Genomic DNA, 57,671 nt, shown 5'->3' on the forward strand with positions numbered 1-57,671 from the left:
CCTCAACTGCAAAGCTTCGAAGGCGGACGCTGCGAGTTCGAGACGGACCGAGGGCTGGCGGATAAACTTCGCCGTCTGGCTTCGGAGACCGGTTCCACGCTGTACATGGTGCTGCTTGCGGCTTATTACGTCCTGCTTCATAAATATACCGATCAGGAAGACATCGTCATCGGAACTCCGGTCGGGGGCCGGACTCATACGCAGCTTCAGCCCTTGATCGGGATGTTTGTGAATACGCTGGCTATCCGCCAGGCACCCGCCGGATCCAAAACTTTCCTCTCTTTCTTGAATGAAATCAAGGAAGGAACTCTGGGAGCTTTTGATCACGAGGAGTATCCGTTGGAAAGTTTGCTTGAAAAGCTTGGCCTTCGCAGGGATGTTAGCCGCAATCCGCTTTTCGATACGGTTTTTTCCTTGCAGACTAAAGGTTCCCATTCAATGGAAATGGACGGAATGCTCCTGGAGCCTTATGAAGCCCAGTCGGGCGTTTCCAAATTCGATCTTTCACTTTTGGCGGAAGAGGATGAAGAGTTGGCGTTTACTTTCGAGTACGCGACCAAACTATACGCAAAACAAACTGTCGAGCGGTTAGCCGGCCATTATATACAGATTCTTCGGGAAATTGCGGAGAACAGGAGTTTAATGCTCTCACAAATCGGCATGCTGTCCGCAGAGGAAAGGCGGCTGCTTCTGGAAGAACTGAACGAGACGGCCGCACCGTACTCTCGAACCTCAACGATACATGGCTTATTCGAAGAGCAGGTGGAAAAACACCCCGACCGTATCGCCGTGTCGTTTGAGGATCGGCGGTATACCTACTACGAGCTGAATACACGTTCCAACCGGCTGGCCGCAGCAATACAGGATTTAGGTGTCGGGCCGGATACCATTGTAGCTATTATGCCCGAACGATCTCCTGAGATGGTGATTGGAATTCTCGCCATTTTAAAAGCGGGAGGCGCCTATCTCCCGGTAGATCCCGAGTATCCGCAGGAGAGAATCTCGTACATGCTCGAGGATAGCGGAACCCGAATTTTGCTGACGCACCGGCATCTTGCAGGAAGTACGGAATTTACCGGGCATACGGTCTTTATGGAGGACGAACAGTGGTATACGGGGAATGAAACTAATCCGCACGTTTCTGTCACCTCTGACCATCTCGCTTATGTGATATATACATCCGGAACTACGGGCAAGCCAAAAGGCGTCATGATCGAGCATCGGGGTATGGCAAACATGAAGCTTTTCTACGAGAATACGCTGGGATTGGGTCCCGAAGACCGTATTGTGCAATTTGCCAGTTTTTCATTTGACGCTTCCGTTTGGGAAATGTATATGGCGCTCTTTATGGGCGCAGGACTATACCTGGCCCCGAAAGAAAAGCTGGTTCAATTGGATTCCTTTGAAGCGTTTGTCCGGGATAACGGAATAACCCTTGCCATGCTTCCGCCGACTTTCGCCGTTTATCTGGACCCCGGACGTTTACCGTCGCTGCGGATATTGATTACGGGCGGTTCCGAATCTTCACCGGAACTGGTCCGCAGATGGAGTCCGCATGTGGATTATTTTAATGCTTATGGTCCGACGGAAGCGACGATTTGCGCGACTGTGTGGGAAGCGAAGCGGGGCACGGCCGTGCAAAATCACCGGATGATTCCGATCGGTAAGCCGCTTTACAATACGCGGGTGTATCTGGTGAATGCCGATTTGCAGCTTGTACCTCGGGGAACGGCAGGGGAGCTTTGTATCGGCGGCGAGGCTTTGTCGCGCGGCTACTTGCACCGCGAAGCTCTCACCGGCGAAAAATTCGTTCCGAATTCTTTTGACCCCGGACGGAAAATGTACCGTACGGGCGATCTCGCCAGATGGCTGCCTGACGGCAATCTGGAATATTTGGGCCGTATCGATCACCAGGTCAAAATCCGGGGCTACCGGATCGAGCTCGGTGAAATCGAAACGCGACTGCTGCAGCACGGCCGGGTACGGGAGACGATTGTTCTCGTTCATGAAATCTCGTCGGAAAAAACGCTGTGCGCGTATTACACCTCCGAAGGGGAATCTCCGGCCGCCTCCGAGCTTCGCGAACATATGGCTTCGGGTTTGCCGTCTTTCATGGTGCCGACTCATTTTATCCCATTGAAGGAGTTTCCGCTGACGCCTAACGGCAAGATCGACAGAAAAGCGCTCCAAGCGCCCGATCCGTCTAGTGGAACTTCCGATGAGTATACGGAACCGGAAACCGAGACAGAAGTTCGTCTGGCTTCGCTGTGGCAGGAAGTGCTTGGCGCGAAGCGTGTGAGCCTCCACGATAATTTTTTCGAACGTGGCGGGCATTCTTTGAAAGCGGCGCTTCTTCTTGCCAAAATCTCAAAGGAATTCGGCGTTGATCTTCCTCTCCGAAAAGTATTCGAGGCCCAGACACTGCAAGCACAGGCAGATGCAATCACTGCAACGGGCAGAACGGAGGCAGCGTATACACCGATTCCGAAAGCTACTGAAAAAACCTGGTATCCGGTATCTCCGGCCCAGCGAAGATTACTGGTTGTACAGGAAATCTCGGGGGCCGCAACGGCCTATAACGTTCCTTTGATTCTCGAGGTAAAAGGGGCGCTCAATCCCGATAAGGTTAATGAGACCTTCCGTAAGCTGATTGTAAGGCATGAAGCGCTTCGGACTTCTTTTACCCGAATTCAGGAGGAATATGTACAGGTCATTCATGATCCGGTGCAGATTTCTTTTCAGGTAGAGGTTACGGAGCTTGCTGATTTGTCCACAGATTGGACGGACGATGGAAGTGAAGAGCATATAAAAACAATTGCAGACGGCTTTATCCGTCCGTTTGACTTGGGAACGGCACCTCTGCTGCGTGCGGGTCTCGTTAAGACGGAGGCCGAGCGTTACCTGCTGATGATCGATATGCACCATCTTATTACCGACGGAACTTCTCTTGAACGGATGACCGAGGAGTTTACCCGACTCTATCGTGGAGAAGAACTAGAGGAGCCCTCTGTTCAGTACAAAGATTACACGTTGTGGCAGAATCAGTTATCGTCAGACGGAACCGTGGCACGTCAGGAAAAGTTATGGCTGGATACGTTCAGCGGCGAGATTCCCGTCCTGAACTTTCCTTTGGATTATGCGCGTCCACAACTGCAGAGCTTTGAAGGGGCTGTCTATGGTTTCAAGGCGGATCACGAGCTGACACGGAGGCTGCAGCAGGTCGCTTCCCGTCAAGGTGCAACGCTTTATATGATTCTGCTTGCCGCTTATAACGCGCTGCTCGCCCAGTATTCCGGACAGGATGATCTGATTATCGGCACTCCTGTAGCCGGAAGGCCTCATGCAGATTTAGAAGACGTTTTGGGTATGTTCGTAAACACGCTTCCATTGCGCAATTATCCGTCAGGTTCAAAGACGTTCGCCGCTTTCCTCGATGAGGTGAAACAGAACACCCTGCAGGCGTTTGAAAACCAACTGGTACCGCTCGAAGACCTGATTTTAAAACTTCAACTGCGCCGGGATGTTAGCCGCAACCCGCTGTTCGACACCGTATTTGTACTTCAAAATACGAAATCCCGTGAGCCGGGAGCGGATGGCGTCGAGTTCGCAACGGTTGAGCATCACAACGGAATTTCCAAGTTTGATCTGACTCTCACCGCTCAGGAAACGGAAAGCACGGAAGGTCCGCTTCTTTCTTTAAGCTTTGAATATGCGACAAAGCTGTACAAAGAAGACACTATACGAAAATTTGCCGGTCATTATGTGCAGCTATTAAAGCAGATTTCTCAGAACCCCGATATGAAACTGTCAGATATCGACTTATTAACCGACAGTGAACGGGACCTGATTCTGGAACAATTCAATTCGACGAAGACAGAGTATCCGAGGGACTCCGCCGTACATGAATTGTTTGAAGAACAGGCTGCACTGAGGCCGGACGAAGCGGCTGTTCTTTTTGGAGACAAGGAGATCACCTACGCCGAGCTTAACCGAAAAGCCAATCAGCTTGCCTGGAAACTGCGTGAAATTGGTGTCGGAAAGGATACGTTAGTGGGGATTATGGCTGAACGGTCGCCTGAAATGATCGTTGCAATACTAGCTATTCTCAAAGCGGGAGGGGCTTTCCTGCCCATCGATCCTTCTTACCCCGAAGACCGTATCGCGTACATGCTGGATGACAGTTCAGCAGCAGTAATACTTGCCGGAGACCCGAGTTCGGCCCAAAGTTTGCTTGGCAGTTTCAAAGGGACCGTTTTGGGTTTGGCGGACCCTTCTGTGTATACCGGCAGAGAAAGCAACTTACCGCGCACGGCGGACGCGGAATCTCTCGCTTATGTCATGTACACATCAGGTTCGACAGGGCGTCCCAAGGGTGTAATGATCGAGCACCGAAGTGTTGTCCGTCTTGTCAAAAACACCAACTTTGTTACGTTTGGCCCGTCGGACCGCATTTTGCTTACCGGCGCGCTTGTATTCGATGCTTGCACGTTTGAAATCTGGGGCGCTTTGCTTAACGGGCTCCAGCTATGCATTGTGCCGGAATCCATTTTCCTTCACGCCGGCAAGCTGGAGGAGGCTTTGCGAGCATATGGAATTACCACGATGTGGTTGACATCGCCGCTTTTCAATCAGCTGGCGTTAACCAATCCGGCCTTGTTTGCGCCGCTTCGATATCTGCTCGTAGGCGGAGATGTGTTGTCCCCGACCATGATCACTTTGGTAAGAAACGCTTGTCCGCAGCTCACGGTTATCAACGGCTACGGCCCGACGGAAAATACTACGTTCTCCTGCTGTTTTCCTATCGACCGGGAGTATGAAAACATTCCGATCGGCCGACCGATCGCGAATTCAACCGCCTATGTGGTGGATTTGTCGGGCAGGCTGCTGCCTGTCGGTCTTCAAGGAGAAATCTGCGTTGGCGGTGACGGGCTGGCTAGGGGATATTTGAACCGTGAAGATCTGAACCGGGAAAAATTCGTGCCGAACCCGTTCCGTCCCGGTGAAAGAATGTACCGGACTGGCGATTTGGGACGATGGCTGCCGGACGGGAGCATCGAATATTTGGGGCGGATGGACCAGCAAGTCAAAATCCGGGGCTACCGGATCGAACCGGGGGAAATCGAGACCCGGCTGCTTGGGCACGAATCTGTGCGCGAGGCATTTGTCGCCGTGAAAGAATCCGAAGAGGGACTAAAATTCCTTTGCGCTTATATCGGAACAAGTGACTATCTCACGCCGTCTGAGGTGAAAGCGTACTTGAGCGGACGCATTCCCGATTACATGATCCCTACCCGCTACGTGTTCCTGCCTTCTCTGCCGCTTACGAAAAACGGAAAAATCGACCGCCGCGCACTTCCGGAACCGGAGCAGGACGGACTTTCCTCCTCGCCGTATGCCCCGCCGAAAAGCGCCAAGGAAAAACTTCTGGCAGGTGTATGGGAAAGCGTACTCGGTGTGGAGAGGGTCGGTCTCGACGATAATTTCTTCGAACTCGGCGGGCATTCTCTCAAAGCTATCCAGCTTATATCCAAAGCGCAGGAGCTGGGTCTGGAAATAGGGATGCATCAGTTATTCCAGGTGCAGACGATTCGCGGATTGTCGGAACTTCTTCCTGCCTTTAAAGAGGCGGAAGAAGACGGATCAGAGTTTTCTAGCAAGCATTCCGACCATGCTAGGGACAATGCTAGCGTTAAGAGTTTCGAAGAAGCGGAACAGCTATTGCGCGTCACGTTCGGTCCCGGATTCGGCTTGAAAACAGACATGCTTGAGGACATAAAGGTAGTGATTCTACAGCTTTTCCCTGATCACGAGAAGCGGCTGCCGGAGATTACTCAATTTATCCGTTCTAACTTTCATAAAGACATTCAACCACATTTTATCGAACTGCAGGTCTTCTCTGAAGATGGAAACGGGGAGAGAGCTGCAGCCGGTGAGAATGGAGAGGCGTTGCAAGAACTCGCGCTTAATTTAACGGAATCGGAGTTGCAGGATACTCTAATGAGTGTTCTGAAAGAAGTCTCATCTTCCCATGAGGCTTGGGGAACCGCCCTCACGCAGATGCCGGCTGCCGAGCAGTACTCGTTGGCGCCAATCCAAGAGTATCACCTGGCTTATCCCGAAGCATCGGGTACGATCCTATCTTTTGACGAAATAATCGATACGCAGCGGTTAAATGCGGCTTTGCAACGGGTGATCGAAAAGCATGATCTGCTGAAAAGCCAACTCGTACAGACGGGGGAACAGTGGGGCTGGGAACTGAAAGAAAAATCACCGGGATTTGCTCTTCCAGTTGTTGATTTATCGGCATACTTGCCCTCCGTACAGCAGCGGATCATGTCAGGACTGTTAAAAGAGCTGTATTTCCGTCCTTATGAGATGGGAGGCAGTGCTGCCCTCTACCGGTTTGCTTTGATTTCACTCAATTTGCGGGAGCACTTCCTGCTGCTGCCGTGCTCGCACGTCATCTTTGACGGCATGAGCAGCGAAATTTTGATAACTGACGTACTTGCGTATTACAACACAGATGAGGACCAGTCCTCAAAACACGAAGTAAACAGGCCAGACCACTCGTACCGCAGTTATGTTGGTCAAGTCCGGCAAGGTCCGGCTGGAATCGGTGATGCAGAGATTAACAAACTCTTCAAATTGGAGTCTTTTTACCAGCAAACATCGGTGATCGGAGAAGCTCTGCACGGGAAAAACCGTTCCAAAGCCACAAAGTATCGGCATGAGATTAACATGGAAGGGCAGGATGCCGGAACGGATCTCGCTGAGCGTATGTGGCAGAAGGCTCTTGATCTTGCAGAACGATTTTTCTCAAGGTATTTCGGCTTGGAAGAAGTGCCGGTTTGGCTTACGAATTACGGCAGGCATTATACGGGGCGCCATTATTACGATACGATCGGCGAATTTATCGATCAGATTCCGGTTCTGCTTGGCGGAATATCAGGTGAAGAGAAACGTTCCGTACAACATCTTCTTCAAGCGGCTTCAACGCATAATCTGAACTTTTTCAACCTGATCTATAACCGGGAAACGGCAGAAAATTATCCGCTGTCCGGCTATTATTTACAGAACAGCCTTCATAAGCTGCCGATCGTTGTGAATTATCTCGGGGAAATCCAGCAAGACGGAGGACTCCTCCAAGAACTGGACGATCGGGACATTGATTCTGCCGAAGTTCGGCCAGTCATTTATTTCACCGTACAGCATACGGGCAACCTTCTGCACATTTCTCTCCTGCTGCCTTATGAGGAAGACGAAGAAACGATCCGCCGAATGTTCGAATCCGTGATCCCAACCTTCCAGACCATCAAGCAGTAAGGAGTTGAAATGAGATGTCTTTGTTTAAAAACAGTTTGTTTGTCCGCTTTTATTTGTCCAGAACCTCCGCCAACATCGCGGATAGCATTTACTCGATCGTCCTGCTGTATTTCATTCAGAAGTCGACGGCTTCCGTTTCGTTTACGAGCTTTACGTTTACCGCTATTTCGGCGGCTTCTATCTTCAGCTTTTTGTTGGGACCGTTAGTTGACCGGTATTCTCCGTCCCTGCTGGCCAGCATCTCCTTATTCGTGCAGGCCGTACTGATTTTGGCGGTACCGTTCCTGATCACCGATGGAGGCGCCAATTTGCTAGCGATACTTATCCTTGTGTTCGTTGCATCCTGCTTTTCGATGCTGTTCTATCCGGCGAACAATAAAATGCTTCCGCAGTTGATCCAGTCACCGGACAGAATCGTCAAAGCCAATGCCATGATCTCGTCCACGGACCAGCTAATTAATGTGGCGGGATACTTGGTCGGGGCCTCTATTATTTTGCTGCTGGGGATGAAAAACACGTTTTATCTGGCCAGCGGGATGCTTTTCCTGTCGGGACTCATCTATGTACAGCTTAAGAAACAGATGGAGCCTGAGAACAGCGCAGGAGGCGCGTCGAAGGGTCCGCTGAAGATCAGAGAGTATACAAGCGAGCTTGTGGAAGGCTACCGGTTTGTCGCGGGCAACCCGTTTCTTAGAATCATGCTGCCGTTCTTTGCGCTGACCAACTTCTCAATGTCTATTCTCATCATTACCGTTCCTTCTATGTCGGTCTCTTACGGATCGCCGATTTATTACAGCCTGCTGTACATCGCCTTTTTCGTCGGCATTTTCGTAGGGTCAGCGCTAATTAACGTGCTCAAAAAAAACGGGCTTATGATCGCAATATCCTGGCTGCTTATGGGCGCTTCGCTGTATCTGTTCGCAATTGTTCCCGCGCTGTGGATGAAGCTATCCGCGATCCTTTTGCTGGGCGTGTTTACAGGTATTATTAATGTGCTGCAGACTTCGCTGATCCAGATTATTACTCCTTCTCAGTTGATGGGTCGGGTGATGGCCTTCCTGCATACGCTGTCCAACGCGGCTTTACCGCTGGGGGCGTTTATCGGAGGCATTCTCGCTTTGCGTTTCGAACTGGACAGCGTTCTGTTCATCAGTGCTCTGGTCATTGTCGCGTGCGGAGTTTTGCTGCTGGCGTTAAAAGCGGTGAGGACATTCCAGATTCCTGCGGAAACCGCCGCTAAAGAAAAAACGGAAGATAACGTTGCCGGTAAAGGCGCGGTTGCTAAAGAATTTCTGTAAACCAAAGCAGCATCGGTTTATGCCTGATTAATGTTGGGAAACGGCCTCTAGCTCTTGAAGCAAGAGGCCGTTTTTTTCTATGCGTCCTAACGAAAAAAACCGAAATCGCTTTATCGAGTCTCCTGAGTTATGGTAGGCTCAAACTATAGATTGATGAATGAAGAGGTGCAGAATGTTCATTTCGGATCCTATTTACGGAGAATTTGTTGTGGATGGACTGCTTGAAGAGCTTATTCTCAGCAGCCCCGTACAGCGTTTAAAAGGCATTTATCAAGGAGGGGCGAGTTACCTTGTGAACGAAAAGTGGGATGTTACAAGGTACGAACATTCGGTAGGAGTCATGCATTTAATCTCACGGCTCGGAGGTTCTCTGGAAGAGCAGGCTGCGGGGCTGCTTCACGATGTGTCCCATACGGCGTTTTCACACGTAATCGATTATGTGCTGGACTGCAAAGAGGAAGACTATCACGAGAAAATATACGGTCAGATCATCGCGGAATCCGAAATCCCAAAGATTATGGAAAAATACGGATATGCGTACAGGAGCCTGCTGCTGGATGACTCCAAATGGAAACTGCTCGAGCAGTCAGCTCCCGCGTTATGCGCGGACCGGGTCGATTATACGCTGCGGGATCAATATCACGACGGAAAGATTACTTTAGAAGAGATTAGTCTATTCTTGGAAAAGTTAACTTCATCTGATGGAAAAATGATACTCACCAGTATAGAGTCCGCCGAATGGTTCGTTAAAACCTACTATCGCGAAGTGATCGATTTCTTTATGCATCCTTTAAATGCTTACGGCTGTTATTTTTTGGCAGAGGCGGTGAAAGCAGCTTTGGCTAAAAAAATAATTACGCTTGGTAATTTGCTCCTGACGGACGGGGAGGTCCTGGACTTGCTCCGCGCATCGGGTGATCCCGATATTCAGCGGCTTTTGAAACATCTGCATTGCGGCGTCCAGGTAAAAGAAAACGAGATCGATTACGATTTTCATAGGACGAATAAGATGCGGCTAATTGACCCCGATGTGATGTGCGGGAATAAAATATGGAAAGCATCCGAGCTATCCGGAAGCGTTAGAAGATGGGGAGAGGAAGCAAAAAGGAAATCCGAAAGCGGAGTGTATGTAAAAATAGTATCCACTGAATTACCAGTCGGGTAATCGGGATATCGAAAAAGGGGCACAGGCCCTCGAAGGAAGATAGAACCTGTGCTGGCTATCAGGGGAAACGTCCGGCTACAGACAGATATGTTTCGTCAGGAAATTGTTGTTACAACTTGATCGATAATCCCGTATTCTTTAGCTTCTTCCGCGGACATAAAATAGTCGCGATCCATGTCCCGGTCGACTTTATCGACGGGCTGTCCGGTGCGCTCCGAGGTGATCCGGTTCAGTCTTTCCCGTATGCCGAGTATCCGCTTGGCGCTGATGGCGATGTCGCTTGCCTGGCCCTGAACGCCTCCGTGAGGCTGATGAATCATGATCTCGCTGTTCGGCAGCGCGAAGCGCTTGCCTTTTTCTCCAGCCAGCAGTAGAATAGCGGCAAACGAGGCGGCAAAACCCGTACAAATCGTATGAACAGGCGGCTTCACGAGCTGCATCGCATCATAAATGGCAAATCCGGCCGACGTAGAACCGCCGGGACTGTTGATATATAGACTGATTTCCTTTTGCGGATCTTCGGCTTCGAGAAACAAAAGCTGGGCGATGATGCTGTTGGCTACCTGATCATCAATCGCCGCTCCCAGAAATACGATCCGGTCTTTGAGCAGCCGGGAATAAATATCATAGGATCTCTCACCACGGCTCGTTTGCTCCACGACGTAAGGGACGTAATTGCTCATCGTCAAAAACCTCCAATGTGATTCGTTATGGCACTTCTTCTTGTAAACGAATGCGGCCCTCCAAAAGATACGAAGGCCAGCATAAAATTTTAAATTCTAAAAATATTTTAAGAATGTGTGAAACGGCGTATCCTTTTCGGACGTTCGTTCGTTTACTGAGTACAGCGGCTTTGCCGTTAAGATCCGAATACAAGAAGAAGTCGTTTTGCAGAAGGATTACTAAAACCGGAAAATGACGCTCAGGATATAAAAAGGTTCATTACAGGCCGGGAGCCGGATGCATCTAAACGGCTGCAGGAAAAAAAGGGGGCGAATATGGATGTCGACAGCCGACTTTCTATTAAAAGGAAAAGAAAAAGACAGCACCCGGATCAACCAGCTTCAGCAGATGTTAAAACGGTACTGCCTGTCCATGACTAAATCTTCATGGGAGGCGGAGGATCTGGCCCAGGAGACCTGGTTGAAAGCGATGTGTTCACAAGGAAAGGGGCACGCCAACGTAGAAGCTATGCTGCTTCGCATCGCTAAAAATACGTGGATCGACCAATCGCGGCGAAAGCAAGTCTTAGCCCGCATTATGAAAAGCGAGCAGACGCAGGCGGTAACGCGGCGGGACGAAGGGCTTTTGGTAATCGAAGAAGCCTTTCGCGCTTTGTTTAAGCATTTGCCTCCGCTGCAAAGAACGGTTTTCCTGCTCCGGGATGTGCTGGGGTTTTCCAGTCTTGAAACAGCTGTCAGGCTCGGAACTACGGAAGGAGCGGTTAAAGCGGCCCTGTATCGTGCTCGTCACTCCCTGGAAGCCGTTAGAAGGGAGATTGAGACCGGCACGCAGGTCGAATCGGCTGAGAACGGAATGAAAGCTTACCTGCGTATGATGGCTGCCGCTTATGAAATAGGAGATATCGCCCTCCTTGTCGAGCTTGCCCAGCGTGATGAAGTGGAGCCGGCGGTTGCTTTCGGTCTCGCCCAGAATCATATTCTGCGCACCGGCAGACGCCGCACAGGCGCCGTGCCTCATTTGCCAAGCAGTCTGCGGATGACCGCGTAGATTTTACCGCAGTCGTTTTATCCGTCGCACCTGTTCGGGGCGGGAGTTTCTTTGACGTAAAATTTTCTCCTCAAATGTGGTACAATGGCAGTTGGACACCGAATGGACGAGGAGATGGCGATTGATGGCAGAACTGATCAATGAGCAAGAGCTCATAGCTTACATCGCGGGTAAAACTAAAGCGGACCCGCAAAAAATAAAATCGGTGCTGAAATACGAGCAGGATTTTATCAACAAAGCTCATAAAAATGCCAAGGGCGAGGTCGACATCGACAGTGACGATATTGCGGACTATGTGTTGAGCAGGCCCGATATCAAGCTGGATGAGCTGACAGTGGACAATATTTTGGACGCAGAAATGGACTTTCTCATGGAAAAAGGGATTGCAAGCTATCTGGATTGATAATATCCAGACAGCGTTCGGGACCAAATTATACAAGCGCCAAAGAGTGCGTGAGATTGTTTTGGAGAGCGGAACGTGCAAAATTAGTGAACGGAACTTGCAAAGATTACAATTTTCATGCTAAAGTAAAAGCAACTTTGACGAAGAGGAGGTGAGGTAGGTGAATCTCGAGAAGGTTAACGACCGTATTAGCCAGCTGCCGATTGCTATGGCTGGCATTGTTCATGCTATTCCGGTTAACGGGAGAAGTCTGTCCATTTTCACGAATACGGTACATCCAATCGCGAGAAGACGCCTACCTTAACCGATACGGATAGTTTCACATCCGAAGAAGGGTCGCGGGCTTATTGCCGCGGCTCTTTTTTGTCGTATGGAAAAGGGTCTTCATTCCTAGGAGGATCCATAATGATACTTGTTAACGGTCAACAGATAAAGAAATACCACGCAGCTAACCTCGTGCTGGATGGAGTTTCATTCGAAGTGCATGCTGGAGAAAAAATCGGTCTCATCGGGCGGAACGGCAGCGGCAAATCGACGCTGCTCCAGCTCATCTCCCGTCAGCAGAGCATAGACGAGGGAATGCTGACAGTCAAAAAAGAGCTTACGATCGGTTATTTGCCGCAAATACCGGTGGAGTTTGAAGGGCTTACGGTATATGAAGTGCTCTCATACGGCTGCCGACATTTGACGGCGTGTCAACAGGAGATGACGGCACTGGAGCACGATATGGCAGATCTGGACGCTTCAGCTGATTCGGCTCGCATGGAGAGGCTGCTGAACGCGTACGCGTCGGTCCAGGAACGCTTCGAGCGCTGCGGCGGCTATGAAATGGATGCCGTAATAGACTCCGTTGCAATCGGGCTGCAGATCTCCAAAGAGACGTATACCCGTCAGTTCTCTACCTTTTCCGGCGGAGAAAAAACACGAATCGCACTCGCTTCCCAATTAATCATGCGGCCGGATTTGCTGCTGCTTGACGAGCCGACGAATCATCTGGATTTAAGAGGAATCGAGTGGCTGGAGCAGTTTTTGCAAGGCTATGCGGGGGCTTGTATCCTCGTTTCGCATGATCGTTATTTTCTTGACCGTATCGCTTCTAAAATGATCGAGCTGGAAGACGGGGAAGCTTTTACGTACCAAACGAACTACAGCGGATATATGAAAGAGAAGGAAGAACGGCTGCTGCAGCAGTTCGCGCAGTATCAGGAGCAGCAGAAAGTGATCAAAAAAATGAAAGAGACGATCCGAAAGCTGGAAGAGTGGGGGCGGATCGGGGACAACGAAAAGTTTTTCAAAAGGGCGGCTTCCATGCGTAAAGCATTGGAGAGGATGCAGGTTATGAAGCGTCCTATACTGGAGCAGAAAAGCGCCGATTTCGCTTTGAATCTCCAGGACCGTTCCGCAAAACGGGTAGCGGAGTTTTCCGACGTGCATAAATCGTACGGAGAGCGACGGATTCTGAAAGGCGCGGAAGGAAGCCTTCATTACGGCGAGAAGATCGTTCTGGTCGGAGACAACGGAACGGGAAAAACAACCTTGTTTAAGCTGCTGCTTGGGCAGGAAGTTCCGGATTGCGGAGTGCTTGAACTTGGCTCGCGTGTGGAGATCGGCTATATGGCCCAGCAGGAGGAAGCGAGAGACCCTCAAAAGACAGTCCTAGACTACTTCCGCCTGGAGGCCGGAGTAGAAGAAGGAGAAGCAAGGGGGATTCTTGCGAAGTATCTTTTTTATGGGACGGATGTGTTTAAACCGGTGAGTATGCTGTCGGGAGGAGAGCGGTCCCGTCTCCGGCTCGCACTGCTTGTCCTGCGGAAGCCGAATCTGCTGCTGCTGGATGAGCCGACGAACCATTTGGACATCGCGTCCCGCGAAGCTCTTGAAGAGGCGCTGGAGGAGTATCCGGGAACCGTGCTTGCCATCTCCCACGACCGGTATTTCATCAACCGTCTTGCACAGCGGGTCTGGGAGCTTCAAGACGGACAAATAACGAGCTATATCGGACAGTTTGACGAATACCGTGCCAAAAAGCGCGAGCTGGAGCAGACGGCAGCGGATCGGGGGCACGGACGTCCAACGGCGGGCGTGCCCGGCGCAGCCAGCCTCGCAGTACGCGCGGGCAAGCAGCCGCCAGCGAGCGCGCCCGGTGCGCCCGGCACCGCAGTACGCGCGGGCAAGCAGCCGCCGGCGAACGCGCCCGGCGCCGCCAGCTCCGCAGCACGCGCGAGCAAGCAGCCGCCGGCGCGCGTGCCCGGCGCCGCCAGCTCCGCGGCACGCGCGGGCGGGCAGCCGCTCACCACGGCCGAGGCGCGGGCAACCGAGCGGAAGCGGGTGCAGCTGGAGGCGCAGATCGCTGCGCTGGAAGCACAGCTGGCCGCAGCGGACGCGGAGCTCCAGCAGCTCGGCGGCTGCGGCGATACCGCGCAGCTGGAAGCGCGGTGGCGCGAGCGGGAAGAGCTGCAAGCGCGGCTCGACGCGGAGATGACGGCTTGGCTGGAGCTGGGCTGACGCCGCGCGGGAGAATACACCACGCGTGCTCGACAAACATAAAACGGCGGGAAAGACAGAAGCTGCATGCTGCAGCCCGGGCTCTCCGCCGTTTTTTTCTATGCATTCCGTCACGAATAAATCGTTATCCGGTTTCTTCCGTCGGTTTTGGATTGATAGAGCGCGTTATCCGCCATTTCAATGATGGTTTTGACATCCATATCCCGGCTGTAAGAGAAGGAGACCCCGATCGAAACTGTCAGGGGTTGAGCGATTGGACTTTTGCTTCTTTCCACTTTTTCGCGCAACCGCTCCGCAATACGGGTGGCCCGGCCGAGATCGCAGCCTTTCAGCAAAATTCCGAATTCCTCTCCGCCATAGCGGAAGCATAAATCTTCTTCTCTTGAAAAAGCGTCAATCGTCAAAGCCAAATATTTCAGCACTTCATCTCCGATCAGGTGCCCGTGAAGATCGTTGACTTTTTTGAAATGATCGACGTCCATCAGAATAAGGGTAAAAGGAACTTTCCGCTCCGCCCACTCGGAGATAAGCAGATCGAAAGCTTTACGGTTGGCAAGGCCCGTCAATCCGTCGGTTAGTGATTCCGCTTTCAGCCGGTTGAGATTGGAATTGATACTCTGGTACAGCTGCCTGACCTCGTAAAGTCCCGAATGAATGCTGGGGGAAGTGGGCACCGTCAGGTTTCCATGGACGGCCGATTCTTCCGAATACCGGGCAAGCGTATATAGAGGTCTCGTGATCCAGCTCGCGAGCCACCAGGCGACGGTCAGCACGACGCCGAGCAGGGGGAGCGCTTGCATCAGCAAGTTTGAAATCATCTGCTCCAACGGTTCCTCAAGCACTCGGGTAGGCGTTTGGGAAACAATTCCCCACCCGCTTATCGGCTCAAACGCATAGCCTGCGAAAAATTCGTTTCCTTCCGAATTTACGATTTTTTGGGAGCCGTTTTTGCCTGCCAGCGCTTTTTGAATGACTTCATTGCTGGAGATAATCTGATAAATCCGTTCTTTGTTGGGATGAAAAATAAGCCGGGACTCATTATCGACGACATAGACGTAGGATCCGTTTCCGTAAAAATGCTCTTTAAGCAGCTTGCTCAGGGCGTTTTCTTCCTCCAGATAGATCGTGCCGCCGACAAAGCCGGCATAGGATCCGTCCCCGTTAAAAATTGGCGAGGAGACGAGCACGATCAGGCGTCCGGTCGTACTGACATAAGGCTCGGAAATAAACGGTGTTTTAGATTCAACCGCACGTTTGGACGCTGTGGAAAGCAGCCGTGTGCCTGCGGCGACACCGGCATCGGCAGGCAGAGTCACTTCTATCTTACGCTCGTCATCCGTGACAAAAACCGAATTAAAGTACTGCCGGTTAACCGTGAACCACATCTCCAGATCCTTTTCCGTAAACGACTGCTTTCCCGCTAATTGCGCGATCGAGTTCATACTCGTCTGCATCAAATTGAGCAGGTTGCCCGTGTTGGAGGAGAGCTTCTGAGCGTATTGGGAATTATTCACCAGATAGCTCGTGGAAAGGGATTTTAAATTAGCCTGATAGGCTGCATATCCGCTTACGGCGGCCGTCAGGAAAACGGTAGCGAGAACGAGCAGGCTTAAAACCAGGCGCAGCGTCAGCCCTTTGCGCAGGCGTTTTGTTTTCATGGGCGGTTTAGCAGGCCGGCCAAGGAATCTGCGGGAAGAGGGCAGCTGAAATAATAGCCCTGCCCATCATTACAATTTTCGCCGAGCAGGTGTTTGTGCTGGAGCTCATTTTCGATGCCTTCGGCGACCACATCCATATGGAAAATGTGCGCGAGCGAGATAATGGCGGTCGTGATCTGTTTCCCGTTCAGGGAGGTGTATCCTGCGCCAAAAGCGTCGCTAGAAATGCCGGTTCTTTTATCTTCCATAATTGACAGGACATGTCCGTCTTTATGGCGCATCGAAACACGGACGGGTGCGTCTTTCCGTCTGTCGTCCGGTTCGGAAAATAGAGGTACGGTTATGGGGCAGTCATCTGGTTCGAGAAAACCAAACTCCGCCGGGCGGATTTTTTCCGCGGCATAGCCGACAAGCTTGGCGTAAGAATCGTTCGCATATGTTAAGGCGCCGTCTTCCATCGCATAGATGCCGACTGGCGGATTTTCGATCAGGGCTTTATTTAGGGTCCGATAAAAGGGAAGCACTTTTTGGCCCTTTTCTGTTGGAATTTCCATTTTTAACGTTTCTCCTGTGTCAAGGGGCTTGGGTTAACTAAAATCATAGCACTGGATACAATTCGGATTCTACAGGATCGGAAATTTTTGCGCGCGCACGCAACAAATTTGCGTGATCGGTTCGTTCCGGGGATGATATATTGACGAAGATAGACATGCACCAAGAAGTTTGAAGGAGAGCTGAACGTTGCGTATGAAAAGAACTGGGCGTCTTGCGGGTGCCGGATTTACGACCGTTGTGGGAATTATGTTTTTTCTTTATTACTATTTCGTAATCGAGGAGGCCTGGGAAATGCAGGCGGCGGGTGCCGTTGTTTGCACCGTCATCGCTTATTTTCTGGGCGGTTTTTACGATAGAGCCCGTTATTATGCGGCCAAATTGAATTTGATTAATGAGGAGCTTCACATCAGCAGGGAGGAGCTGCGCCGCAGTGGCGAGAGATATTCCGCGCTTCAGGCGAGTCTCGACAATTTTTCCCATGATTTGTTCGGCATTATGAAAATCGCGGAGCTGGAGGCACGGCTGCTGGCCGAAGTGAAGTTGATTTTTCAAATCGACTGTGTCTCCCTGATTGAAACTCAAGCGGGTCATCCGTCCTGCTCGGTAAAAACGGGAAACGGTGAGGTACCTAGGGCCGTTTTGAGCAAAATATGGCAGCACCAGAGTCAGCAGCTTTCGATCGGCGAAGTTTTCGAATATGAAGAAGGATCTTTTCTGAAAATAGGGGAATTCAAAGGCAGGACGGCCTGGCTCATATTCGGAGAGCTGACGGACAGCACGCGTCTTCCCGTCAAAAGAATTTGGCTGAAAACTCTGATCCGTTACGTAAACGTCGTGTATGAAAATCTCATTGTCATCGAGGACTTATCGGCTGAGCTGAAGCGGACGATGGAGGAACAGGAGACCCCTCCCTGGCTGCTGCGCCTGTTCTTCAGTTTGTCCGAGCACGAGCGGAAGCGGCTGTCGCAGGATCTGCATGATGCGGCCCTTCAGGAGCAAATTATCTGGTACCGGAAGCTGGAGCAGCTGCGGACTTCGGACCTTGGACCGGACGAGCTTAAAGAAGGTCTCGCTCAAATCGGAGACGGTCTTCTCGATGTGATGTACCAGATCCGCCTGACCTGCAACGAACTCAGACCTCCTTTTCTTAAAGAGTGGGGGCTTGTACAGGCTCTGGAGGCCCTGTTCGATCACATCCAGCTGCACGCGGACTTTACGATCTATTTCGAAGCGGAGCATTTCAGGGATTATTTGAACGATGAACAGCGGATTGCGGTGTACCGGATTACGCAGGAGCTTATGTCCAATGCGATGAAGCATTCCAAGGCCGAGGAAGTCCATGTGACTTTGACGGACGGCAAGCAAAATCTGCTTCTGTCCTACCGGGATAACGGGGTGGGCACAAAAACCAGGGAGCAGGTGGACAATGGGTTCGGAAGTATGGGGATTTACGGAATACAGCAGAGAGTTCGGAGCCTACAAGGAGAAATTCAGTGCGTGTCGGACAAGAGCGGATTCAAGATGCAGGTCAGCATTCCGTTGGAACCGGTTCTGCATGTGATCCCGCCGCACGGAACGTTTGTGTCGGTCTGAAGATGGCGGGTTCAGCGGTAGACTAGTTTTGCTATAAGGGGCTGTTCACACTTATTTTGTCGGAATATAAACAAATGAACGTCCATGTTCTGCACGTAAAAAGAGCCGCTGATAATTGAAAGATTCCGCATTGAAGGCATGCACACGGAACCGTATGAAACCGATACCCGTAATAAAGCGGCACAACCGTATCACCGGCTCCATAAAAAAGGATTCCTCCGCACACCTAATGTGCAGGGGAATCCTTTTGGGCGCTTAGCGGCGGGCGCTTACTTGACGCGCCGCGCGCGGCTGCCTGTGTGGGCCGCTTGCGTGTGATGCGGCGCGTCATTACTGCGGCATCCGTTTACTTCACTCTTACGCCCCGATGCTCGCCGTACTGATACAGCGTAAGCTCGTCGGCGGGTTTACCCGATTTTTTGGCCGCAAACTCAATTTCGATTTGAAGCTCCCGGACAAAGAACCGTTTCTCGGACAGCGGTAAAATCTCGTACTGGGGCTGTCCGCTTAGCTGGATGAACAGTTGATCATACTCAGGACCGGTCGTCACGCTGAGGTCGAGCCCCAGATCCATCTTGTAAACTCCCCGGTACAGCATATATACGGTTTTGTCGATCTTAACGGACCTCAGTTCCGCCGGAACATCGGGAACGGAGTGGGGGAGCCCGAACAGAATGTTCTCCGCCTCGTTGATAATCTGCTGCTGAATGTCCAGCTGACGATCCGTGTTGGAAAGGTAAATCGCCGTTATTCCGTGATCCGTGTAACGGGCCAGGTTCGTACTGTAGCCGGGCCAGCCGCCGCTGTGAGAAACGACTTTACCCAGGTGCTCCTTATGCTCGACGATCCAGCCGTATCCGTACGAATAAGGGGTGTTGTCCGGCAGTTTTCCGGAAGTGAAAGCTTCGTCGAGTGTTTTTTTGCTGATCAATTTCTCCGTATACAGGGCTTGATCCCAAAGCAATAGATCGTGCAGAGTGGAATTTACGGTCCCGTCCCCCTGGATTCCGTCCAGGTATACGACAAAATCGGTCGAAGGCTGTTTGTCCGGCAGGTAATAGCTGTGCGTTTCGAAGGAATATACGTATCCGAAAGCGAAATCCGGGGGCACGTTACCGGAAAGACGCCGGTTATGAATCCGGGTCGAATGCATACCGAGAGGCTTGAACAGCGTTTCACTCATATAGTCGGCGAAGGAGAGCCCCGAAATCTTTTCGATCAGCAAGGCCAGTAAAACATACCCCGTATTGGTGTACTCCCAGTTCTCGCCGGGCTGAAATTGCAGCGGAGGCCGACGGACATTGAAATACTCCAGAACGTCCCAGTTCGTGGCGATTTTGGAGCGGTCCCAGTCTTTTATGAAAAGCGGCGTATAGTCGGGCAGGCCGGAGGTATGCCGGAGAAGGTCCTTCACCGTGATACCCTTGTAGGGGAAGTCAGGTATCCATTGTTCCACGGAATCGGTCAAAGAAAGTTTTCCCTGTTCGGCGAGAATAAGAATGCCCATGGCCGTAAAGGTTTTGGAAACGGAAGCGAGTTCGAACACGGAATGAACGGTCAGAGCGCGCCCCGTCTCTCTGTCCGCGAGGCCATACGCGCCTTCAAAAACGATTTCTCCTTTATCCGCCGCCAAAAATACCCCGCTGAAAACTCCTTTCTCCGACATAGCCGTAAAAAGTTCTTGAAGCTGTTTTTGTTTGTTCTGCATGGTAATCCCTCCAATTATCTATTTTTATTAAATAATTAAGCTTGCATAATAATTAAGTAACCTTACATATTGGACGGAAAGTGACGAGATGTCACTTTAGTTCAGCTTCGATAATTTTTTGAAGCTTGAACGTGATTTTGCGCAGCGCGCTTAATTCCTCGGGGTCCAGTTTGGAATAAAAGCGTTCCGCGATGCTCCTCTCGACCTTATGCTGACGCTCGAAATAATCCCATCCGGCTTGATCGAGCTCGACGAGAATTTCCCGGCGGTTGTTCGGGTTAATCTCTCTCTTAAGGTAGCCTTCTTTGTCGAGCTTGCCGATGAGCTGACTAACCGCGCTGGAAGTGATGAGCATCAGGTCCGCCAGTTCTTTGACCGTCAAACGCTTGTGTTTGTGAATGTGTTCAAGAACGACCGCTTGCTTGGAGGTCAGATCTGCTTGCAGGAGTTCGTTGTACTCTTGTAAAAGGAGCAGGTTGGCCGTGTATTCGGCTTCATTAATCTCCTTTACGGTCTGGTATAAGCGTTCGTCCATGTCATCACCTTAATTGTTAAGTTAACTTAATTATTCATACTCTCAGTATATGCTGCGCACATTCACTTGTCAACAGGACTGTTTGGTACCTGTGTGAGATGCCTATTCCAGCCGGATGTACCCGGCACTCACAAAAAAACACCTCCGCCGAGGCGAAGATGTTCAAGATTAGGGATCACATTGGGTCCTGCTTGCCGTGAGGCGACCATATCTTCAGGACGCGTTCCACTTCCGGAGCAAACACCGGCTTGCTTATAAAATCGTTCATCCCGGAAGCGAGGCATATCTGCATATCTTCTTTTTGGGCAAAAGCGGTCACCGCCACGATCACCGGGCGCGAGGCTTCTCCTTTCAACCGGCGGATGGCCGCTGTCGTTTCGAAGCCGTCCATTTCCGGCATCTGAAGGTCCATAAACACCATATCGTAGGTGCCGGACCGGACTGCCTGCAGCGCTTCCGCGCCGTTCTCCGCAAAGTCCGCTTCGTATCCGAGTTTTTTGAGCAGGGTAATCAGCAGTAGGCGGTTTACGGGGTTGTCGTCCGTAACGAGCAGTTTCATCGGACCGAACTTGGGCGGCGGAAGGGTACCGCCTTCTCTGCCGCTTACAAGTGATGACGCCGGTTTGCTGCGCTGCGGCCCTTCCGGAGCGGAATCCGGGGCAGTCGATTCGACGGGTAGCTCGAAGGGCAGCACGAAATGGAACGTGGACCCCACGTTAACCTGACTGTCGACGCCGATCGCCCCGCCCAGAAGCTCCACCAGTTTCTTGCAGATGGCAAGTCCAAGCCCCGTGCCGCCGTATTTGCGGTTAATGGTCGGGTGCAGCTGTGAGAAGGACTGAAACAGTTGGCTCTGCTTATCGGTAGGAATTCCAATGCCCGTATCCCGGACGAAAAACTGCAGCACGGCATCGCTGCGTCCGGGCATTTTGTCGAGCTTGGCTGAGATGGAGACATGGCCGTCCTTCTCCGTGAACTTGATCGCATTCCCGACCAGATTGACGATAATCTGCCGCAAAATGCCCTCGTCTCCGATAAGTATAGAAGGAATGCTGCCGTCCAATTCGTACGTCAAACGGATGCCACGCTCCGCGGCTTTCGGATGAAACAGCTCCGCGACATGATTCAAAACGGAGCGGACATCGAAAGGCTCGTGGTTAACGACCATTTTACCGGCTTCGATTTTGCTGAAATCGAGGATCTCGTTCAAAATCCGCAGCAGGGCGTAGCTGCTCTGCAAAATAATGTCGGTATAGCTCCGCTGTTCCTCGGACAGCTCCGTTTCCGCCAGCAGATCCGCCATTCCGATAATTCCGTTCATCGGCGTCCGGATTTCATGACTCATGATGGCCAGAAACTCGGACTTGGCTTGATCGGCTTTTTCCGCGGATTCTTTGGCCCGTATGATTTCTTTCTCGCCCGTAATATCTTTGAAGACGACGACGGCACCCCGCAGCTCCCCGTTATCGATGAGCGGCGACACGTGATAGTCGGCGAGGAAACTGGAGCCGTCTTTGCGCCAGAATACGGCTTCCTTGTTATGGTAGGAGCGGCCTTCCCGGATGGCGCGGTAAATAAGCTGTTCATCGTCGGACTGTTGGGCCGGGCTGCCGAACGTGTTTTGCAGCAGCCCGAGATACGGCTTGCCGATGAGTTCCTCGGGGACGAATCCGAGCATCTTCGCTCCGGCCGGGTTGATAAACATGGCGTTACCGGAGGAGTCGACGCCGAAAATACCTTCCGTCACGGAATTTAAAATCAGCGTATACTCGCTGCTCAGCTTCTCGATTTGCTCGAGATATCTTTGCCGGTCCGTAATATCGATCGTAATGCCGTAGACGCCGACGACTTCGTTATCGACGATGATCGGAATATTCGTCGAATTGATTTCGACGGGGTGCCCGTCTTTGTGGATGATGGTCAAGTCATAGCTTTGGGGGAAGCCCTGTTTGGCGAGCTCGAAGTGGTGAAGCGTTTTGGGCAGGTCTACGGGAGCGACGATCGGTCCCCAATACATGCCGATAAGCTCTTCCAGCGTGTACCCGGTGATTTTCTGTAAATTTTTGTTGGCGGTTTTATAATCGCCGTCCAGGTTCATCGAATAGACAGCCGCAGGGTTGTGGTCGAACAGCGATTTGTAGCGCTGTTCGCTCTCCTGAAGCTGCTGGTCCGCTTTTTTGCGCTCGGTAATATTCCTCGATATGGAAACGATTTCGCTCACATTCCCGCCTTTGTCGTACGTGTAGCGGGTGGTCGATTCCAGCCAGACGTAGTCGCCGTTTTTGCAGCGAAACCGGAACGTTACATTATCGCCTTCCGTATGCCGGTTCCGTTCCAGGAACAGAAGAACTCTGTCCAGGTCATCGGGATGAACGAGAGGAATCGCGGCCTGTCCGATCATTTCTTCGGGCTCATAGCCGAAAAAGGTTTTGCAGACGGGAGACGAATAGGTCATGGTCGCCATTTCGTCCGGTGCGTGCCTGGAGATCCAGTCCAGCGACGCTTCCGTTATGAGCCGGTACTGGCGTTCAATGTCCAGAAGCTGTTCTTCCCGCACTTTATTGGCCGTCAGATCAACGGCTTGAACCAGAAAAGCGGCAGGTTCCGCAGAGTCCGGAGGAAGCGGGGAGAGGCCGACGGCAGCCCAGACGATCCCGCCGTTTTTGTGCACATATCTTTTCTCGAAGCGGAAAATGGATGAATCAGCGCCGGACAGCGCGATATCTTCCGGAAAAGTGATCCGCCTGTCGGAGAGTTTCACCAGCTCGTCCTCCGTATACCCAAGCATACGGCAAAAGGAGGGGTTGACCCGTAACCAGCGATCTTCCGCCAGCGAATAAACGCCCGTGGCAAATGGCGCGTTCTCGTAGGCTATTTCAAACAACCATTTATCTTCAAAGGGTTTCATGCCAACAGTCTCCTCAGGCTAAGGATTGCCAGTTCAGTATACCTCATTTATGCAGGGCATTGTAAGGTTTCTTCTACGCAGATCATCCCCGGCGAGGGGACGGATTTGCGCGAATGATCGTTTAACCGGACTTCGATCTATCTTGGATTACACTTTTTTTACTGCCGCTAATCAGACGATTGTTCGTGTATGCTATTAAGAAATAACGCTTTACTTAAGGAGCTCCGGCTGAATCGAAAAAAGCCCGTGTGGGTATGCGCACAAGCAAGGGCAAGATCCTGGCATATCCATAGACTAGTGCCACAAATCAAGAAAGGACGGATGAACTTGGGAAGCTATGCGACCAAACAGAACGTATCCGATTCTTTGCTGAAACACGGAGAAATCAGCCGGAACGTTCCGGAAACCCGGCGTTACAGTAAAGGGACATTAAAAACGATGCTAGATACGTACAAAATGTTGTATGTGAAGCCGAACAGCGGTACGGGAGGCAGCGGCGTTATCCGGGTGGAGCGTAAAGAGAACGGATACAGCTTTCAGCTTCATACTTTTGTGAAGAAATTTCCGGACTTTGACAGCATGGAAGCGGCCCTCCGAAAACGTATTAAAAAGACCCCCTACGTTATTCAGCAGGGGATTCATCTTCTCCGCCACAAGGGGCGGCTCTTCGATTTGAGAATCATGATCCAGAAAAATCCTAGAGGAGTCTGGGAAACGACCGGTATCATCGGCCGCATCGGCCATCCCCGGAAAATCGTTACGAACTTATGCAGGGGCGGCTCTTCCAAACCTGTTGAGGTTCTTCTTAGAGAGTATGGGGCGGATATCAAACGGTACAAGTCTTCCTTACGGAGTTTGGGCCTCAGGGCGGCCCGCCATCTCAATAAAACTTTTCCGCGGATTAAAGAAGTGGGACTGGACGTCGGATTGGACCCTAACCTGCACCCTTGGATTCTGGAAGCGAATCCCCGCCCCAAAATCCGCGGATTCAAAACCTTGAAGGATCAAAGCATTTACCGGAAGATGCTGCGCTACCAAAAATATCACGGGCATGCCTAGCAAGCGCCGCGGACAATGAAAAGGCCCGCCTTGGCCGAACTTTCCTGATCGGCCGGGCGGACCCGGGTGTTTCGCGGGAGTCATTCCTGTACAGCAGCGGAACAATCTCCGCTTAAATCAGGCGGTCACCACCGCGAGGACAAACCCGTCGTAGCCTTTGCTGCCGACGGTTTGCAGAGCGGTGGCACTAACCCGCGGCTCGGCCGCAATCAGCTCGAGGAAGGTGCGAACCCCTTGAACGCGCGGGTCGTCGCTGTGCGGATTGGCGACTTCCCCGTCGCGGATGACATTGTCCCCGATGATGAGACTTCCCGGGCGCGACAGCTTCAGCGCCCATTTGAAGTAATCGGGGTTGTTCGGTTTATCCGCGTCGATGAAGATGAGATCGAACGGCCCGGCCCCTTCCGCGTAAAGCTGCTCCAGCGACACGAGCGCTTCGCTGACCCGCACCTCCGCGAGATGGCTTACGCCCGCCCGGCTCAAATTTTGGCGGGCCGTCTCCGCATGGTGAGGATCGTATTCGAGCGTGACGATTTTGCCGTCCGCGGGCAGCGCGCGAGCGAGCCAGATCGTGCTGTACCCGCCGAGCGTGCCGATTTCCAGGATGGAGCGGGCTCCTTGGATTTTAGCGAGCAGGTGGAGCAGTTTCCCTTGGTTGGGTGCTACATCAATGGGCGGAAGGGAGGCTCTGGCGTTGTTTGCGAGAACTTCCGTCATGACGGGATCGGCAGGGACAAGCCATTCGTTCAGGCAGGCATCCACATGCGACCATTTGTCGGACAAGTCGGTCCCGGCCAGGGCTGGTTCGTTTCGGACTTCGGGAGATTCATTTGAAAGCGTCATAGGGGTAAAACTCCTTTCGTATTGGAATCTACCTCTACTGTATGCTGGATTGATCTATAAATAAAATATATAATTATTATCAAAGTATAAATTTTAGTTAAGAATAGGTGCGTGCGAAATGAATCTTCACGCTCTGCGGATTTTTTATGAAACGGCCAAATCGGGGAGCATAACCGGAGCGGCCGAGGTGCTTCGGATTTCTCAGCCTGCTGTCACTTCCCAGATCAAACGGTTCGAAAAGGAAATCGGGATGCGGCTGTTTGCCGCACGGGGAAGAGGGATTTCCTTAACCGATGCCGGACGGAAGCTGCTGGAGTATGCGAGGAAGCTGTTTGCCCTGGAAGAGGAAATGGAAGCTTTTATCGACGGTTACACGTCGGGAAGAAACGGTGCGATCCGCCTCGTATCCACCTATCTGCCGGCCAATTTCCTGCTCCCGGCTTGGGTCGCCAAATTCAAACGGGACCATGAAGAAGTGGATTTCGTCATCACCACGACGAATTCCCGGGGCGCTTTCGACAGCCTGCTCAATTACGAAGCCGAAATTGCCGTTTACGGCGGAGCGGGCGAAAGGCAGCCCGGCATCCATTGGGAGGAGCTGTTCGAGGACGAGCTCTGGTTCGTTGTGCCCGCCCATCACAAGTATGCCAACGAGCACATCACACTGGCCGAGATCGTGAAGGAGCCGTTCATTATGAGGGAAGAGGGAAGCTCGACGCGGGAGTGGCTTTTTTCCTTATGCAGGGTGCATAACGTGAGTCCGCCCCAGATCGCCCTCCAGTTTAACGGCTTGAATGAGACGATCAGCGCGGTGATGGCCGGGTACGGGACGAACTTTATTTCTTCGCTTGTCGTCCGGGATCATGTGGAACGCGAGGCATTGGCCCGGGTATATGTGAAGGACATCCGGTTAAAAAATATCATCGCGGTATGTACGCGTGCAGACGAGGTTCTGTCGCCCCCGGCGGAGCGGTTTATTCAAATGATTAAAGCCAGCGTAGGAGCGGGACAAGCCCTGCCTTGAAACAAACGAAACGGAGTGTTCGAGCCTTGGCTCCGCACTCCGTTTTTTTATGGCTTGCCGGCTGCAGAACCGCCCGCCCGGTCACGCGTTCTAATAATCAATTTCTTCCCAGTCCTAGAGGTTCTTGTTCGAGATATCCAGCAGCTCCTCCAGGCTGTCGATGTGACGCTTGATCATTCCGGTTCCTCCTGTAACGGTATCATGAAAAGGTTCATTCACGCCCTTCCGATCCGTATCTTTCGTTCTTCCGGATTAGGAATAAATCGGCAGAATCACGGTGAATTGGATCGTATTCGCTCCGGAAATTTCAGCGGAGACCGTTCCCTTGTACCGCTGAACAAGCTGATTGACGATGGCCAGACCGAGGCCCTTGTGAACGCCGTCTTTTTTCGTGGAGAAACCGCTTGTGAACATGGCCTGCAGATCTTTCTCGGACAAGCTCTTGCTGATATGGTTGGACAGTTTGAAGATCAGCCGGTTCTCATCCGTATAGCCGAGAAGATGAACGTTTCTTTGCTCCACGTTCATTCCGCTTACTTCGTCGAAAGCGTTGTCGATCAAATTACCTAAAATTTTCACGAGATCGACGGATTTCAGTCCTGAAATGCTCGTGAGATCGTCCGCCAAGTCCAGCTCGTAAGTGAAGTGGATTTTTCTCAATTGCGACTGCGTAATCTTGGAACTGATCAGGGAAGCGAGGGCCGGATGCCCGACATGGACGATGCTGTTGACGAGTCTGGTTTCTTCCACTAGCTCGTGGATATATTTCTTGGTCTCTTCGAATTTTTTCAACTGGACCATACAGCTGATCGTGGTCAGATGGTTGGTAAAATCGTGATTCTGTCCTTTGATCGCGACCATAAGGCTGTTCATTTCGTCCGTATAATTCTCTTGGATCGTCTGGGCTACGGCGTCTTTCGTCCGGTTAACGCCTTTGTAAATAAAGTAGACCATGATCAGGCTGGCAATTGAAACCGAAACGATGACGAGGAAGAAATTCAGCAGCTGATTGTTCAAGGAGTTGTGAATATACTCCATGTCGTTGACCAGACCGATTACGTAAGGGAACTGAACGCGTTCGCTCTTAACCGGATAAAAAATTTTCAGCACGTTTTTGTCGTTGATTTTAGTAGGGAAGAAGATCGGCTTATCGAGTTTAACGGCTTGTTCGATCAGGGAGGCGTCCTCCGGCGATTTGCTGTTGTACTGGCCGAACAAAATTTTGCGCTCGGAGTACCGGATGTTTTTGGAACCGTTCGTTACGGTATAAAAGCTGGGATCGTCATCGGGCTTGGAGAAGGTGCGCGGATTGAATCCGGTAATTTCGAGCAGGCTTTTGTTGTTCTTTAACGTCTCCGCAACGATAAACTCCGAGCCGTCGTTCTGATCGAACTGCTCGATGAGAGAGCTGTTCATCGTCGGATTAATGATATAGTCGGTCGTTCCGTCGTAATAGAAGCCGAATTTGTTTCTTTTTGAACCAGGATTGGAGGCGGAGCCCGATATTTTACCCGCCCAGAAACTTTGAAGCGTAGTGCCTTCGGATACGGTAACCGTTTCCAGTCTGAACAGCTGTTCGAGCGCGATCCGGTAATTGCCCCAATACTTCGCATTCAGGTTAATTTCCTTGGGGTCCGAGGAACGGACGCTGACGATCTCGTCACCGATTTGGGCGAACAAGGTGAGGTTGCTTACGTTATATTTGACTCTGAGCTCTGCCAGCATACTGTTGTCAATATCCCGGTAACGGGGAGGCAGGGCGGCTTTGACGCCGAGGGCCACTTGCCTTAACGAATCGGACAAGAGTTTATCCCGGGTTTGGGATGAATACTCCACGTGGTCAATGCTTAACTGGATTTGCTGGGAAAGAGAAAATAACTCCGTTTCCATATTGGCCGTTAGGGATTTTTTCGTGGAATAATAAAAGACGCTGTCATTGACGAGCAGGATGGCCATAATAACAGCTAAAAATAGGACAGATAATCGTTTGATAGACATTTTCTAGTTCCCTTCGAACGCATAGTTCCCTCATCATTCTAAGTTATTCGACCCGGTTCTACAATATCAAAAACTGGGTGAGTTCACACAAGATAGGAACGGGGAGCCAAGCGGTTAAGAAGCGGAGATTCGAGGCTTAATGCGGCATTGCCTGCCGTGCCCGCTTTTATTGAACTAAGGTCAGTCAAGAGGTGTATACGAATGTAAATAGGAGTATATGGAAGCGCGGGACCCCGTTTCATATACTTAAGCTACGCAAGGAACGAGAGGCCGGTCATAGCGGCCCGCACAGGAACAATACCCAGGAGGGATTGCATTGAGCAGAAAAAACAGACATAAAGGGCTGCTTCCGGCAGCCGTCATCGCCGCGATGTTAACGGTTACAGCATGCAGCACAGCGGCGCCCGAAGAGGCGAAAACGCCTGAAACGGGCGGAGTCATGGAGGTATCCACGGTCCGGGCAAGCGATCCGTATCTGAAATTCGATCCGGGCGAAACCTTCGATAACAATGCGGTTTACGCGGCGTACGAGAAAGAAACCGGGGTTAAAATCACCAACAAATGGGTGGCGGACGGAAGCCAGTTCGCGGAAAAGCTGAAAATGTCCATCGCTTCCAACGAGATTCCGGATTTCTTTCCCGTCGATGCGGCCCAGCTTCAGCAGCTTATCGAAGCGGACATGATCCTGGATCTGACACCCGTATACGATAAGGTCGCCACCGAAAACACAAAGAAAATGATGACCATGGACGGCGGCCTCCAGATGAAGTCGGCCACGTTCGACGGCAAGCTGATGGCGATTCCCTCGACATCCAATCCTTATTACGCCCAGTTCCTGTGGGTGAGGACGGACTGGCTGAAGAAATTGAACCTGCCCGAGCCGAAAACGATGGACGACGTTGCTAAAATCGCGGAGGCTTTTAAAACGAAGGACCCCGGTGGAACGGGAAAAGCTTACGGCCTGGCCTTTAACAAAAATCTGTTCGACGGCGCCCTCGGTGTCACGGGTTTCCTGAACGGCTATCACGCCTACACGAACCAGTGGCTGGATGACGGAACCGGCAAGCTCCAGTTCGGGGATATTCAGCCGCAGATGAAAGACGCGCTGCGGGGTCTTCAAGATCTGTACAAGAAAGGTCTGATCGATCCGGAGTTTGCGGTTAAGGATGCGACCAAAGCTTCCGAAATGCTGTATAACGACAGCATCGGTATGGTCTACGGGGCGGAATGGATGCCGGCTCAACTGGCGAGCGGAGCGGTCAAGGACGGCAAAGTCGTGCAGGAGTGGGGCGTTTTCCCGCTTCCTTCCTCGGACGGCAAACCCGCCAAGTCCCAGATCGGGCTGGGCGTGGATAAGTACTACGTCGTATCCAAGAAAGCGAAACATCCGGAGGCGGTCATCAAGCTGCTGAACCACTGGATCGTCGTGAACAACAGCCAGAGCGAAGAGAGCAAGGTATACGAGTTCGGCAAAGACAAGGTGGAAAAATCGAGCAACTACTGGCTGCTGAACCCGATTTTCGTCAATAACCAGACCAACAATAACGGGGAAGTGCTTCCCGATGCGATCGCGAACAAAGACGAAAGCAAGCTGCAGACCAAAGATCAGAAGACCCGCTACGGACGCGCCATGAAATACGTTAACGGAGATACGAGCCTCTGGTGGGAATACTTGATTTCGGGTCCCAATGGCGCCGTCTCGCTGTATCCGGAAATGAAAAAGAACAACCAGTTCGAGCAGAACAAGTTTTACGGAGCGCCGACGCCGACCATGGTGGAAAAAGGTGCGATTTTGAACAAAAAGCGGGATGAAGTGTTCGTCAAAATCATCATGAATCAAGTGCCGGTCGATGAATTCGACAAATTCGTTGCGGATTGGAAAAGCATGGGCGGCAACGAGATCACGAAAGAAGTCAACGACTGGTACAACAAGAACAAATAGGGCGGCTGCCGCCCGTACGGGTGAGTTCAGTCAAAATCCTTCAAGGGGGATCGGAAAGGATGCGATCCCTCTTTTTCTATCTACATAAAGCTAAAAAGGCAGGTGAGGGTATGCATACGAGGTTTCGGACTTGGAGGCGGGAGTGGCCTCTTCATCTGATGGTAGTGCCGGGTCTGATTATCGTGATTATATTCAGTTATATCCCGATGGCGGGAATTATGATGGCTTTTCAGAAATATATCCCGTCCAAAGGGCTGTTCGGTTCACCTTTTGTGGGATTGAAAAATTTCCGTTTCCTGATGGAATACCCGGATATCGGACAAATATTTTTCAACACCTTGTTTATTGCAACGATGAAAATAGCGGCGGGTTTAATCGTGCCGATTACGATCGCCATTCTTCTCAACGAACTGAGCAGGCAGTGGATCAAACGGACGTTTCAGACGCTCGTCTACCTGCCGCATTTTATGTCCTGGGTGCTGCTGAGCGGCATTTTGATCGACGTGCTTTCGCCGTCGTCGGGGATCGTCAACCAGCTTCTCGGCGTCTTCGGGATGCAGCCCGTTTTTTTTCTCGGGGATAACGCCTGGTTCCCTTATGTGATGGTCGTGTCGGACGTATGGAAGGAGTTCGGTTTCGGCACCATCGTGTATCTGGCTGCTCTTACCGGCATCAATCCGTCGCTTTATGAGGCTGCGGAGATGGATGGAGCGGGCCGCTGGAAGCAGACCCTTTACATCACATTACCGGGGATGATGCCGATTATCGTGCTCATGCTTACGCTGAATATCGGCAACGTGCTTAATGCCGGGTTCGACCAGATTTTCAATCTGTACAGCCCTCAAGTGTATGAAAGCGCGGACATTATCGACACGTTCGTCTTCCGCATGGGGGTACAGCAGTCGCAGTTCGGTTTCGCTACGGCGGTCGGACTTCTGAAGTCGATCGTTTCATTCGTTCTGATTTCGGTATCGTACCTGCTTGCTTACCGTTTCGCCAATTATCGGATCTTCTGAGGAGGGATTGCCTTGCGCCACCACTTGACCATGGGCAGGAGACTGTTTCTGATCGGCAATGTCGTGTTCCTGGCCCTGATTTCTTTCGCGTGCCTCATGCCCATTATTCACATCCTGGCTATCTCGCTCAGTTCGGGAGCGGCTGCCTCCGCCGGGAAAGTTCTGCTGTGGCCCGTGGACTTTACGACCGCCGCCTACGATAACGTGTTCGGCAAACCCGAATACTTGCGGGCGTTCTGGATATCGATTCAGCGGGTCGTGCTGGGTACGGCGATCAGTATGTTTCTGACGATCCTCACGGCGTATCCGCTGTCGAAGGACCCCCGCGTGTTCCGACTGCGCACCTTTTACGTCTGGGTCTTCGTCTTTACGATTTTGTTCAGCGGAGGGCTTATTCCGTGGTACATGACGATCAAAACGCTGGGCCTGATCGATACGATCTGGGCGCTGGTTCTTCCGGGCGCGCTGCCCGTATTTAATGTGATTCTCCTGCTGAACTTTTACCGAAGTCTGCCGAAGGAACTCGAGGAATCGGCCCGGATCGACGGAGCCGGCCATTTTGCGACCTTGTGGAAGATTTATGCTCCGCTTTCCCTTCCCGCACTGGCGACGACGGGCTTATTCACGGTGGTCGGTCATTGGAACAGTTGGTTTGACGGGATGATTCTGATGAACCACCCTGATAAATATCCGCTTCAGACCTTCCTGCAAACCATTATCATTAACATGGATTTCCGGTTTATCAAAGCGCAAGACGCCGAGCTGCTGGTTAAATTGTCGGACCGCACCAGCAAAGCCGCCCAGATTTTCGTCGCCGCTTTTCCCGTTCTGCTGGTGTATCCGTTTCTTCAGCGTTTTTTCATTAAAGGAATTGTGATGGGGAGTGTCAAAGAATAACGGGACGGGCATTCGAGCGCAAGGGGAGCGGTATTCATGAAACTCAATCTCAGCCTGCAGGACTCCTCCATTTTCAAAAAAATTATGGCGGTATTTATGGCCGCCCTACTTCCGATTATGGCCATCACCTGGCTGATTAACGAGAAGGGGTCGGAGAGCATCCGCCAGGAAAGGTCCCAGTCCATCCTGAATACGACCGGGTATTATCTGGATTCGCTGGACAAGGAAGCGGACCGGATCAACCGGTTTCTGCCGAATTACGTAACGGACAGCGATTTGCAGGAAATCGCCGCCATGGGCAATGAACTGTCGGATTACGACCGTTCCCAGAAAATTCTCTCCATCCAGAAGCGTCTGAATCTGACGAAAGACTCCAGTGCGTTCATCCAGGAAGTGAAGGCGTACGTACCGCTCATTCAGCGGACGCTGCTCAGCGTCAAGTACGATACCTTCGTGGATTTGGCGGAATATGAAGCACTCCAACTGCGGAACAAACGGGCCGACGAGCCTTTTGTCTTCTGGGACGACCGGCTGTTTCTGAGCATGCAAGTGCCCTCGAATTCGACCCGGGAGCCCTTGTATGTCGTCGGAGTCGAGCTGTCTACGGCCAAAATCAGACAGTCGCTGGCGCAGATCAGCGGCTCTTTCGGCGGGGAAACCCTGCTGATCAACACGGATCGAGGGTGGAATTTTCAGAGCGGGAATGACCCGCAGCTGCTGACGGCGGCGAAAGCTTTTATCGGGGAGAAAAGCGCGGAAGGGAATAAACAGGGCTACGAGACGATTACGGTAGGCAGCGACCGGTATATGGCGGTTTACAACTACTCGGCCCTGTGGAACTCGTATTCGGTCAGCTGCATTCCCGAGAAAACGCTGCTCGGACCCATTCAGACTTACCGCGTGTGGTTCAGGTGGGCGTGCGTTCTGGCGGTTGCGGTGGTCCTGTTCTTCTCGTTCTTCCTGTTCCGGCTCATTTACCGGCCGCTGTTAAAGCTGGTACAGTCGTTCAGACGCGTCCAGCAGAACCGGCTGGAGCTCATTGCGGTCGACCGGGGCAACGACGAATTCGGGTATTTGTACCATGCGTTCAATCAGACGATCCATTCGCTGCGGGAGCTGATCGAGCAAAATTACGAGCAGCAAATCCGCAGTCAGCGTTCGGAGCTGAAACGGCTGCAGTCCCAGATTAATCCGCACTTTTTGTATAACTGCTTTTTTGTCCTGTGCCGCCTGATTAAATCGGAGCATAAGGAGAAAGCTTACCAGTTCTGCTTATATATCGGGGATTATTTTCATTTTATTACCCGCGACGACGAGGATGAAATTCCGCTTTCGCTGGAAATCAACCATTCGCGTACTTACGTGGATATGCAAAAAGTGTGCTACGGAGACCGCATTGAAGCGGTGTTCGAGGTAGAAGAGTTTGACACGCGCGTCCCCCGGCTCATCCTGCAGCCGATTATAGAGAACGCTTACAAACACGCGCTCGGAAGCACGCCGGGCGCCGGGTTTCTCCGGATCTGGAGCAGGATGGACGCCAAAGGCATTACCATCTATGTGGAAGACAACGGTACGACATTGACGGACGATGAACTCGGTAAACTCCGCAGACGTCTTGCGGACGGAAATCACGAGCTTGAAGAGACAACCGGTCTCGTGAACGTTCACCGGAGAATCCAGCTCCGCTATGGGCAGGGCTACGGGATCACGGTGGACCGATCGGAATTGGGCGGCCTGAAAGCAGGCATTCACATCGGAAACAGCTAGAGGAGGGAGACCGAATGTACCGATTGCTGATTGTAGACGATATCCCGATTATCGTGGAGGGTCTGAAAGAGCTTTTCGAAGAAACTCCGCAGCTTTCCCTGGAGATTAATACCGCGTATTCCGGAGAAGAGGCGCTGGAAGTATTGCGGAACAAGCGGATCGACCTGGTCATTTCGGATATTAAAATGCCCGGGCTGGAGGGCATCGGTCTGCTCCGGGAAATCAAAGCGAATTGGCCTTCGTGCAAAGTGATCTTTCTGACCGGCTATAACGATTTTCAATATGTGCAGAATGCGGTGAAATACGGCGGCTTCGATTATCTGCTGAAAATTGAAAGCGATGAGAAAATCATCGCTGCCGTGACGCGGGCGATCGGCAAGCTCAATGAAGAAAAAGCGCGTGAAGAGATGATTGAACGCGCGGAGGAAAGCATGAAGCGGGCGCTCCCTTCTCTCCAGAAAGAATATGTGAGCAGTCTGCTTCAGGGAAAAAGGCCGGCCGGGGAGCAGCTTGACCGGCATTTCCGGGAGATCGGCATTCCGCTTCAGGGGGAAGAGCCGGTTTTGCTGCTTCTGGGAAGAGTGGACGTATGGCGGGAAATGCTGACGCCGCCGGACAAAGCGCTCTTTGTGTATGCGGTACAAAATATCGCGGAAGAGATTTTGTCGCCGGGTGCACGCGTGTACACTTACGTGTACGACCAGGTGAAAATCGCCTGGTTCATTCAGCCGGCGGAATCGTCTCGTCCCGAAAGGAACGTTTCCGGGGACAACTGGGACCGCACACGGCGTTTCGTCGGAAATGCTCTTGAAACGATCCAGCGGGCCTGTAAACAGCTGCTTAAGCTGCCGGTTTCTTTTGTAGTGGGCAAAAATCCGGTTCCTTGGGACGATATTTCCGACAAATTCCATGAGCTGAAATATAACTTTTTGTTCGGAGCGGGCCTCGGAAATGAAATCATTTTAACGGAACCCGCGCCGGACAATCACGGGGAAACGAGCCATGCGCAAAAGCGGAGCGAGTTTTTTACGGCCGCCCGCGTACAACTGCTCGGAAAATGCCTGGAGAACGGCCACCGCTGCGAATTTTTTAACGTGTACAAGGAGATCGGCGATCTGTGGGAAAGCGACGAATGGCCGTTTGAACGGAAAAGAGAAGTGTATCATTCGCTTTCCGCCGTTTTTCTCGCCTATGTGAACAAAAATGACGAGCTGAGGGCGTATCTGAACAGCAGCCACGATTTATCGACTTTGTTCCACTGTGAAGCGGATACGACCGCGGCCGAGCTCAAAGCGTATTTTTTGCAGACGGCGGAGCTTATCTTCGACTGGAACGGCGAGCAGGCGGCACATTTTCCGGATGAGCTTGTCCAGCGGGTTCATACGTACATTTCGGACAATCTCGCGAAGGATATCTCGCTGAACGCCATAGCCGATCACGTCGGCCTTAATCCCTCTTATCTGTCGCGGCTTTATAAACAAATGACGGGGATCGGATTGTCCGATTACATCAACGATTACCGGAATTTGAAGGCCAAGGAGCTACTCCTCGGAAGTCCGATGAGGGTAGGGGAAATCGCCTCGATGCTGGGCTACAATTCGGCTCTGGCTTTTATCCGTTTTTTCAAAAAGCAGAACGAATCCACTCCGCAGGAATACCGGAGCCGGCGGGCAAGCGGCGACAGCGGCTGACCGGCAGTCACACGTCAACAGAAGTATATGAAAGTAACCAACGATCTCTTTAGGCCGAAGTCTCTCTCTTGTACAATCGGAACATAAGCCGAAGCAAGAGGAGGAAATAAAAGTGGCAGCATTAACAGCGGTACTGCTCGGTGCCGGAAGCAGGGGACGTTACATTTACGGGCCGTACGCGGAGAAATATCCCCATGAGCTCAACATTATATCCGTAGCGGAGCCCGATGAAGGCAGACGGAAACTCATTTCGCGGATACACGGAATCAAGCCCGATTATGTATATTCGTCGTGGGAGCAAGCATTCGAGCGGGGGAAAATCGCCGACATCATGATCATCAGCACGCTGGACCGGATGCATTTCGTGCCGGCTATGAAGGCGCTGGAGCTCGGTTATCACGTTCTGCTGGAAAAACCGATGTCGCCCAAGCTGGAAGAGTGCGTGCAGCTGGTCGAGGCGGCCCAAGCCCATGACCGGCTTCTCGTCGTCAGCCACGTTCTGAGGTACTCCCTGTTCTGGGCGGGAATCAAACAGCACCTGGATGCCGGTGAACTCGGTGATATCGCCTCCATCCAACTGACCGAAAATGTGGGCTACGCCCATATGACCCACAGCTATGTGCGGGGCAACTGGCGCCGCGCCGAAGAGACGAGCCCGATGATTCTGGCCAAATCGTGCCACGATTTGGACATTATTTCGTGGCTTATGGGCGGGGAGTGCAGGAGCGTCAGTTCATTCGGCTCCTTGTTTCATTTCAAGAAGGAGAATGCCCCCGCGGGATCGACCGACAGATGCATCGAAGGCTGCGAGGTCGAAAAAGAATGCCCGTTCTCCGCGCTGAAGCTCTACATTCAGCCGCCGGATCATCCGTGGGCGCGTTACATGACACACGACCTGTCCCATGAAGGCATCGTCAAGGCGCTGAAGGAAGGGCCGTTCGGCCGCTGTGTGTACCGCTGCGACAACGATGTCGTGGATCACCAGGTCGTGAACCTGGAATTTGACGGCGGGGCGACCGCCGCCTTCACGATGTCCGGCTTCACGCAAGGCGGCGGCAGGCGGGTCCAGATCATGGGGACCCGCGGCGAGATCCTGGGCGATATGGACGAAGGGACGTACACGCTCCATCGCTTCGCTACGGGAGAAGCGGTGGAAGTCCGCTGCAATATCGCCGGGGACGGGCATGGGGGAGGAGACGAGCGGATGGTCGCCTCCTTCCTGAAGGACGTCCGCGAGTACGGCCGTCAGCCGGCCGGAAGCCGCACCTCCGCCGCCGCTTCGCTGCAGAGCCACCTGATGGCATTCGGCGCGGAAGAATCGCGGCTGAACGGCGGCAAGAGTGTGAGCCTGGCCGACTTTAAGCGGGCATCCACGGCCGGAATCGTGTAGCGGCGGGAACCGGTTCAGCCGCTCTCGAAACGGCACGGCCGCAATAAAGAAACCAGGAGCTCTTCCGGGAGCTTCCTGGTTTTTTATTGCGGTTAATCGTTCGAACATCTTCTAGAACGTAATCCCCTTACGTTCGATTTTCAGCCGGATGTCCGGCTCGAACTGCACCTCCTTGTAGTCTTCCTCCCAGTTCATCTTCTTCCAGGCTTCCGGATGAAAAGCCATCAGTCTCAGCGCTATACCGTATCCGTCGTGATTGGCTTCCTGCATTTTTCGCGTGATGGCTTTGGCCCGTGCGGTCAGCAGCCTGGAAAGTGCTGCATCCAGTTTCTGAAGCGTCTCTTTTTGGTTCAGCCGGTCAAGCGGGTACTCGATTACCGCGGCATTGATTTTCAACTGGATCTTGACTCTGACCCCGCCGCCCTCCGTCAGCTCCACCTTCATTTTACGCGAGTACTTATGGAGATCGACTGTAATGTAGCGGTCCGCTTTTGTCTCATGCTCCTCCTCCTCCTCGATGTTCACGGGAAGTGTGAGGCGTGCCGTTTTTCCCTTTTGCCCCTTGAGAAGCAGATAGATGAGAGATTCTTCCGAGGAGAGGGAGGCCGTCATTACATTGCTGTGAAACAGCGCTACACCTTGAACCACGGGCTTTTTGTCATGAATCGACACATAGGGGAGGGCAAAGTCCTGTCCAGGCTTAACCGGGCCGATCGACTGGAAATTGACCCGCGGGATGACGGTACCGTCCTCCATGTTTTCAAGCAGTGCATCCAGGAAGCGTCCGAGGAGTTTCGTTCCGACTTTTTTCAAGCCGATCAAGCCTTCCGCCGTTCCGTTGACTACCGCAAGCCGGGCGTTCAGCGGACTTTTGGGATCGCGGTAATATACATCCATGTAAGGCATAATATTTTGGGCGCGCGCCCATTCTTCACCAAGCAGAAGCACAAGCAGCTTGGACGGGGAATAATTCCCCGATATTTCATGATCGAGAATTCCGCGGGCGTGCTGAGTCGTATTGCTCGTTACCGTGTGTATTTCGTTACTTTCGCTTCGCCCCTCTTCAACACTGGATACGTCCGGAAAGGCGACGGTAACTTTCAGTTCATCTCCTTCTCCCCGATCGAATCCGCCGATGTGAATGATGCGGGAGCTTTTGAGAAGCTGCTGATCCCAGCATCCGCTGAGCAGGAGAAGAGTCAGCAGGCTTGCCGCGGTTTTGGAAAATCGGTTCATTCGGCGAGCCGCCTCCCTCCCTCGCGAATATGCAGAGCAAGCGAAATCAGAAGCAAAAGGAAGGGAACGCAGCCCATGAAAAAATAGGTCGACAGGGATACGATTTTGCCCAAAGTTCTCATTACAGCTTGGTCATGAATCAGCAGCGCAGTCGCCAAAAGCGCGACGGCCGTAAACAGAACAGGCTTACGGTGGCTGCTCATGCCGAACAAATGAGAGATACCCGTGGCGGCCAGATATAGATAAGCCATTATGGACGTGGCGACCACGACGATCCAGGCGGAGAGAAAATACAGGTCGGGACGCTCGATGATCGTGATAGTCAGCGCTTTAACCATATACAGTACCGGATGGGGCAGCAGGCCAAGCTCGGAAGGGCTGAATACGACCAGACTCGTAAAGACGAGAAACGTATACAGCAGAGTCGAGAAAGCGTTGGCCGCGGATGCGGCAGCCAGCTTTTTCCGGGGTGTCCCTTCCACGAACGGGTAACAAAAAAGAATCCATTCATAACCGCTCAGCGTATTCATCGCTTCATGCGCTCCACGCACGACCGGGAGAAACCCGGCTTGTCCGATCGGGAAAATATACAACAAGTTGGAATGCGTATAGGCGTACGCGGATATAAAGATCATGACGAGAAACAGGCTGCTTACCAGTAGAAAGAACCGGGCGATGATCTGCAGATTTTCCTGGGTCAGGTAGATGCAGACGAGCACCATGAGACCGGTAATGAGCCATCTGGGCGTTTCCGGAAAAACCCAGTCACGGATCACTTCGTAAAAAAACATCAGAATGAGACTGCTCTGGGCCGTAAAATAAACGATGAACAAAATTTGCAGGAGCCTTGCCGCCGCTTTGCCCGTCAGGCGTGGCATGAAGTCATACAAGGTAGCGGCAGGAAAGCGTTTGTTCAGGGCCCACATCATCAGGATAAACATTTGGCTGAACAAACCGGCAAGCAGGACCGACATCCACGCATCGCCTTTGGCAAACGCCTGTACCCGGGAAGGCAGGAAAAGCACCTGAACGCCGATCTGGGTCTGGAGAACGAGAAAAAGCATCTGCTTCGGACTTATTTTATTCGAATTGTGTGTCATTCTCCTGCAGCTCCTTTACATCCGCGTTTTCCTGCTTCACCAAAGGTTTTGTCATGTTGACGCGGTTGTCTTTTTTCCATAGCGGGAACCTGAAAATAGTGTCTTTCCAGTCCTTTAGGCGGAAAGGAGCCGCCGGTGCCAGGTAAGGAGTGCCGAACGACTCCAGCTTGCACAGATGGATCAGGATGAAAATCAGGCTGAACACGATGCCGATAAAGCCGAGCAGCGCAGCCGGGATCATGACGGCAAACCTGAGCAGCCGTACGGATGCGCTCATCTCGTGAGAAGGGACGATAAAGGAAGAAATGGCGGTGAGAGCGACGACGATAATCATCGGATACGATACGAGTCCGACCCGCACGACCGCGTCCCCGATCACAAGGCCGCCGACGATGCCGATCGTCTGCCCGATCGGTCCCGGCAGGCGGATTCCCGCCTCCCTCAGCAGCTCCAGCGTCAGCTCCATGAACATGGCCTCCAGAAGCGGCGGATAAGGCACCATCTCCACGCTTCCTTTAATTTGGAACAAGAGCTCGGCGGGAATAACCTCGTAATGAAACGTAATGACCGCGATATAAAAAGCGGGCAGCGTAATCGCAATGACGAAGCTCAGCAGCCGGATGAACCGGATGAACGAGCCGGCAAGCGTGCGGCTGTAATAATCGTCCGGGGACTGATAGAACGAAAAAAACGTCACCGGCAAGACCAACGCACTGGGCGTTCCGGCGGACATCAGGACAGCTCTGCCTTCGAGCAGGTTGGCGGCGGCTCTGTCCGGGCGCTCCGTCGTTAGTATCTGGGGGAAAGGAGACATCGTCCGATCCTCAATATATTCCTCCAGGAGGTTGGTCGACAGTATATTGGCTCCCGCGATAGCACGGAGGCGTGCGTCGATTTCCTGGATGAGCTCCGGCTTGGCGACATGGTTCAGATAAGCGACGGCGACCTCGGTGCGGCTTTCTTGGCCGAGTGTATACCGGCGGATGACGAGGTGGCGGTTTTTGATCTGTTTGCGGATCAGATGCAGGTTAACCGTCATATTTTCGACAAAACCTTCATGGGAGCCGCGGACTGTTTTTTCGTTCTCTGGCTCTTCCGTCGTCCGCTTGACTTCCGCATTGACCGTAATCGAATAACACTCCGTGCTGCCTTCCTTGAAAAGAACGGCCTGCCCCTGCAGCAAAGTATTGGCGGCTTCGTCCAGCGATGTTTGCGCGTAAACCCTGGGGGCGGTGAACACATCGGCCAGATTTTCTGCCTCCGACTCCGCCAGGGGCTTCAGAATAAAGCTCCGGATTTTAACCTCATCGCACATCGGGTCAAGGTAGCAGAGCAGCAGGTTCCGGTTATGGTACGTAAGCGAGAGCTTCACCAAATCATCGGTATGAAACAGCGCCTGCTCAAGGGACCGTTCATTTTCCGCAAGGGATGTTTTGATGGTGACGGTATCCGCCGTTTCTTGTGCAGAAGCCGGAGCCGGAGCGGATCTTTTGTTCATATGGAATAAGTGTCTGAATAGCTTCACGCGCGTGCCTCCCTCCTTCCCGCAAACTTCTCTGTAGATTTCCCTGAACTTGTCACTTTATACCAATATAGCGCAGCGAAGAGTCACGACGTGTCGCGCAGGGCACAGGGGGGAAGCGTCATAACAGCGGGCTCGAACTTGAATGTACTGTCCAAGTAAAAAAAAGAACAAGTTCATACGAACTTGTTCAGCTTGTCGAGAAATCCACGTCTTTTTCAAGACGAGGGGTTTCTCTTTTTCTGAACCACATAAATGGTATAGGAAATAGTAACCCCGCCCGGCAGATCAGCAATTACCGTACTGGTTCCAGGCTTAAGAGCTTTTAAAGTAAACGAAGTGACAATATCAGATGCTGGTGAAATCGTGGATGATATCCATGTTTTGGGATTGGGCTTTTGCACGCCATATGAGCAGCATGGTTTGGTTTCACGCACCGAAAACGATTGATCCGGAAATGCAAGTCGTTTTAGAATAGGAAAAAGGAGGGATTTTTATATGCGATATGGGCCTGATCCACGTGCAATTTACCCAAATGAAGCAATTAAAAGTATATGTTATATTAAAAACGTTGTAACACGCCCCAACATTATTGTCGGTGACTACACCTATTATGACGACATAAACGGTGCTGAAAAATTTGAAGAGCATGTCACCCATCACTATGAATTTATCGGAGATAAGCTGATTATCGGGAAATTTTGTGCGATCGCAAGGGGCATTGAATTTGTTATGAACGGTGCAAACCATAGGATGTGCAGTGTCACTACCTATCCGTTTAACATTATGGGCAACGGTTGGGAGAAATCGAATCCAACTTTAGCAGACTTACCCCTTAAAGGTGATACTGTTATCGGAAATGATGTATGGATCGGACAAAATGTCACCGTAATGCCCGGTGTGCATATTGGGGACGGAGCCATCATTGCGGCCAACTCCGTTGTCGTAAAAAATGTTCCCCCTTACCATATTGCGGGAGGAAATCCCTGCCAAGTGATTAAAAAAAGGTTCGATGACGAACTAATCGATTATCTCCTTACCGTTAAATGGTGGGATTGGCCTTCTCGTAAAATTTTTGATAATCTTGAAACTCTATGCAGTGGGGATCTGACTAAAATTAAGGAAATCGAATAACACATCTTTTTATGACATAAAAAAGATTGTGACTTGAAAGTCACAGTCTCTCGTTAAATCTGCAAAATTAATCGTAAATGTAGATTGTTCTTTTATAGGTGATATACCAGTGGCCATTGTTTTGGTAAGCATCCGTTTTATATAACCAACCGGCCAGTTTTTAAAGGATCAATACTGCTTAAAATAGTAAAGTAACTGGAATTTTGGTGATGAGCGGTTTTACCTATGGAACTTGTCCAATTACCTTAAATCAACGCGAAAAGACCAAAAAAATAATTTAAATACCAATAAATGTAATCTTACTCTGTGCGACATGCCGGATGGAAAACAAAAAAAGCTAATCCCATTTACAGGGTTTAGCTTATTATTTGTAGTAGTTCCGCCGGATTAACCGCTAACTTCGATTTTAACGGATTTATATGGGGTGAAATCCCCTTTTCCCAAAAAAATCGCGTACATTACATCGGATTGTTCGCCAAGTGTCGTTCTCGCAGAGCCAAGAGTGTTACCATTATCGTCGAAAAATGTAAGGGTAATTAAGGAATCAGGGGTCACGCTCGCGTTGTTTTTTTGAAGCCCCGCTCTTACTAAAGTGTACTCGCCTGTCTTGATTACATTCATGATAGTTAAAGTGACCTTACTTTCATTATCCCGAAACGTCGATTCTTCTTTGTAATCAAAAAAAGGACGAGGGCTCGGTTTGGTTTGCTCAAGAGTAACTGCGGCATACCCGGTAATGTCTTTTTGGCTGAACGCTTCAAAATTGACGATCTGTTCGGATTGATTCCGGACATCCGGAATTTCGTAGGGCACTTTCTCCAGGATTTCCCCCTTCGCATTCCAGAAAACAAGGGTTCCGCTCGCTTGTGTCTTAGAGTAATCGACGGTCGGGTTCATGGATTTCATAGCGTCAATGAATTTGTGATCCCAGGAGCCATGCCCTATGTAAAGCTTGCCGTTAATCTTGCTCCGATTTCCTTCCTTCAAAACGGATAAAAACCCAGCCTTCGAATGAGGATTGTTGGCGTCGACAATCGTAAAACGGTTATCGATCGTTATGGTTTGAGACGGATTGTCGTAAATGACGGCAGAGCCCAGGCTTTCTGCCAGGTATCGAACCGGAACATAAGCGCTTCCGTTATAATTCAGCGTTTCTATAGATCCGCTCGGTGTTTTGTCCTCTCCGTTAATGATAAACTTCACCGGAAAAAGATAGGCTTGGATATTTTCCGACGCATATACTGCCGTTGCAGCGGATAAAGCCGCGCCGCAGGCCAGACCAACAAAAAACTTTTTCAATCATTTCACCTCTATTTTGTGTGGATACATATAAATTAGACTGTGCCAGTATGGAAAAAGTTTCATTATTTTACTCTCTAATCTTTATCCCACTTCCTAAAAATAGTACGATAAAAAAATAATGTGTTAATTATAGTTGAGAATTAACTTTAGATGTTAATTTTTTGCATCTGATTTTTCTTGAAAAGAGTTAAATACTCCATTGCGTGAACCAATTCGAAGGGGGCTTTTTTAATGGCATTTAAGACAGAATATGAGTTTGAATTACCGAGAGGGTTTGAAGACAGCAGCGGGAAAACACATAAAAAAGGAGCAATGAGACTTGCGACAGCCGCCGATGAAATTCTACCGATGAAAGATCCGCGCGTTCAAGCAAATCCACACTATTTATTTGTAATTATCCTTACAAGAGTTATCACTAGATTAGGCGATCTTCCAATGATTGACACGAAAGTGATTGAACAATTATTCGTAGCTGACCTTGCATTTTTGCGAGATTTGTACCTGAAAATAAATAAAGATGAAGACCCTGTAATACCTGCCACTTGTCCAATCTGTGAACACGAATTTATTGTTCCGGTTCCAGTTAGACTTAAATGGGAGGACTAGAGTAACGGTGACAAGCACATGATTTATATAACCGGAGACATCCATGGAACCATAAGTGTAGGTAGTAGGTTCAATAAAAGGAACTTTCCAGAACAAAAATCCTTAGCGAAAAAAGATTATGTAATCGTTGCCGGTGACTTTGGCTTAATATGGGATGGGAGTAGAGAGGACCAGTACTGGTTAAAGTGGCTCCACAATGAAAAGCCATTTACGACTCTGTTTATTGACGGGAATCATGAAAACTTTGATTTGTTGGAACAGTACCCGGTTGAAATTTGGAATGGTGGAAAGGTACATAAAATCAACAGCAGCGTTATCCACTTGATGAGAGGACAGGTATTCACGATAGAAAATAAGAAGTTTTTTACGTTTGGTGGAGCTGCGTCACATGACAAAGAGTATCGTAAAGAAGGGAAGTCTTGGTGGAGGAGAGAAATGCCCTCCAAAGATGAATACGAAGAAGGCCTGGAAAATCTTAACAGGAACAATTGGATAGTAGATTATGTGATCACTCATACTTGTTCGACTTCGGATCTAGATTATATTTCATCGGTATTCAATATTCACATGGAGAAGGATGAAATGCATCCTTATTTTTATGAGGTTGAACAGAAACTGACGTACAAACGGTGGTATTTTGGCCACTTTCATAAAAACGTTGACTTGCCAAAGAACAAGCGTCTTATATATTCGGACCTTATCAAAATACAATAAAACGAATCATCTAGGATTCGTATCCAACACTTCTTCGTTATTCATCCGCCCCCGCGTTCATTTTTCCTCCAAAATGATCAAACCGCTGCGGCGAGGTCCTCCCAATGTCCACCTCCTGCCTAGATTAGGCCATTGTCATACGTACATTTTCGGGCTACTGTCATATATTAGTATTGCCCAGAAAGAGCGCCATATCTAAAAAGGAGTGTGTTACTTTGTCTGGAACGGTAAATTTACAAAATAGGTCTTACGATCCTCAGCAATTGGCTGGTTATCATTTTGTGAAAGCTGAACATTTTGAGCGAATGAAGATGGCTCATGCGGGCAATCCTTCGTTGTTTTACCATTATGCCGAGCAGGAATATTTCCACAAAGCTCTTGCACACCGTTATAAAGGTATGGGTGGCTACTAATCATTTATTTTCGATAGCGTCTTCTCATTATAGAGGACGCTATCGAGATATATAAAAGTGAAAATTAATAAATTTGTAGATAGAACAAAATGGTTTGAACTATTTATGGCGAAGATTTGAGGAACAAATATACAATTAAATTAGTGCAATTTGAAGTATATTTTGAAATTAGAGGAGGGAATAGAGCTTTGAAAAATGCTGTTTTTTACGATCCGGATCTCGTTAGATCTGCAAATTTGCCTGAGAAGATAGAGGCATCCTTGCTTAAGGAAGGGCTTCCTCTTATCGAGCCTGAGGATGCCGTCTTGGGCGTTCGCTTCCAATCGTTCACGGATTTGGGGCTTCTGTACGATGGCGAACACAAGCTTCTGCCCATCGGATACGAATGGGAGCCGGAAAGCTCAATTCTGGGGCTGGTTCAAGGTTCGGGGCATCTATATTCCTTCCACCCAGCCTCCGGGCAAACAGGATTCGTTAACTCGGACATCTGTCTGTTTCTGTTGTTCTTATCCTGTGTTCGAGCGTTTATAGCAAGTCGCTCCGAAAGTGGACAAGCGATGATATGGACAGCGGAGGAAATGCGCGAACGACTGGCCGCCTTCCAACGCGGCGAGATCGTCCCTAAGCGTCCGAATCGGCCGGTCTTCGACCGAAAGGCGGAGTTGACCCGCATGCGTGCTTTGTTTGAAGAGAAGGACGCGGCCAGCCTGGCAGACGAAAACCATTGGTGGAGCTGCGTGCTTGAGCAACTGGAAGATGGCTTGTTATAGGGCTTTGAAGACAGGGCTTTCCGTCTGAACAGGGTTGAAGGTCTCGATGGTCGGGTGCGAAAAAAGAATAAGGAGATAATTATCGATGGCACATATAAAAATAAACTATTTTACATAAACGAAAAAGGGAAAGATACATGGAGTATATTGACTGACAGTATTGCATGGACAAGCGATGGTGATTTGCAAAATAGAGTTATCGCTAAGATAAATGCAGGTGAAATGTATATACTTCACAATTAATAGTATTCCAAGTAGAGATACGGAGTAAACCCTCCGTATCTCTACTTGGAATATCAACATTGAGAAAGTAGGAAAAAAATGAAAAAATGGATAGTCATATTTTTATCAGTTGCAGGATGTATTTATGTATTATTTTTTTTGAATTTGTTTAATGGGGAACCGTTATCAGAAGCACCTAGAGCCTACATTAAAAGTGCGAGCATAGATATACCAGTGGAAACCGCCTCGTATTATTGGAAATTAGGTAAAGAAAAGAACATGTCCCCTTGGTATGCAGTCAAAGATAAAGAAGCTATAATCATACCTAAAAATTCAACAATTAAGATTTCCTTTAAGAGAGAACCGGATGGTCCTCCGATTATTAGACAAGTCATTACTGACAATGACAATAGAGATATAGAAACAAAGAATTCTAACGAAATAACAGTACCGTCCTCAGAAGGAATTTATATGTATAGTATTAGCGCAGACTGGTCTGAAGGAAGCGCTCAATATGCAATAAAGGTGCATGTTAAATAAAGCTTACGCATTAGGTTAGGCGAATTTAGAATGATCGTTAAACATTTTTTGAGTTTTTTGCATATTCCTAAATAAAAGCTCATTGTCCAATAAATATAGCAATATGATTTTTGCAATCTAATATCATCTCCGTCAATGTGCAAAGTGATGAAAAATGATAATCGCGGTTCTCAAAACAAAAAAAATATTTTCATGGAACCAATTACCTCTTGATTAGCGAATATATGTTTGGTATATAATGAATAACACAAACGTATGTTCCTGTATTAGAAAGCGGCAATATGTCTTCTAAGAAATCCACAATTATGCTTTTCGATATGCAGTCCTTTTATGCCTCAGTCGAGAAAGCAAAGAATCCGACTCTAACCAAAAAGCCAAATGTTGTGGCAGGAGATCCATCCCATAGGGCTGGAGTTGTACTAGCAGCCTGTCCCTTAGCCAAACAATATGTTGTTAAAAAGCGGAAACACTAGGTGATGCTTTAAGGAATGCCTTGTGTCGTTAATAGACCCCATGTGGAGACATACATAAAAGTTTCAATGCAAGAATCGAAACCGGTGTACATGCACGGACTGGTATTGGAGAAAACAAAGCTTTATAAATACATGCTTTCATAAACAAATGAAAATCCCTGATTACCAATGTTTCTGGAGACATATATAGTGTTGTAAAAAAGCTATTCTACACTCATTTGAACAGACAGCGAGCTAAAAATTTTGTAGCTTTATCTGGGCTTTCTGACGCAAATACATATCAGTTCTCTTTTTTTGGGGATAGCGAAAAGAAAAGTAGCCTTGGACAATGTTATGGATAATATCAAAGATAAATTTGGGAAAATAGCAATTTTGCGCACAAGTTCCGTAATTTCTGCCGGTCAAGTCAAAGATAGAGTAGCTAAGATTGGAGAGCGTTATAGATGAGTACAAAGCTAAGTGGAAACAGGCGGTGGGAAAGTAGTCGTATGATGTTGGAACTTCATGAAGATGAGCTGCAGATAGTAATGGAGAATATCAGCATTTCCTTAAAGAGAAAAACTGAAATATGTGTAACGATATATGGAGAGTATGAGTTTCAAGATTTAATCGGCGTTGTTACATCGATTAATCCATATAGGCAAAATTTTAAGATCGAGCTGGTTGATGGCTTCGAATTTATCGATTTTGCAGAGGTAATTAAGGCTGACTTGCGAGAGGGGAATTAACGTGGGTGTAAAAATTGTTGAAGGAAATTTAATGGAGGCCACCGAGGATATTATGGGTCATCAGGTAAATTGTATGGGGGTTATGGGGGCTGGACTAGCTAAATTAATTAAGCGTGAATACCCAGAAGTTTTTATGCAATATAAACAAACATGTAGTAACAAGGGAGAGTTATTGGGCCATTGTCAGATCGTACCGACAAAGAATGAAAAATGGATTGCTAACTTATTTGGACAATATGGATATGGAGTTCAAAAAAGACATACGGACTATATTGCATTGCGCGGAGCATTAAACGAATTAAAGTCTTTGGCCATGAAGTCGGGTCAGTCTATTGCTCTACCGTACAATATTGGTTGCGGTTTAGCCGGTGGAGATTGGGATATAGTAGGACAAATTATTGAAGAAGTTTTTATAGATTATGATGTGACACTATATAAGTTCGAATGAGAACATACAAAGATGTAAGTCCTGGATTGTAGTCCAAGCCTTTAATGCTAATTGTCACACGATACCAGTCGCCTACAATATAGTTGCATGCCCGTGTAGTCCTATACTACGAATATCGTTTGTAACTAAAACGTCTTCCGTATTACACTGACGTTGGTTCCAGGATAAACACGTCCACCACCAGGAGGGACAGCGTAAACTGTATTATTATCAGAACTGGACTCGTTTGCAAATATAGTAACAGGAAAATAAAAATCAACGCCTTGTGGTTATTACTCAATATGTTTTTGTCCATTCCTACTTGATTGATAGATCTTTCCATCTGTATCTTCGCTATAGTAATAAGTGTTTTCAGGTTCATCCTTAAATTGAACCGCAACTGCGTAATCATCAATACCAACAAATTTTTGCGCTTTAACTGTTTTGAATGTGTAATCCTTTGATTCGAAGCCCTTAGTTTTAAGATGTTCTACTGTTCTTTTTTCAAGAGATTGACTGATTGCCGTGTTAATTTTTATTTCACTTCCGTAGTAATCTCCAATAAAAAAACCTACAGCCAACATGAAGACAAATAACACAATAAGCCAAATTTTACGAATAGTTGCCACTCTCCTTGGTGGAATAGAATAAAAATTCGAATAGAGGGAGCTCTGTGAAACGAACTTACAGGGCTCAGAGACGGTTTTTGAAACGCAATCAATATACTATATATAGTAAAATATGTAAAGTTCTATATTGGTTAATGGGAAAATAAATTAATACATGGCTATTATATAAATAAAAACATGCGATACATGATAATCAAAAAGGCAAAGGAAGCAGGGCATAAGCCCTTGCTTTTTTTATTTTAGAGTGTTAATATTTCAATTACAGTTAAGTGTTCTTAGGTGGTTTTTTGGCAGGGCTCTTGGTAGGATTTCGGCAGGATTTCAGTCGGAAACCAGGTGATCTTAGCAGTAACAATAGGTCATCAGCGGAAAACGAAGATTGCCACAAATCCATTCATATCAAGGGTTTCGGCACCGAAACGACTGCTAAAGGTCACCAGTAGAACATACGAAATTGAATATTGAACCTTCGGGGTAGGGTGAAAGTCCCAACCGGCGGTGATGGGTACGCAAGTACCTTAAGCCCGCGACTCCCGGCTGTTACGGCCGGGACTGACTTGGTGAGACTCCAAGGCCGACGGTAAAGTCCGGATGGGAGAAGGTGAAAAGCAGCTTCATTAAAATTTTTCATTTTAATGAAGTCTGTTTGTCGATGCCCCCGTTGATCTTCCAGCGGGGGCATCGTCTCTTTTCGGAAGGTTCAATTCAAAACATTCCACAGGAGGTTTTTGAATTGGAGAATGCTTTAGGTCTTAACGGAAAGTCCGTATTAACGAAAGGAAAAGGGATTAACGGCATTTGGTATGTCGCGCTGGGCGCCACTTTGTGGGGGCTCGATCCGCTTTTCCGCATCCTGCTGCTGAAAAGCTTAACATCGGCGCAGATCGTATTCATCGAGCACCTGCTGCTCGCCTGCTACGCGCTTCCCGTCCTGATCCGGTACCGCGAACAACTGACCGGAAAGCTGACGTTGGCCGTTATCGGCGCGCTGCTGTTCATTTCGTGGGGCGGATCGGCGATCGCCACGATTTTATTCACGTCGGCGTTTGCTCATGGAAGCGCAAATGCCGTGCTGCTTTTACAAAAGCTTCAGCCCTTATTTGCGATTACCTTGGCACGCGTATTGCTGAAAGAAGCTCTGCCGGCCCGATTTTTTAAATACATCTTTTTCGCGCTTGCGGGCACGTATTTGCTGACGTTCGGGTTTCAATCCCCGTCGCTGGGGCTCAAAGATCTGGGTACCCTGAGCTGTCTGCTATCGATTCTGGCGGCAATTCTCTGGGGCGGATCCACGGTCATGGGCAAATATTTGCTGCAAAAAAATCTCGATTTCCCGATCGTAACTTCGCTCCGGTTTTTACTGGCCATTCCGCTGCTGTTTATCGTGCTGATGGCAAGCGGGGACGCCTGGCAGCTTCATAAAGGAACGGGCGAGTGGGCGCTCATTGTGGTGAACTTGCTGTTCCAGGCGTTTTTCCCGGGGCTGATCAGCATGCTGCTCTACTATAAAGGCTTGTCCTCGACCAAGGCGTTTCTCGCGACGATCGCGGAGCTGTCCTTCCCGGCCGTCGGTGTTCTGATCAACTGGCTCAAATTCGATCAGGCCCTGACAATCGGACAATTGGTCGGCTTCCTACTGATCTGGTCCACGCTGTGGTTTATGGGACGCACCCCGGAAAGTAAAGCCGCCGCGTCAGGCTCCAACGAAAAAATTGACGCTTCGACCGTTTAAACTTATCGAAAAGACTGCCTTATCGGCGGTCTTTTTTATATCCATCGAAAGCGGAACTCCACTTGTAGGATAGTAGGTAGGGACCGAAGGGGTTGAGGTTAGTGAACCTCAGGCAGCCATAGTCGGGAGTATAGCCGGATTTCCGGAAGGATGCTATGCTAAAATAAAATGGAGTACCATTATTTTACATAACCCTGCTAAGTGAGGTGTACGGAAATGAAGCGCCCGGATATGCTTGACGCGATTCACGCTCTTCATCCCAATGAAGCCAAGGGGCTGCTGCTGCAAATGCTGGAGCAAGCACAGCGTTACGACGAGCTTCCGGGGAAAGAACATGGCTTTCAAAAACAAATTTTAGAAATATGGAATGGACATTTGGACCGAAAACGGGCGGAGAACGAGGGAAGAGCAGGCCATGTCCACATTGTGATGGGACTGTCCGACGCGGAAGCTTTGAAGAGTACGCTCAGCAGCCTGGGCAGAAGGAAAGAAAGCGAGATCCTCGCGTTCAATGATTGTTTTTCCGAAGGGCCGATCCGGGGGCTGGAGACGGAGGAAGGGCGGAAGTTCCGGCTGGAATGGATGTCCGAGCGTTTCAAGGGGTATGGGTACGCCCAGTTAACAGGGATCCGGCACGGTTCAGAACTCATTCTGGAGGCTATACGCGCCTTACCCGCCGACAAGGACATTACCATCTGGACCGGTGATCACGCCCATGAGCAGATCGGGATGCGTCTAGCCCTGGCTGTCCTCCGCGATGCTCCGAATACCGTCTATATCGGCCATGTTTCGCAGTTGTATGCAAGGAAAGCCCGCCGATTCGACTCGGTGCCGCATTCTTACGCATTCGGTTTCCTTTCTACGGAAGCGATTGAAGAAATCGTGCGGCTTCATGAAGAGGAAAAGCGGCCTTTGAGGGTGCAGACAAGGGAAGCGTACATCCGGGAATGGGAAGAGCTGTCGGCTTCCGATGCGAAGCTTCATATCTGGTCGGACGGCAAAATAGTACCGGCTGCCGAGGAGAGTTACGACGAGGCGCTCGCAGCTCTTGTCGGTCAAATGCAGCGTGACGGCAGCGATGACGAAGAGGGGTTCGTCTCGGCCAGCCGGGTGATTATGGAAGCGCTGGAGAGCTGGGGCGGTGCCGTTATGGTCGAGTTTATCGAATACCGGCTGTGGACGTTGATCAGCGATGGACGGCTAAGGTTCAAAGGTGTGCCGGCTGCCATGCAGTCTTACGGAGTGGCGCTGGCCGAATCGCCTTGATCCGGAATTGCCGGATTCCGCAAAACTGAAACGGGCAGCATGAAGCGGCGTAACGACATGGGAGTCGGAGCGATAAGCTGCGATGCGGGGCATAGACGCCATGCGGGCCGGCTCCGCATCGCAGCCGCACAAACGCTGCACACCGTCTCCCGGCAGCAGAAAAAAAGCAGGTTCCCCTCATCGATCGGGAACCTGCTCTTTTTCGAGTGCGCTACTCGCCCTCGGCGTTTTTTTTCACTTCCGACGCTTTGATGCCGCGCATAATGCTGACCTCGACGCGGCGGTTTTTGGACCGGCCTTCGGTCGTGTCGTTTGAATCCACCGGCCGGTACTCGCCGTATCCGATCGAACGGAAGCGGCTCGGGTCGATGGCGTTATTTTCAAGCAAAATTTTCATGAAATTCAGGGCCCGCTTGGAGCTTAAATCCCAGTTCGAATCAAACTCCTTGTTGTTGATCGGCACATTGTCGGCATGTCCGGCAACTTCGATCCGGTATTTCGGGTATTGGCTCAGCATATCGGTCATGGCCCGGGCCAGAAGGCGCGATTCCGGTTTGATGACGGCAGACCCCGAGGCGAATAAAGCTTTGTCCTGGATGGTGATCATGAGCTGGTCGTCGTTCAGGGTCGTTGTCAGCTCGGAGCCCAGCTTGTTGTCCGTGATGTATTGATCGAGCTTCTGTTTAAGCTTCTCAAGATCGGCTTGCTCGGCCTCGTACTGCTTTTGAAGCGCTTCGCTTTCCGAAGGGTTCGGGTTGTCATGCTTCTTGAGCGCGGTACTGGAGTCCCGGTTCAACGGGATTTTGGCGGACGATTCGAACGTCCCGGTTCCCCCGGTAAAAGCGGAGTTCAAAGCCCGCATAATACTGTCGTATTTTTTCGAATCCACCTGGCTGGAAGCGAACAAAATAATGAACAGGGCCAGAAGAAGCGTCAAAAGGTCGGCATAAGGGATGAGCCAGGTCTCGTCGATATGTTCCTCGTGATGTTCTCTCCGGTGCTTTTTACTCATTGTCCATACCCGGTTGCTTCGAGGAAGCCTCATCTTCACGCTGGGAGCTTGGTACGAATACGAGCAGTTTCTGCTTGACGGCGGAAGAAGAAATACCGGCCTGAATGGATAGGAGTCCTTCCACCATCATGAGCTTCAGCGTGACTTCTTTTTTGGATTTCTGCTTCAGTTTATTGGCAATCGGGTGCCAGAGAACATAGCCGGAAAAAATACCGAGAAGAGTCGCGACGAACGCCGCGGAGATCAGATGGCCGAGCTTCTCGATCTCGTTCAGGTTGCTCAGCGCCGCGATCAGGCCGACAACGGCTCCCAATACCCCCAGAGTAGGGGCGTACGTTCCCGCCTGCGTAAAGATTTGAGCACCGTTCCGGTGCCGCTCTTCCATAGCCGCAATATCTTCCATCAACACCTCGCGTACGAAGTCCTGATCGTTGGCGTCGATAATCATCCGCATTCCGCTTTTAAGGAAAGGATCGTCGATATCGTTCACTTTTTCCTCGAGAGAAAGAAGGCCTTCGCGACGTGTGAGAGCCGTCCAGTCCGCGATCATGTTAATGAGATCTTTTTTGGGCATAAGCTTTTGTTCGGTGAAAACGATTTTTACCAGTTTGGGAAATTTTTTAAGTTCTTCGCCCGAAAATCCGATAAAGAGAGTGGCCGCCGTCCCGACGAAAATAATGAGCAGAGCGGCGGGGTTGACCAAAGCAGTCAGGCTGGCCCCTTTTAAAACCATGCCGACGCCTACGGCGATAATCGCCAGAATAATACCAATGATAGAAGATTTCTCCAAGATTTGCGCACCTCTTTGTTGTAGGTTGTATGACCTATATCGACAAGGGTACTCATAAAGTTAACAGTTATTTTCAAGTTCCCGCAAGTGTCACAAAAATCACACAAAAAGGCTGAAAATCAAGCTTTTTGGACGTTTTTAGATCGTTTTGAGAAGGGGTTTCCGTCCTGTCCGGCGAAGGGTTTCCGAATAATTTCGATTCCATTCGACATGACTGGCACTTCTAAAATTCAACCACTTTAAGGCGTAAAAGGAAAAATATACGCTTATTCTCATTCCGGCTTCCGATGATGCCCGGCTTTTTAGCGATGCTGTGTGAATGTTTCGATGTGTAAGGGCATGTACGCGTATATGAAGACGCTGCTCTTGGCATGATGTGCATAGCGGCATGACTTGTGCTAAAATCAGACTTTACCAAATCTCTTACAGCAGGTGTTTCCATGTTCAAGTTCTATTTGTTTCCGATTTCGTACGCTTTTCTGACGTTTCCGATTGCGGCGGTCCTGTTTACGCTTCCCTTTCTGATCGTCCAGTACCGGAAGTACGGATATGTACATTATTACAGGGCTTTGCTGCTTTACTTGTTTCTTCTGTACATGATGAATGCCGTATTTCTGATCATTCTGCCGCTTCCTCCGAGCATCCACAATACGCCTCCGGCGGTGGAGTCGTACGCCCAGTGGATTCCATTCCACTTCCTGGAAGATATCCTCAAGGAGACGGCCGTAGTGGCGGACCAGCCGCGCACCTATCTGCATCTGCTGAAGGAACGGGCGTTCCTTCAAGTGTTTTTTAACGTACTGCTGACGGTACCGTTCGGTATTTTTCTGCGGTATTATTTCCGAACAAGCTGGGTCAAGTGCCTATTGTTCTCCATAGGTCTGTCTCTGTTTTTCGAAATTACGCAGGTCACCGGTCTGTACGGGATTTACGATTACCCATACCGGCTCTTCGATGTCGACGACATTATGATGAATACGGCGGGGGGCATGATCGGCTATGTGGCGGCGGAATGGCTTTCTTCCCTGCTGCCGAAGATCGAATCGCTCGATGACAAAGTGGATTTGGCGGCCAAGCGCGTCACTTACACCCGCCGCGGGCTGGCGTTCCTGTTCGACTGGTTCGTGATGAGTCCGGTGCTTGCCATTCTGACTGTACTGAACGTACCGCTTCCTTATGCGGTGGGCGTTGTGCTGTATTTTATCGTGCTGCCTTATTTCTGGAACGGCCAGACGCTCGGCAAATGGATCGTCCGTATCCGTCTCACAGGCAAATCCGATAAAATAACGCTGTACGAACTTTTCGTCCGGTACGGGCTCTTGTACCTCTTCGTCGGGGGCCTGAACCAGTTGTACATCCGGGCGGGGATCGAGAATCTTCCGGATATCCTGATGGTCATCGCGACGTTTGCCATGTTCCTGTTTAATGCCTGGTTCGCTATTCACGTCCTGCGCTGTGTATTCAACCGCAACCGGCAGCTGTTTTACGAGAAGAAAAGCGGTACGCGGCACGTAATCAAGTAGGGAAACGGCAAACGCACGGAGACTCATCCAATCTTGCGTTTCCCCGGTTTTTTAAAACAAAAGCAGCCTCAGTCCTCTTTTATAAGGACTGGGGCTTTTTGCAGCGGGCTGAACAGGGCCGGTTTTCAGAACCGGAACCTGTTTTAACCCCGGGCGGATTCTTTTTTTCGGCCGAAACCGTTATATTTAAAAGAGAACTTCAATGAAGGCGCTTCCTTTTAATAGAAGCTTTGAAGCGGAGGAGCCGGAATGAAGAAACCCGTCGATTTCGGTATCGTGCTGAGCCGGTTTGACCCGGCTTGGCAGAAATGGCCGGATTACAGGCGGCGGTAAAATCACCAGCAGCCGCTTTGAGAATTTGACATCGGCGCAGGTGCCGGTACCGACAGCAGGCAAACGGAGGCAAACGATGTTAAAACCGAAGACGATCGAGGCCGATTGGGGAGGCCATCTTGTAAACCTGACCTGGATTGCTGCCGCAGCGCCTCCCGAAAAAGATGTCACGAGTGTGCATGGCGTCTGCTTTTACGAAGGCAAAATCGTGCTCGTCCGCGTCAAAACACGCGGTTATAGCTTGCCGGGCGGGCACGTGGAGCCGGGCGAGACACCCGGGGAGGCCCTGCGCCGCGAATGCCTGGAGGAAGCTTGCGCGGAAGGAATGATCCGTCCGGTCGGGATGATCGAGGTGAGCCATGAGAACAACCCGAATTTCGTTCCGGGCGGCAAGTATCCGCTCGTCGGCTATCAGGTTTTTTACCGGATGGATATCACCGCCTGCCATTCTTTCATCCGGAATAACGAGTGTACAGCCCGCATCTGGGTCGAGCCCGGGGAGCTTCCGCATGTGATCGAAGATCACGAGCTCATCCTCTGCGCCGTGGAAGCGGCTTTGAACTGCGGGCCCGTAAGCAAGCCACATGACGATTGAAAAGACGAAGGAGGAGAATGGCATGCCAGAGAAACAGAACGGACAACCCCCCGCCGTACTCGTAACGGGAGGGAGCACCGGAATCGGCCGGGGCATTGCCCTTGCATTTGCGGCGGCAGGCTACCGGGTCGCGATTACCCATTATCAGGATGGGAAGGCCGCGGCGTCAGCCGCCGAGGAGCTTTCAAGCTTATCGGGAGTCCTATGCGGAGTTATCGAAGGCGACCTGAGGAAGCTTGAAACGGCCGAAACAACCGTGCCGGAGGCCTTGCGAATCCTCGGCCGCCTCGACGTTCTCGTGAACAACGCCGGCATCGGGCTGTACGGCCGCATACAGGAGCTGTCCGCGGAAAACCTGGACAGCTTATACGGGCTGAATTTCCGCGCTCCGCTGCTTCTGATGCGGGATGCCTCCCGTCACATGATTGAGCGAGGCATTCGCGGTTGCATCCTGAACATTACCTCCTCGAGGGCCGAGCGGGCTTATCCGAAGGATGTCGCCTACGGAGGACTCAAGGCAGGTTTGAAGCGGGCGGCGGAAGCCGCCGCGCTCGATCTGGCGCCTTACGGAATCCGCGTCAACTGCCTCGCTCCCGGCGCCGTCCTTGTGCGGGAACCGGAGCCGGAGCTGGACAAGTTCGCCGAGACGGTCCCCCTGGGCCGGATAGGGCTGCCGGACGATATCGGCCATGCGGCGGTATGGCTGGCATCCGGGCAGGCGTCTTACGTGACCGGCGTCTCTCTGCGGATAGACGGCGGCTTGATTCTGCCGGGAATGCCCGAAGACGGCAGCGCATCTTGGAATCCGGGCGTATAACGGGCAGAGGTCCGCAAGACCGGCGGGTCAGTTAAAGACGCCCGAACCCACAATTTCCACGGTGACCTTCGGATGGAAACGGACGTTTCTATACTCCTGCAGCCAATCCATGGACTTCCACAATTCTGGATGGCGGGCCATCAGCCGTCTGCCGATTCCGAATGCGTCACAGCCGCTTTCCTGCAGCTTCTCGATCAAGGCTCCGGCGTCCTCGGTCAGGAGAGCGGACAAGTCTTTGTTCAGCCGGTTCACCGTACCCTTTTTATGCAGATGATCCTCGGCAAATTCCGTCACTCTCACGGGAAGGTTCAGATCCAGATAAACATCCACTTTGCGGTCCCGGACCTGGACTTTCAATTTGCGCTTGCTTTTCTTTCCCCCCGCATCGAACGTGATGTAATTCTCCAAGTTACTCCGGTCCCCCTCTTTAATTTTCCGCACAAATCTTGCCGTATCTTTGTGAGATCCCGAGAGAAGCGAGTACAGAATGGCTTCCTCCACGTTTAGGCTGCCTGTCATCCGCTGACCGTTAAACAGAGCGATCCCTATGGCATTGACGGTATTGCCGTCTTGTTTAAGATAGGGGAGCACGAAGTCCTGACCGGGGTCCAGCAGCAGCGTGAGCATCGTTTCCAGCGATAATTCGGGAAAAATGCTCATCTCTTCCAGGCTTTCGATTTTCCTTGTAATAAATTCGCCGATGAGAATGTTTCCGATCTGTTTCAGCCGCAGCATTTCGTTCGTGGACCCGTCCACGACGGCGATTTTAACCCGGGAA

The 57,671-nt window shown here is 50.5% G+C and carries 45 protein-coding genes, 1 pseudogene and 1 riboswitch (2 of these 47 only partly in view); of the genes and pseudogenes, 30 read left to right on the plus strand and 16 right to left on the minus strand.

Translation table 11 applies throughout. From position 1 onward, the window contains the following. The 3 genes from KVT34_RS03490 to KVT34_RS03500 form a co-directional block, all read left to right on the plus strand. Positions 1–7,323: the 3' portion of a non-ribosomal peptide synthetase gene (locus KVT34_RS03490; protein ID WP_309244056.1), read on the plus strand. It extends 777 nt beyond the left edge of the window; only the last 7,323 of its 8,100 coding nucleotides appear in the window; its start codon lies beyond the left edge, outside the window; the stop codon is at positions 7,321–7,323. A 14-nt stretch (positions 7,324–7,337) separates the two neighbouring features. Then, positions 7,338–8,621 carry an MFS transporter gene (locus tag KVT34_RS03495; RefSeq protein WP_217556696.1) on the plus strand — a complete coding sequence of 428 codons (1,284 nt, stop codon included), beginning with the start codon at positions 7,338–7,340 and terminating at the stop codon, positions 8,619–8,621. Between the two features lie 172 nt (positions 8,622–8,793). After that, the gene (locus tag KVT34_RS03500) at positions 8,794–9,786 is read left to right on the plus strand and encodes an HD domain-containing protein (RefSeq protein WP_217556697.1); all 993 of its coding nucleotides are present in this window, start codon (positions 8,794–8,796) and stop codon (positions 9,784–9,786) included. A 95-nt stretch (positions 9,787–9,881) separates the two neighbouring features. On the opposite strand, the gene clpP is transcribed toward KVT34_RS03500, so the two are convergent. Then, entirely contained in the window at positions 9,882–10,469 is a 588-nt protein-coding gene (clpP, locus tag KVT34_RS03505) for an ATP-dependent Clp endopeptidase proteolytic subunit ClpP (RefSeq protein ID WP_103996095.1), read from the minus strand. Between the two features lie 319 nt (positions 10,470–10,788). Between clpP and KVT34_RS03510 the strand changes: the two genes are divergently transcribed. The 4 genes from KVT34_RS03510 to abc-f all read left to right on the plus strand — a co-directional run bounded on the left by KVT34_RS03510 (position 10,789) and on the right by abc-f (position 14,425). After that, positions 10,789–11,517 (plus strand): RNA polymerase sigma factor, encoded by a 729-nt coding sequence (locus KVT34_RS03510; RefSeq protein WP_217556698.1) that lies wholly within the window; start codon positions 10,789–10,791, stop codon positions 11,515–11,517. Positions 11,518–11,641: 124 nt separating this feature from the next. Next, positions 11,642–11,920 (plus strand): hypothetical protein, encoded by a 279-nt coding sequence (locus KVT34_RS03515; protein WP_217556699.1) that lies wholly within the window; start codon positions 11,642–11,644, stop codon positions 11,918–11,920. 160 nt (positions 11,921–12,080) lie between these two features. Further along, the gene (locus KVT34_RS32325; RefSeq protein ID WP_309244057.1) at positions 12,081–12,224 is read left to right on the plus strand and encodes an RAxF-45 family protein; all 144 of its coding nucleotides are present in this window, start codon (positions 12,081–12,083) and stop codon (positions 12,222–12,224) included. 101 nt (positions 12,225–12,325) lie between these two features. Continuing rightward, the gene (gene abc-f, locus KVT34_RS03520) at positions 12,326–14,425 is read left to right on the plus strand and encodes a ribosomal protection-like ABC-F family protein (RefSeq protein WP_217556701.1); all 2,100 of its coding nucleotides are present in this window, start codon (positions 12,326–12,328) and stop codon (positions 14,423–14,425) included. A gap of 110 nt (positions 14,426–14,535) precedes the next feature. On the opposite strand, the gene KVT34_RS03525 is transcribed toward abc-f, so the two are convergent. Together KVT34_RS03525 and KVT34_RS31680 are read right to left on the minus strand one after the other, a co-directional pair. After that, complete coding sequence (locus tag KVT34_RS03525; RefSeq protein ID WP_217556702.1) at positions 14,536–16,083, minus strand: sensor domain-containing diguanylate cyclase; 1,548 nt, start codon at positions 16,081–16,083, stop codon at positions 14,536–14,538. After that, complete coding sequence (locus KVT34_RS31680) at positions 16,080–16,637, minus strand: EAL domain-containing protein (protein WP_254634512.1); 558 nt, start codon at positions 16,635–16,637, stop codon at positions 16,080–16,082. Before KVT34_RS31680 ends, KVT34_RS03525 begins: the two co-directional genes overlap by 4 nt. A gap of 193 nt (positions 16,638–16,830) precedes the next feature. On the opposite strand from KVT34_RS31680, the gene KVT34_RS03540 reads away from it, so the two are divergent. Next, positions 16,831–18,231 carry a sensor histidine kinase gene (locus KVT34_RS03540; protein ID WP_254634513.1) on the plus strand — a complete coding sequence of 467 codons (1,401 nt, stop codon included), beginning with the start codon at positions 16,831–16,833 and terminating at the stop codon, positions 18,229–18,231. 346 nt (positions 18,232–18,577) lie between these two features. Here KVT34_RS03540 and KVT34_RS03545 read toward each other — a convergent pair whose 3' ends face one another. The 3 genes from KVT34_RS03545 to KVT34_RS03555 all read right to left on the minus strand — a co-directional run bounded on the left by KVT34_RS03545 (position 18,578) and on the right by KVT34_RS03555 (position 23,382). Further along, positions 18,578–19,939 carry a serine hydrolase domain-containing protein gene (locus KVT34_RS03545; RefSeq protein ID WP_217556704.1) on the minus strand — a complete coding sequence of 454 codons (1,362 nt, stop codon included), beginning with the start codon at positions 19,937–19,939 and terminating at the stop codon, positions 18,578–18,580. Positions 19,940–20,030: 91 nt separating this feature from the next. Further along, complete coding sequence (locus KVT34_RS03550; RefSeq protein ID WP_217556705.1) at positions 20,031–20,474, minus strand: MarR family winged helix-turn-helix transcriptional regulator; 444 nt, start codon at positions 20,472–20,474, stop codon at positions 20,031–20,033. 175 nt (positions 20,475–20,649) lie between these two features. Then, positions 20,650–23,382, minus strand: a complete 2,733-nt coding sequence (locus KVT34_RS03555; protein WP_217556706.1) for a PAS domain-containing hybrid sensor histidine kinase/response regulator — start codon at positions 23,380–23,382, stop codon at positions 20,650–20,652. Positions 23,383–23,703: 321 nt separating this feature from the next. Between KVT34_RS03555 and KVT34_RS03560 the strand changes: the two genes are divergently transcribed. Beyond that, entirely contained in the window at positions 23,704–24,441 is a 738-nt protein-coding gene (locus tag KVT34_RS03560; RefSeq protein WP_217556707.1) for a YheC/YheD family protein, read from the plus strand. A 117-nt stretch (positions 24,442–24,558) separates the two neighbouring features. Here the strand turns inward: KVT34_RS03560 and KVT34_RS03565 are convergent, their stop codons facing one another. Further along, positions 24,559–25,284 carry an O-methyltransferase gene (locus tag KVT34_RS03565; protein ID WP_254634514.1) on the minus strand — a complete coding sequence of 242 codons (726 nt, stop codon included), beginning with the start codon at positions 25,282–25,284 and terminating at the stop codon, positions 24,559–24,561. A gap of 118 nt (positions 25,285–25,402) precedes the next feature. Between KVT34_RS03565 and KVT34_RS03570 the strand changes: the two genes are divergently transcribed. Further along, positions 25,403–26,308, plus strand: a complete 906-nt coding sequence (locus KVT34_RS03570; protein ID WP_217556708.1) for a LysR family transcriptional regulator — start codon at positions 25,403–25,405, stop codon at positions 26,306–26,308. Between the two features lie 252 nt (positions 26,309–26,560). Here the strand turns inward: KVT34_RS03570 and KVT34_RS03575 are convergent, their stop codons facing one another. Continuing rightward, positions 26,561–28,306: a sensor histidine kinase gene (locus KVT34_RS03575; RefSeq protein WP_217556710.1), complete on the minus strand. Its 1,746-nt coding sequence runs from the start codon at positions 28,304–28,306 to the stop codon at positions 26,561–26,563. A 316-nt stretch (positions 28,307–28,622) separates the two neighbouring features. Between KVT34_RS03575 and KVT34_RS03580 the strand changes: the two genes are divergently transcribed. The 6 genes from KVT34_RS03580 to KVT34_RS03605 all read left to right on the plus strand — a co-directional run bounded on the left by KVT34_RS03580 (position 28,623) and on the right by KVT34_RS03605 (position 37,009). After that, complete coding sequence (locus KVT34_RS03580; RefSeq protein WP_217556711.1) at positions 28,623–30,248, plus strand: extracellular solute-binding protein; 1,626 nt, start codon at positions 28,623–28,625, stop codon at positions 30,246–30,248. Positions 30,249–30,358: 110 nt separating this feature from the next. Then, complete coding sequence (locus tag KVT34_RS03585; protein ID WP_217556712.1) at positions 30,359–31,264, plus strand: ABC transporter permease; 906 nt, start codon at positions 30,359–30,361, stop codon at positions 31,262–31,264. 30 nt (positions 31,265–31,294) lie between these two features. Further along, on the plus strand, positions 31,295–32,161 hold the full coding sequence (locus KVT34_RS03590; RefSeq protein ID WP_217557249.1) for a carbohydrate ABC transporter permease: 867 nt from the start codon (positions 31,295–31,297) through the stop codon (positions 32,159–32,161). A 36-nt stretch (positions 32,162–32,197) separates the two neighbouring features. Beyond that, entirely contained in the window at positions 32,198–33,928 is a 1,731-nt protein-coding gene (locus KVT34_RS03595) for a histidine kinase (protein ID WP_217556713.1), read from the plus strand. Between the two features lie 14 nt (positions 33,929–33,942). Then, positions 33,943–35,619 carry a response regulator gene (locus KVT34_RS03600; protein WP_217556714.1) on the plus strand — a complete coding sequence of 559 codons (1,677 nt, stop codon included), beginning with the start codon at positions 33,943–33,945 and terminating at the stop codon, positions 35,617–35,619. Positions 35,620–35,731: 112 nt separating this feature from the next. After that, positions 35,732–37,009 carry a Gfo/Idh/MocA family protein gene (locus KVT34_RS03605; protein ID WP_217556715.1) on the plus strand — a complete coding sequence of 426 codons (1,278 nt, stop codon included), beginning with the start codon at positions 35,732–35,734 and terminating at the stop codon, positions 37,007–37,009. Between the two features lie 111 nt (positions 37,010–37,120). On the opposite strand, the gene KVT34_RS03610 is transcribed toward KVT34_RS03605, so the two are convergent. From KVT34_RS03610 to KVT34_RS03620, 3 genes are read right to left on the minus strand one after another with little or no spacing between them, the layout of a single operon-like run. Then, positions 37,121–38,245, minus strand: coding sequence for a Ger(x)C family spore germination protein (locus KVT34_RS03610; protein WP_217556716.1), 1,125 nt, complete (start codon positions 38,243–38,245; stop codon positions 37,121–37,123). After that, complete coding sequence (locus tag KVT34_RS03615; RefSeq protein WP_217556718.1) at positions 38,242–39,345, minus strand: GerAB/ArcD/ProY family transporter; 1,104 nt, start codon at positions 39,343–39,345, stop codon at positions 38,242–38,244. Before KVT34_RS03615 ends, KVT34_RS03610 begins: the two co-directional genes overlap by 4 nt. Next, positions 39,326–40,870 (minus strand): spore germination protein, encoded by a 1,545-nt coding sequence (locus tag KVT34_RS03620; protein ID WP_217556719.1) that lies wholly within the window; start codon positions 40,868–40,870, stop codon positions 39,326–39,328. The genes KVT34_RS03615 and KVT34_RS03620 overlap by 20 nt, the downstream gene beginning before the upstream one ends. Before the next feature lie 495 nt (positions 40,871–41,365). On the opposite strand from KVT34_RS03620, the gene KVT34_RS03625 reads away from it, so the two are divergent. Continuing rightward, positions 41,366–42,001, plus strand: coding sequence for a Vat family streptogramin A O-acetyltransferase (locus KVT34_RS03625; protein ID WP_217556720.1), 636 nt, complete (start codon positions 41,366–41,368; stop codon positions 41,999–42,001). 387 nt (positions 42,002–42,388) lie between these two features. Here the strand turns inward: KVT34_RS03625 and KVT34_RS03630 are convergent, their stop codons facing one another. After that, a complete protein-coding gene (locus KVT34_RS03630) occupies positions 42,389–43,300 on the minus strand; it encodes a stalk domain-containing protein (RefSeq protein WP_217556721.1) in 912 nt (303 codons plus the stop codon). 234 nt (positions 43,301–43,534) lie between these two features. Between KVT34_RS03630 and KVT34_RS03635 the strand changes: the two genes are divergently transcribed. From KVT34_RS03635 to KVT34_RS03670, 8 genes and pseudogenes are all read left to right on the plus strand, one after another. Then, entirely contained in the window at positions 43,535–43,909 is a 375-nt protein-coding gene (locus KVT34_RS03635; protein ID WP_217556722.1) for a phage tail assembly protein, read from the plus strand. Between the two features lie 18 nt (positions 43,910–43,927). Beyond that, positions 43,928–44,623, plus strand: coding sequence for a metallophosphoesterase family protein (locus tag KVT34_RS03640; protein WP_217556723.1), 696 nt, complete (start codon positions 43,928–43,930; stop codon positions 44,621–44,623). 215 nt (positions 44,624–44,838) lie between these two features. Next, positions 44,839–45,036, plus strand: coding sequence for a hypothetical protein (locus KVT34_RS03645; protein ID WP_217556724.1), 198 nt, complete (start codon positions 44,839–44,841; stop codon positions 45,034–45,036). Between the two features lie 188 nt (positions 45,037–45,224). Then, on the plus strand, positions 45,225–45,806 hold the full coding sequence (locus KVT34_RS03650; RefSeq protein ID WP_217556726.1) for an SUKH-4 family immunity protein: 582 nt from the start codon (positions 45,225–45,227) through the stop codon (positions 45,804–45,806). 321 nt (positions 45,807–46,127) lie between these two features. Continuing rightward, positions 46,128–46,568, plus strand: coding sequence for a hypothetical protein (locus KVT34_RS03655; RefSeq protein WP_217556728.1), 441 nt, complete (start codon positions 46,128–46,130; stop codon positions 46,566–46,568). Between the two features lie 281 nt (positions 46,569–46,849). Beyond that, positions 46,850–47,023, plus strand: a pseudogene (locus KVT34_RS31685) (Y-family DNA polymerase); the annotation flags it as partial. Between the two features lie 461 nt (positions 47,024–47,484). Beyond that, on the plus strand, positions 47,485–47,769 hold the full coding sequence (locus tag KVT34_RS03665; RefSeq protein ID WP_217556729.1) for a YolD-like family protein: 285 nt from the start codon (positions 47,485–47,487) through the stop codon (positions 47,767–47,769). A 1-nt stretch (position 47,770) separates the two neighbouring features. After that, positions 47,771–48,217: a macro domain-containing protein gene (locus KVT34_RS03670; RefSeq protein WP_217556730.1), complete on the plus strand. Its 447-nt coding sequence runs from the start codon at positions 47,771–47,773 to the stop codon at positions 48,215–48,217. A gap of 272 nt (positions 48,218–48,489) precedes the next feature. Here the strand turns inward: KVT34_RS03670 and KVT34_RS03675 are convergent, their stop codons facing one another. After that, complete coding sequence (locus tag KVT34_RS03675) at positions 48,490–48,825, minus strand: DUF3139 domain-containing protein (RefSeq protein WP_217556731.1); 336 nt, start codon at positions 48,823–48,825, stop codon at positions 48,490–48,492. Between the two features lie 461 nt (positions 48,826–49,286). Then, positions 49,287–49,432, plus strand: a riboswitch (FMN riboswitch). 126 nt (positions 49,433–49,558) lie between these two features. Here KVT34_RS03675 and KVT34_RS03680 point away from each other — a divergent pair. Together KVT34_RS03680 and KVT34_RS03685 are read left to right on the plus strand one after the other, a co-directional pair. Next, on the plus strand, positions 49,559–50,557 hold the full coding sequence (locus KVT34_RS03680; RefSeq protein WP_217556732.1) for a DMT family transporter: 999 nt from the start codon (positions 49,559–49,561) through the stop codon (positions 50,555–50,557). Positions 50,558–50,773: 216 nt separating this feature from the next. Beyond that, positions 50,774–51,823 carry a DUF1835 domain-containing protein gene (locus KVT34_RS03685; RefSeq protein ID WP_217556733.1) on the plus strand — a complete coding sequence of 350 codons (1,050 nt, stop codon included), beginning with the start codon at positions 50,774–50,776 and terminating at the stop codon, positions 51,821–51,823. A 211-nt stretch (positions 51,824–52,034) separates the two neighbouring features. Here the strand turns inward: KVT34_RS03685 and motB are convergent, their stop codons facing one another. Continuing rightward, complete coding sequence (gene motB / locus KVT34_RS03690) at positions 52,035–52,835, minus strand: flagellar motor protein MotB (protein ID WP_217556734.1); 801 nt, start codon at positions 52,833–52,835, stop codon at positions 52,035–52,037. Then, positions 52,828–53,625: a flagellar motor stator protein MotA gene (gene motA, locus KVT34_RS03695; RefSeq protein ID WP_217556735.1), complete on the minus strand. Its 798-nt coding sequence runs from the start codon at positions 53,623–53,625 to the stop codon at positions 52,828–52,830. The genes motB and motA overlap by 8 nt, the downstream gene beginning before the upstream one ends. Before the next feature lie 440 nt (positions 53,626–54,065). Between motA and KVT34_RS03700 the strand changes: the two genes are divergently transcribed. The 3 genes from KVT34_RS03700 (at position 54,066) to KVT34_RS03710 (ending at position 56,893) form a co-directional block, all read left to right on the plus strand. Further along, positions 54,066–55,148: a VanZ family protein gene (locus tag KVT34_RS03700; RefSeq protein WP_217556736.1), complete on the plus strand. Its 1,083-nt coding sequence runs from the start codon at positions 54,066–54,068 to the stop codon at positions 55,146–55,148. Between the two features lie 409 nt (positions 55,149–55,557). Then, positions 55,558–56,076 carry an NUDIX domain-containing protein gene (locus tag KVT34_RS03705; protein ID WP_217556737.1) on the plus strand — a complete coding sequence of 173 codons (519 nt, stop codon included), beginning with the start codon at positions 55,558–55,560 and terminating at the stop codon, positions 56,074–56,076. A 22-nt stretch (positions 56,077–56,098) separates the two neighbouring features. Next, positions 56,099–56,893 carry an SDR family NAD(P)-dependent oxidoreductase gene (locus KVT34_RS03710; protein WP_217556738.1) on the plus strand — a complete coding sequence of 265 codons (795 nt, stop codon included), beginning with the start codon at positions 56,099–56,101 and terminating at the stop codon, positions 56,891–56,893. 27 nt (positions 56,894–56,920) lie between these two features. On the opposite strand, the gene KVT34_RS03715 is transcribed toward KVT34_RS03710, so the two are convergent. Then, positions 56,921–57,671 carry the 3' portion of a Ger(x)C family spore germination protein gene (locus tag KVT34_RS03715; RefSeq protein ID WP_217556739.1) on the minus strand. 374 nt of this gene lie beyond the right edge of the window, so 751 of the gene's 1,125 nt are visible here — the last part of the coding sequence; its start codon lies beyond the right edge, outside the window; it ends in the stop codon at positions 56,921–56,923.

Origin of the sequence: Paenibacillus sp. GbtcB18, assembly GCF_019091125.1 — a bacterium.
Classification (GTDB): Bacteria; Bacillota; Bacilli; order Paenibacillales; family NBRC-103111; genus Paenibacillus_F; species Paenibacillus_F chitinolyticus.

What these genes read in the sequence shown, in the direction of transcription:
- KVT34_RS03495 (WP_217556696.1), top strand. Translation starts at nt 7,338, where the DNA reads ATGTCTTTGTTTAAAAACAGTTTGTTTGTCCGCTTTTATTTGTCCAGA.
- KVT34_RS03500 (WP_217556697.1), top strand. Translation starts at nt 8,794, where the DNA reads ATGTTCATTTCGGATCCTATTTACGGAGAATTTGTTGTGGATGGACTG.
- clpP (WP_103996095.1), bottom strand. Translation starts at nt 10,469, where the DNA reads ATGAGCAATTACGTCCCTTACGTCGTGGAGCAAACGAGCCGTGGTGAG.
- KVT34_RS03510 (WP_217556698.1), top strand. Translation starts at nt 10,789, where the DNA reads ATGTCGACAGCCGACTTTCTATTAAAAGGAAAAGAAAAAGACAGCACC.
- KVT34_RS03515 (WP_217556699.1), top strand. Translation starts at nt 11,642, where the DNA reads ATGGCAGAACTGATCAATGAGCAAGAGCTCATAGCTTACATCGCGGGT.
- abc-f (WP_217556701.1), top strand. Translation starts at nt 12,326, where the DNA reads ATGATACTTGTTAACGGTCAACAGATAAAGAAATACCACGCAGCTAAC.
- KVT34_RS03525 (WP_217556702.1), bottom strand. Translation starts at nt 16,083, where the DNA reads ATGAAAACAAAACGCCTGCGCAAAGGGCTGACGCTGCGCCTGGTTTTA.
- KVT34_RS31680 (WP_254634512.1), bottom strand. Translation starts at nt 16,637, where the DNA reads ATGGAAATTCCAACAGAAAAGGGCCAAAAAGTGCTTCCCTTTTATCGG.
- KVT34_RS03540 (WP_254634513.1), top strand. Translation starts at nt 16,831, where the DNA reads ATGAAAAGAACTGGGCGTCTTGCGGGTGCCGGATTTACGACCGTTGTG.
- KVT34_RS03545 (WP_217556704.1), bottom strand. Translation starts at nt 19,939, where the DNA reads ATGCAGAACAAACAAAAACAGCTTCAAGAACTTTTTACGGCTATGTCG.
- KVT34_RS03550 (WP_217556705.1), bottom strand. Translation starts at nt 20,474, where the DNA reads ATGGACGAACGCTTATACCAGACCGTAAAGGAGATTAATGAAGCCGAA.
- KVT34_RS03555 (WP_217556706.1), bottom strand. Translation starts at nt 23,382, where the DNA reads ATGAAACCCTTTGAAGATAAATGGTTGTTTGAAATAGCCTACGAGAAC.
- KVT34_RS03560 (WP_217556707.1), top strand. Translation starts at nt 23,704, where the DNA reads ATGAACTTGGGAAGCTATGCGACCAAACAGAACGTATCCGATTCTTTG.
- KVT34_RS03565 (WP_254634514.1), bottom strand. Translation starts at nt 25,284, where the DNA reads ATGACGCTTTCAAATGAATCTCCCGAAGTCCGAAACGAACCAGCCCTG.
- KVT34_RS03570 (WP_217556708.1), top strand. Translation starts at nt 25,403, where the DNA reads ATGAATCTTCACGCTCTGCGGATTTTTTATGAAACGGCCAAATCGGGG.
- KVT34_RS03575 (WP_217556710.1), bottom strand. Translation starts at nt 28,306, where the DNA reads ATGTCTATCAAACGATTATCTGTCCTATTTTTAGCTGTTATTATGGCC.
- KVT34_RS03585 (WP_217556712.1), top strand. Translation starts at nt 30,359, where the DNA reads ATGCATACGAGGTTTCGGACTTGGAGGCGGGAGTGGCCTCTTCATCTG.
- KVT34_RS03590 (WP_217557249.1), top strand. Translation starts at nt 31,295, where the DNA reads ATGGGCAGGAGACTGTTTCTGATCGGCAATGTCGTGTTCCTGGCCCTG.
- KVT34_RS03595 (WP_217556713.1), top strand. Translation starts at nt 32,198, where the DNA reads ATGAAACTCAATCTCAGCCTGCAGGACTCCTCCATTTTCAAAAAAATT.
- KVT34_RS03600 (WP_217556714.1), top strand. Translation starts at nt 33,943, where the DNA reads ATGTACCGATTGCTGATTGTAGACGATATCCCGATTATCGTGGAGGGT.
- KVT34_RS03610 (WP_217556716.1), bottom strand. Translation starts at nt 38,245, where the DNA reads ATGAACCGATTTTCCAAAACCGCGGCAAGCCTGCTGACTCTTCTCCTG.
- KVT34_RS03615 (WP_217556718.1), bottom strand. Translation starts at nt 39,345, where the DNA reads ATGACACACAATTCGAATAAAATAAGTCCGAAGCAGATGCTTTTTCTC.
- KVT34_RS03625 (WP_217556720.1), top strand. Translation starts at nt 41,366, where the DNA reads ATGCGATATGGGCCTGATCCACGTGCAATTTACCCAAATGAAGCAATT.
- KVT34_RS03635 (WP_217556722.1), top strand. Translation starts at nt 43,535, where the DNA reads ATGGCATTTAAGACAGAATATGAGTTTGAATTACCGAGAGGGTTTGAA.
- KVT34_RS03640 (WP_217556723.1), top strand. Translation starts at nt 43,928, where the DNA reads ATGATTTATATAACCGGAGACATCCATGGAACCATAAGTGTAGGTAGT.
- KVT34_RS03655 (WP_217556728.1), top strand. Translation starts at nt 46,128, where the DNA reads ATGAAAAAATGGATAGTCATATTTTTATCAGTTGCAGGATGTATTTAT.
- KVT34_RS03665 (WP_217556729.1), top strand. Translation starts at nt 47,485, where the DNA reads ATGAGTACAAAGCTAAGTGGAAACAGGCGGTGGGAAAGTAGTCGTATG.
- KVT34_RS03685 (WP_217556733.1), top strand. Translation starts at nt 50,774, where the DNA reads ATGAAGCGCCCGGATATGCTTGACGCGATTCACGCTCTTCATCCCAAT.
- motB (WP_217556734.1), bottom strand. Translation starts at nt 52,835, where the DNA reads ATGAGTAAAAAGCACCGGAGAGAACATCACGAGGAACATATCGACGAG.
- KVT34_RS03700 (WP_217556736.1), top strand. Translation starts at nt 54,066, where the DNA reads ATGTTCAAGTTCTATTTGTTTCCGATTTCGTACGCTTTTCTGACGTTT.
- KVT34_RS03705 (WP_217556737.1), top strand. Translation starts at nt 55,558, where the DNA reads ATGTTAAAACCGAAGACGATCGAGGCCGATTGGGGAGGCCATCTTGTA.
- KVT34_RS03710 (WP_217556738.1), top strand. Translation starts at nt 56,099, where the DNA reads ATGCCAGAGAAACAGAACGGACAACCCCCCGCCGTACTCGTAACGGGA.